Raw genomic sequence first — 56,234 nt, forward strand, 5'->3', positions numbered from 1 at the left:
CTGGGAGACAAAATTCTCGTAGCCGGAGAACATCACCATCACCAGCAGCCCGCCCACCAGGGTCATATCCACCAGCGACAGCAGAACCAGAATCAAATCCGCTTCGGCAATGGAAAAAATGTTCGGCAGAACATGCAGGATTTCCTGAAAGAACTTAATCGTCAGCGCGACAAGCGCCAGCGAAAGGCCAAAATAGACGGGGGCCAGTATCCAGCGAGAGGCGTACATGGCATTTTCAAAAAAGCGTTCCATAAAGTCCTGTTTGCAAAAGAAACCAGCGCCCAGTATATCTCAACGGCGCTGACTGTTTGCAATAACTCAACAGTACGCCACTCAGACGTTGTCCGGGTTAACCTCGGGACGGGCGTACTCCGGCCAGACAAGCGCCACCAGCTCAGGATAGGCTTCCAGACTGAACTCGCGAAAACACTGCCGCAAATTTAATACGTCCAGATCGGAATAAGAGACCTTCTCGCCGTTAAGGCAGCGCTTTTTGATATTGTCATAATATTTATACACGGCTGAATTCAGGTCGCTACAGCGACGCTGCGCCTCAAACAGTCCGGGCGTATCATTAATTTCCGACATTTTCATGCGCTTAATTGTCGCGTGTAAAAAGTCGATATATTCGTGGTTCACCCGCCAGTACCAGACCGGCGTAACGGAGTTCATCAATACAGAGAAATGGTCTTCACCTTCCTCTTTTGTCATCAGTTCAGGTTGCGGGGGTTCACTGGTGTCTTTCGACACTTTCGTTTTATTGAACTCCTGCATCAATAAAAGAACACCAGCGGTCAGTAATAGTAATGTGATGACCGTAAAAAAGATGCTGTTCATGGGTAGGCTCCATTTTTTTTGATTTTAAATTTGCCTCATGATATTGTCAACGAATCTCACGCCTTTACCAACCCCACCCTGTTGAAATTAAAGGAAATTGAAAATGCTGCCCGACTATCTCGTCCCGGCTAAGTACCACATCACGCCTGTGGAACAGCAACCGACGGAAGCAGAAAAAGAGGCCAGTTTCACTCAGGGGAAAAGAAAGCTCTCTGATTTCGAGCCCGATATATTAATTGGTGTTTCCCGAACTGGCAAATCCCGAAATATGTTGCTGGAAGAGCACGATCGCCATATAAAAGACCGCTTATTTCGCGCCATAAAAATTGAAGCCTTTGTCCACCTGCTGAATGACCTGCAGGCCGAGGGTGAAATAGATGCCCAGAAACTAAGTCAAATATTGGCCGAGAAAACCGAAGAAATTAACAAAGCGGGCAATGAAATTTGGCTTAACTTAATTACGCGCGAAAAAAACAACCCAATTTTTTATAGCCTTGGGGAGGATTAACGTGAAGGAAGTTAAAAACAACGACGTTTATTTGACTTTAGATGATAAGAAAAGTGATGAATTTATCTTAAAGCAAAATCTCGATGCGCTGCGAAACACAAAAAATGACGAGATGACGCGTATTACCCAGGACCTGGTATCGATCCCGGCAACGCTGGTGCGGCTGAAATGGCAGAATCGCCGTGAAATTTATCCGCTACAGGTCAAAGAAGAAATTTACGGTGCCGTGATGAACACCATCATGGAACAGCGGCCAGAGCTGAAAGAGAAGCTTCTGGGTCGCCTCGAGGCCAATTACCAGTATCTGCTTGCCAGAGAAATCGCCACCCTGCGCCTGACGCGCAAGCTGTCAGACGGTGAGTACCGTACATCAAACGTCACCTGCGTTGCGCTTGATGAAGACGCGCTGGCGTCTGGTGCCAGCGCCCCCTCCGAACCGCAACGCTAATTAAATCTGAATACGGCAATCGCCTCTTTTAACTGACCCGTCTGCTGGCGCTGCGCTTCAGCCACCTGCACTGTTTGCGCTACGTGACGCACGTTCTCCTGCACGCTGGCATCGATGCTGGCAATGCTGTCGTTCATCTGCGCAATGCTCGCCCGCTGCTGCTCGCTCATCTGCGACAGCTCCTCCAGCAGAGAGCGAAGCCCTTCGATACTCTCAATGATCGACTTCATTGTCATACCCGCCTGCTCAACCTGCTCGACGCCCTGCAGCGTGGTTGCCTGCGATGCGGTCAGAAGCTGGCGGATATCTTTTGCAGCCCCCTCGCTGCGCTGGGCCAACACACGCACTTCCGAGGCAACCACTGCGAAGCCTTTGCCATTTTCGCCCGCTCTGGCAGCCTCGACCGAGGCGTTGAGCGACAGAATATTGGTCTGGAACGCAATCCCGTCGATCAGCTCCAGAATGGCGTAAATGCGCTGCGACTCCTCGCGAATGTGCTCCATCGCCGCAATCGCCTGCCGTACGTTATGGCCCCCCTGCTCCGCCACGTTACTGGTGCTGAACGCCACCTCCCTGACCTGGCTTGCTTTTTCACTGGTCAGGGTGGCGACAGCCCTCAGTTGTTCCATCGCACTGGCCGCCGTCGCCAGCGAACTTGCCTGGTGATCGGTACGTTCCGACAGCGCGCTGTTGCGCTGTCCTAACGCGCGGGATGCCTCCAGCAGTTGCCCAATATTGGCGCTGACCTGCTCAAGCGTGGCGCGCATGGTGCCCAACGTCAGGCTGAACGTGCGGGCAAAGGAAGACTCTGCGGGGACCGCATCGACGGCCAGCGTGAGGTACCCCGGTTCACGGTTGATCACCCCCGCCAGCCTTGCCACCTCGCTCGCCGAGCGGGCGTCCTGCTCCATTCGTATCGCCAGCAGAACCAGAATTGCGGTCTGGACCACCACAAACAGCCCGTGGAAAACCACCATATGAAAGCCGGTGTGCATGAACACCACGACGCCGTAAAGGTCATTTTCCTGCAGATAGTTAAACACCAGATGATGTAACGCGATGACCGCCGCCCCCATCACCAGAGGTCGCCAGTCTCGCCAGGCAAGCAGCGCGGAGAGCAGGACGAAAACCGAGAAATGGTATTCAGTTTCGCCTTCGCCCAGATGAATCAGCAGCGCGGAAAATGCCATTAGCACAAACGCAGAGCTCAGGCGGAGCAACAGCGCGCCGGGAAACAACAGCGTCAGCAGCGTCGATAAACAGACCAGAGAGGTGCCAATAATCGCCCCCTGCACGATATTCTCGTTGATATAGCCCACCCCCAGCGAGATGGCCCACAGCGACCAGATGAGCACCAGTATTAGCCTGTCGGCGCGTCGTCGAATGGCAGAAAGCGAAAACAGATCGTTTTGAGGCGCGTGCGGATACAGCCATGTCATCGTAGCCATAGGGAGTCTCTTGCTGTGCAGGTGAAAAGATCCTTCGAAGAAGGTTTGTTTTTATTATCTTTTTTAAGCGTAGTGGGGATATTCCACGACGCCATTTCAGCCAACGATATATTTTAATGGCTCAGCCGAATACTGATATTTACTTAACTATCAATGGATTATTAATTATTGCTTTATTGATAAGGAAATATGAAGAATGGGGATATACAGCAGAAAATAATAACGATGTTGCGTGGCAGAAAACAAAAAAGCTGGCTTTCGCCAGCTTTCGTTCTATTTTTTGGCCGCTTTTTCTTCGCCGACCAGCCCAATCTTCAGGTAACCCGCCTGATGCAGCGTGTCCATTACCTTCATCATGGTTTCATAATCAACGGTTTTATCCGCACGGAAGAAGACCGTGGTGTCTTTCTTACCGCCCGTAAGCTGATCCAGGGCCGGGATGACAGAGTCGGCCGTCACCGGGTCATTGCCGAGGAACATGGATTTATCCGCCTTCACCGACAGGTAGATAGGCTTCTCCGGGCGCGGCTGGGGCTGGCTGGATGAGGCAGGCAGATTTACCTTCACATCCACCGTCGCCAGCGGCGCAGCCACCATGAAGATAATCAGCAGAACCAGCATAACGTCGATAAACGGCGTCACGTTGATCTCATGCATTTCGCCGTTATCGTCCAGATTTTCGTTTAGACGCATCGCCATACTATCAACCCACGCGCAGTTTGGACGCCGCGTGCACCGGCTTAACCGAGCTGGCATTCAGGTCGAGATCGCGACTTTGCAGCAGCAGAACCTGCGCGGCAACGTCACCCAGCGTGGCTTTGTAGCTGCCAATCATACGCGCGAAGATGTTATAGATAACCACCGCCGGAATCGCCGCGACCAGACCAATCGCCGTCGCCAGCAGCGCTTCTGCGATACCCGGGGCCACAACCGCCAGGTTGGTGGTTTGGGTCTGCGCGATACCGATAAAGCTGTTCATGATGCCCCAGACCGTACCGAAAAGGCCGATAAACGGTGAGATCGCCCCGATGGTCGCCAGATAACCATTGCCGCGCCCCATGTGTCGGCCAACGGCCGCCACGCGACGCTCCAGGCGGAAACCGGTACGTTCTTTGATGCCTTCGTTATCTTCACTGCCCGCGGAGAGTTCCAGCTCGTTCTGCGCTTCATTCACTAACAGGGTGGTAAGGCTTTTCGCGTGGAAGGATGAGGTCATGTCTGAAGCCTGATCCAGAGAGCGGGCTTCAGCCAGCTGCTGCTGTTCCCGCTTGAGACGACGCTTCTGCGAAAGCAGCTCGGCGCTCTTGCTGAAGAAGATAGCCCAGGTGACAACGGACGCCAGAATCAGGCCGATCATCACAATCTTAACCACGATGTCAGCATGCTGATACATGCCCCAAACGGAGAGATCCGCCTGCATCAAATTATTACCCACTCTGTATCTCCAGGACGCAAATCACAAAATCTGAACGTAATAATATCAAAACGTCGTCGAATTGATAGTAGTTCTCATTAGTATTTGCATAGTGCCGCAATTTTCGTTCACTTTCCTTGCGCTTACGCAGTAAAAATTTCTTATGCGTTTTTTTGCTAATATTTTCTGCTTATTCGATAAGCCTGCGGGTGCAGTTTTTTCCAATCGTGGTAGTCTGGACGTCCAGACGTATAAAAACAGGGTTAGCGAACATGACAAAGAAGCATCTTGATACCACGCTGGTACAGGCAGGACGCAGCAAAAAATATACTCAGGGATCGGTCAACAGCGTGATTCAACGCGCCTCCTCGCTGGTGTTTGATACCGTTGAGGAGAAAAAAATCGCCACGCGCAACCGCGCGAAAGGCGGCCTGTTTTATGGCCGTCGCGGCACGCTAACCCATTTTTCTCTGCAGGAGGCGATGTGCGAGCTGGAAGGCGGCGCAGGCTGCGCGCTGTTCCCGTGCGGAGCGGCTGCGGTCGCCAACACCATTCTGGCGTTCGTGGAACAGGGCGATCACATCCTGATGACCAACACCGCCTACGAACCCAGCCAGGACTTCTGTACCAAAATTCTCAGCAAGCTCGGCGTGACCACCGGCTGGTTCGACCCGCTGATTGGTGAAGGTATTGCCGAACTTATTCAGCCCAACACGCGCATTGTGTTCCTGGAATCGCCGGGGTCGCTCACCATGGAAGTTCACGACGTGCCGGCTATCGTGAAGGCCGTGCGCAGCAAAGCGCCAGAGGCGATCGTTATGATCGACAACACCTGGGCGGCAGGCGTGCTGTTCAAAGCGCTGGAATTCGACATTGATATCTCGATTCAGGCGGCGACGAAGTACCTGATTGGCCACTCTGACGGCATGATCGGCACGGCGGTCTCCAACGCGCGCTGCTGGGATCAGCTGCGTGAAAACGCCTACCTGATGGGGCAAATGGTGGATGCCGACACGGCCTACATGACCAGCCGGGGCATCCGCACGCTGGGGGTTCGCCTGCGTCAGCACCATGAAAGCAGCCTGAGAGTTGCCGAGTGGCTGGCACAGCATCCGCAGGTTGAGCGCGTGAATCACCCCGCGCTACCCGGCAGTAAAGGCCATGAGTTCTGGCAGCGTGACTTTACAGGCAGCAGCGGGTTGTTCTCGTTTGTGCTGAAAAAACGGCTGAATAACGACGAACTGGCAAGCTATCTGGATAATTTTACCCTCTTCAGCATGGCCTACTCGTGGGGCGGTTTTGAATCCCTCATCCTGGCTAACCAGCCGGAACAAATTGCGGCCCTGCGCCCCGGTGGCGACGTGGACTTCAGCGGTACCCTGATTCGACTGCATATCGGTTTAGAAAATGTTGACGATCTGATTGCGGATTTAGCAGCAGGGTTCGAGCGTATCGTGTAGAGTGCAGGCTGAAAATGTACTCCCTGGACGCTTTTGTGGACACCGCAAGCGGAAAAGTCTGCATGAGTTGCGCCCGGGATCAAACCCGACGGACGAATAAGGGAGTACAATAGCGCTATATCTGCTGTTCCACAGGAAAGTCCATGGCTGTTATTCAAGATATTATCGCGGCGCTCTGGCACCACGATTTTGCCGCGCTGGCGGATCCTCACGTCGTCGGTATCGTCTATTTCGTGATGTTCGCAACTCTGTTTCTGGAAAATGGATTACTGCCAGCCTCGTTTTTACCCGGTGACAGCCTGCTTTTACTTGCCGGGGCGTTAATCGGTAAAGGCGTCATGGACTTCACGCCAACGATGGTTATCCTTACCTCCGCAGCCAGCCTGGGCTGCTGGCTGAGCTATCTGCAGGGCCGCTGGCTGGGGAACACGCGCGTCGTCAAAAGCTGGCTGGCGCAGCTGCCGCATAAATATCATCAGCGTGCGACCTGCATGTTTGACCGGCACGGCCTGCTGGCGCTGCTGGCGGGGCGTTTCCTGGCGTTCGTTCGCACCCTTCTGCCGACGATGGCGGGCATTTCCGGCCTGTCGAACCGCCGCTTCCAGTTCTTCAACTGGCTGAGCGCCCTGCTGTGGGTTGGCGTGGTGACGACGCTCGGCTACGCGCTGAATATGATCCCCTTCGTGAAACACCACGAAGATCAGGTGATGACCTTCCTGATGGTGCTGCCGATGTTCCTGCTGGTGGCGGGTCTGGTGGGGACTATCGCGGTGGTGATTAAGAAGAAGTACTGCAGCGCATAATTCAACAAAGCCGGGTGGCGCTATCGCTTACCCGGCCTACGTTTTTCGTCAGACTCCCTGCATCGTTCTTATACGTGACGCATCCTCTCCCGGCGTAACGCCGAAATAGCGCTTAAACTCCCGACTGAACTGCGACGCACTTTCGTAGCCCACCCGCATCGCCGCCGCGCTGGCCTTCATGCCGTCGTGGATCATCAGCATCCGCGCCTTATGCAGCCGGTAGGTTTTGAGGTACTGCAGCGGCGAGGTGCTGGTCACCGATTTAAAATTATGGTGAAACGCCGAGACGCTCATGTTCGCTTCCGCCGCCAGCTGGTCGACGCTGAGGTTTTCGGTGTACTGGCTCTCGATACGCTTGAGCACGCGGCTTATCAGGCTGAAGTGGGTCTGTCGGCTCACCAGGGCCAGTAACGCTCCGCCCCCCGGGCCCAGCAGCACGTGGTAGAGAATTTCGCGGATAATCTGCTTGCCCAGAATGCGCGCGTCCAGCGGCCTCTCCATCACGTCCAGCAGACGCTCAATGGCGCAGAGGATCTCTTCCGACAGCGTCGCCGAGTTAATCCCGCTTGACGCCATCGAAGGCTGGAAGAACTCGTCTTCACCTATCTCCATCAGCAGCTCCTGCAGCTGAAGAATATCGACGTTGACGCGAATACCGGCCAGCGGAACCGCCTCTGTCGCGAAGGTTTCACATTCGAAGGGTAAAGGTACCGTCAGAAGCAGATATTCGTTGGTGTCGTAGCGGAACACGCGCTCGTTGATATAGCCAATTTTATGGCCCGAGAAGAGAAAAACGATGCCCGGCTGATACATGACCGGCGTGCGCGTCCCTGGCTGCGTGCCATAAAGCAGGCGAATGTCAGGAAGCAGGCCACTGACGCCATTTTCGTTATCTATCAGTCTTTTAATCTGCGCAGTGAGCTGCTGGCAGATAGCCTCACGGTTCATCTTGCGTTACTCCGGGTGCGGTTTTCGACGTTGACAGTGTGCGTTGTTTTCCGCGCTTTCTCCAGCGCTCTGTAGAAATGGGCAAGACATCGGCAGGAATGTGCATTGAGGGCGTAGCCCCGGGCGGCCACAATGAGCAGCATCAGGTCGCCCTCTGCGCCACCACGGTTTTTCACCCACTAAAGGGAACGAGCAATGAACAACTTTAATCTTCACACCCCAACCCGCATTCTGTTTGGTAAAGACGCTATCGCCGATCTGCGCGCGCAGATCCCTGCTGACGCCCGCGTGCTGATCACCTACGGTGGCGGCAGCGTGAAAAAAACCGGCGTATTGGATCAGGTTTACAGCGCGCTGGACGGTCTGGACGTGCGTGAGTTCGGCGGCATCGAGCCAAACCCGTCTTACGAAACGCTGATGAACGCGGTGAAAATCGCCCGCGAAGAAAACATCACCTTCCTGCTGGCGGTCGGCGGCGGCTCCGTGCTGGACGGTACCAAATTCATCGCGGCGGCAGCGCACTACGCTGACGGCATCGATCCATGGCACATTCTGGAAACCCGCGGCAGCGACATCAAAAGCGCTATCCCGATGGGCTCCGTGCTGACCCTTCCGGCCACCGGTTCTGAATCCAACAAGGGCGCGGTGATCTCCCGTAAAACCACCGGTGACAAACAAGCATTCATGAACGAACACGTTCAGCCTGTGTTCGCCATTCTGGACCCGGTTTACACCTACACCCTGCCTGCGCGTCAGGTAGCGAACGGCGTGGTCGACGCCTTTGTTCATACCGTTGAGCAGTACGTCACGTATCCGGTAAATGCCAAAATTCAGGATCGCTTCGCGGAAGGCATTCTGCTGACGCTCGTCGAAGAAGGTCCGAAAGCGCTGAAAGAGCCGGAAAACTACGACGTTCGCGCCAACGTAATGTGGGCCGCCACGCAGGCGCTAAACGGCCTGATCGGGGCTGGCGTGCCGCAGGACTGGGCAACCCACATGCTGGGCCACGAGCTGACGGCAATGCACGGTCTGGACCACGCTCAGACGCTGGCCGTTGTGCTGCCTGCCCTGTGGAACGAAAAACGCGACACCAAACGCGCCAAGCTGCTGCAGTACGCTGAACGCGTGTGGAACATCACCGAGGGTTCTGACGATGCGCGTATTGATGCCGCCATCGAAGCGACCCGCAGCTTCTTTGAAGGTCTGGGCGTGCCAACGCGTCTGTCTGGCTACGGCCTGGACGGCAGCTCTATCCCTGCCCTGCTGGCGAAACTCGAAGAGCACGGTATGACCCATCTGGGCGAGCACGGCGACATCACGCTGGACGTCAGCCGTCGTATTTACGAGGCGGCACGCTAAGCGTTTTTGTCCCCCCGACTTTCGTTTTTTGACATTTCGTCCAGACTTAATGCACACCCCATCGCCGGAGGAACCCTCCGGCGATGCGCACCTGAAGGAGGAAAAATGGCAAACCAAACCGTAATCAAGCTGCAGGACGGCAACGTGATGCCCCAGTTGGGGCTAGGTGTATGGAAAGCCGGTAACGACGAGGTCGTCTCCGCCATTCATAAAGCCCTGGAAGTCGGCTACCGGTCGATTGACACTGCCGCCGCGTACAAAAACGAGGACGGCGTGGGTACCGCACTGGCCAGCGCCGGTGTCCCTCGCGATGAGTTGTTCATCACCACTAAACTCTGGAACGACGACCAAAAACGTCCCCGCGAAGCCCTGGAAGAGAGCCTGGAAAAACTCCAGCTCGACTTCGTCGATCTCTGGCTGATGCACTGGCCGGTTCCGGCTATCGATCACTACGTTGATGCCTGGAAAGGGATGATTGAACTGCAGAAAGAGGGGCTGGTGAAAAGCATCGGCGTCTGTAATTTCCAGGTTCATCACCTGCAGCGGCTGATTGACGAGACGGGCGTCGCGCCTGTCATTAACCAGATCGAGCTGCACCCGCTGCTGCAGCAGCGTCAGCTTCACGCCTGGAACGCCACGCATAAAATCCAAACCGAGTCCTGGAGCCCGCTGGCGCAGGGTGGCCAGGGCGTGTTCGATCAAAAAATTATCCGCGAACTGGCGGATAAATACGGCAAAAGCCCGGCGCAGATCGTCATTCGCTGGCATCTGGACAACGGCCTGGTGGTGATACCGAAATCAGTCACGCCGTCGCGCATCGCCGAGAACTTCGACGTCTGGGATTTCCGTCTGGACAAAGACGAGCTGGGTGAGATTGCGAAGCTGGATAAGGGTAAGCGGCTTGGGCCGGACCCGGATCAGTTTGGCGGGTAATACCTAAAACGAGCCCGGTCTTCCGCCGGGCTCGTTTTAATCTATAAACCGGACTGACATCTCGCTTCTCCGGGAAGGTCAGGCAATGTGCAAATAACGTTATACACTTTCCCTTCAAGTTTATGTGGCCCACCGAGACCGCCGCCTGCTTCTACATCATATTCCTTTCCGTTGACACTTATCTGGAGCGGGGTGTGATAAATCCAGTCCATCGGACCTATTGGCAGAAAAAAGATCCACTCATGCTGGCTCTGAAAAGCAAAACGACCGTTGTCGTCAGAAAGCGTTTGCTCCCTCTCTAATGTTATTTTAGCGCCAGAGACTGGCTTACCTGCGCTGTCGATTAGACGTCCTTCCACTTCTGGCTGTGTCTGGCGGTGCATTACACAACCGCATAACGTCAGGCCAATCAGCATCGTTCCTGTTAACTTCCTTATTTTCATTTTGGGCCTCCTACCCTTATGCAGAAAAAAGCCGGGTGGCGGGACTTACCCGGCCTACGCGCTGACCTGTAGGCCCGGTAAGCGCAGCGCTACCGGGCATTGTTACAGGTTTAACCGATCTTACGTTTTACGTTCTTCTTCGTTCCCGCCCCACCGTTCGAACGCTGATGCACAATTGGCGTGTGCTTGGTCAGCGCCGGGCGCGTATTGCGGTTCTGGCGACGCGCTTCGCGCATCTCCTCCAGCGTCGGGGCCGGTACCAGGCAGTCGCGGCGCGAGCCGATCAGATGTTTTTTACCCATCTCTTCCAGCGCCTGGCGGATCAGCGGCCAGTTTTTCGGATCGTGGTAACGCAGCAGCGCCTTGTGCAGACGACGCTGTTTATCCCCTTTCGGCACCACCACCTCTTCACTCTTATAGCCAATCTTACTCAGCGGGTTCTTGCCGGTGTAATACATGGTCGTCGAGTTGGCGAGCGGTGATGGATAGAAGTTCTGCACCTGATCCAGACGGAAGCGACGCTGCTTCAGCCACAGGGCCAGGTTCACCATGTCCTCATCGCGCGTGCCCGGGTGGGCGGAGATGAAGTACGGGATCAGATACTGCTCTTTGCCCGCCTGCTTCGAGTAGGTGTCGAACAGCTCTTTAAAGCGATCGTAGCTGCCCATGCCCGGCTTCATCATCTTCGACAGCGGGCCTTCTTCGGTATGCTCCGGCGCAATCTTCAGATAGCCGCCGACGTGGTGCGTCGCCAGCTCTTTGATATAGCGCGGATCTTCCACGGCGATGTCGTAACGTACCCCGGACGCGATGAGGATCTTCTTGATGCCCTTCAGGTCACGCGCGCGGCGGTAGAGGTTGATCGTCGGCTCGTGGTTGGTGTCCATGTGCTCGCAAATGCTCGGATAGACGCAGGAGAGGCGACGACAGGTTTGCTCCGCGCGCGGCGACTTGCAGCGCAGCATGTACATGTTGGCGGTTGGGCCACCAAGGTCAGAAATCACGCCGGTAAAGCCCGGCACCGTGTCGCGAATCGCTTCGATCTCATTGATAATCGACTCTTCCGAACGGCTCTGAATAATACGCCCTTCGTGCTCGGTAATGGAGCAGAAGGAGCATCCGCCGAAGCAGCCGCGCATGATGTTGATCGAGAAGCGGATCATCTCATACGCCGGGATGCGGGCGTTGCCGTACGCCGGGTGCGGCACGCGCTTGTACGGCAGCGCAAAGACGCTGTCCATCTCTTCGGTGGAGAGCGGGATGGCCGGCGGGTTGATCCAGATAAAGCGCTCGCCGTGCTTCTGCATCAGCGCGCGGGCGCAGCCCGGGTTGGTTTCATGGTGCAGAATACGGGACGCGTGCGCGTAGAGCACCTTGTCGGCTTTCACCTTCTCGTAGGACGGCAGCAGCACGTAGGTCTTTTCCCACGGTTTCGGGCGCGGCGGCTGCACGACGATAGCCTTCGCTTCCGCTTTTTTCGGCTCAACCGGCTTGTTATCGGCACACGGAAGATCTTCACCGTACGGGTGTGGGATCGGGTCGATTTTGCCCGGCATATCAATGATGCGGGAATCCACACCGCGCCAGCCCGGCAGCGCCTCTTTCACCATGATGGCGGTATTGCGCACGTCACGGATGCTGCTCACCGGCTCGCCCTGCGACAGACGGTGCGCCACTTCTACCAGCGGACGCTCGCCGTTACCGTAAATCAGCATGTCGGCTTTGGAATCCACCAGCACCGAGCGGCGCACGGTATCAGACCAGTAATCATAGTGCGCGGTACGGCGCAGGCTCGCCTCGATGCCGCCCAGGATCACCGGGACGTCTTTCCAGGCTTCTTTGCAGCGCTGGGTATAGACGAGGGTCGCGCGGTCCGGACGTTTGCCCGCCACGTTATCCGGCGTGTAGGCGTCGTCATGACGCAGCTTACGGTCGGCGGTATAGCGGTTGATCATCGAGTCCATGTTGCCTGCGGTCACGCCGAAGAACAGGTTGGGTTTACCCAGACGCATAAAGTCGTCTTTGCTGTTCCAGTCAGGCTGGGAGATGATCCCCACGCGGAAGCCCTGCGCTTCAAGCATACGGCCACAGATGGCCATGCCGAAGCTCGGGTGGTCAACATAGGCATCGCCCGTGACCAGAATGATGTCGCAGCTGTCCCAGCCCAGTTGGTCCATCTCTTCCCGGGACATCGGCAGGAACGGCGCCGGTCCAAAGCAGGCCGCCCAGTACTGGGGCCAGGAGAAGAGGTCACGATCCGGCTGGATCAGGGAAATTGCGCTCATAATGCTTCCGAAGAAAAAATAGACAAAAGGGCGGGGATTATACGCTGGATCATTGTGGGAAATGAAGGGGTATTATGCGGGCTGTTGCCCTCACCCCAACCCTCTCCCACAGGGAGAGGGAGAAAAACAATTTACGGTGCCGGATTGATCAGCATCTGCCCTACCGACCCCCTGTCCATCATCTCCAGCGTCTGGCTGTGGAACAGGAACGGGAAGTGCGGCCACGAAGGCTGGCCGTAATAAACCAGCAGTTCCACCTGGCCGTCCACCCAGACGGTATCTTTCCAGCCGCGATCTTCCGGGAACGGCATCGCGCCGTTGACGTTGCGGATCAGGAACGACACCCCTTCAATATGGAACGACTGCGGCATATCCGAGCGAACCGTCCAGCGCTCCCAGGTGCCCTGCTGCGCGGTGATGTCGATGCGGTTAACGTCCCACAGCGCGCCGTTGATCCCCGGATCGTCGCCCAGGCTGATATCACGGCTGCGCGCCGGCGAGCCGCTCATGATCTCCTGCGGCAGCAGACGCATTGGCAGGCTATCGGTCACCAGCGGCAGCAGACCGGTTGGACGCAGGGTCAGCACCAGGGTCGAGACAAGTATGCTCGACGGTTCAAAGAACCCGCGAATACGGTCAACAATGCTGGCCGCTTCACCGCAGGTGACAGACACTTCATCCCCATTGGTCATATCAATGAGCACTTCGCGACGTTCACCCGGCGAGAGCGCCAGCTGTTTGACGGAAACCGGCGCCGGTAAAAAGCCCTGATCGCCGGAAATTACGTGCAGCGGACGGCCATCGCTCATTTTCAGCTGATAGCGGCGCGAGTTAGACGCGTTGAGCAGACGCAGGCGCACCCAGCCACGGGACACTTCTACATACGGGCTCTGCGCGCCGTTTACCAGCAGCGTATCGCCAACGAAGCCGCCGCTGCCCGGTTCGCTGTATTCCGGCGTACCGAAATTATCCAGACGTTTGTCCTGGATGATAATGGGGAAGTCATCCACGCCGTAGTGGTTCGGGATCGGCAGGGATTTGCTGACCTCATCTTCCACCAGCCACATTCCGGCCAGGCCGTTATAGACCTGCTGCGCCGTGCGGTTAGGCGTGTTGGCGTGATACCACAGGGTTGCCGCGCTCTGGCGAATCGGCAGAACGGGCGCCCAGTCGGCGCTGGGGGACATCATGCGCGCCGCGCCGCCAATCAGCGGGCCAGGCACCTGCAGGCCGCTGATGGTCATGGCGACATTTTCAGGGGTGCGGTTACTGTAGATGAGCTTTACGTCATCGCCATTCCACACGCGAATGGTCGGCCCAAGGTAACGTCCGTTAATGCCCCAGACGGGTGCACGCGTCCCCTGGGTAAAGGACCAGTGGCTGCGCTGCAGCGTCAGGAAAAGCGGCTGACCTCGACGGGATTCAATGAGTGGCGGAATAGGCAGCGGCTGTTGCTGCCCGGCGGCGCTGGCTGTCAGCGGCATCGCACCCGCACAAAGGGCGATCCCCGAAGCCTGAATAAACTGACGCCGACTGAGTGACATATAAGCTCCATCTGAAACGACTAACAACGCGGGAATTCGTTTTCCCTTCAACGCCGGATTAAATCTTACCGGCGGCTTCTCTCTCTGCGACTTCTTTGTCGAGCAGCGCAATATGCTCAGCCATCAGATCACGGCAGTGCGCGGCCAGCTCGCGCACCTGATCTTTACCGTATTTGCTGGTATCGACGGGTGGCAGCATTTCGACAATCACCAGCCCGTTATTCAGGCGGTTAAGATTAATCTTATTCGAAGTATTGGAAACGCACACAGGAATAATTGGAACACCTGCCGCAATTGCGGCATGAAACGCACCGGTTTTAAACGGCAGCAGGCCGCGGCCGCGGCTGCGCGTCCCTTCCGGGAACATCCAGATTGAAATTTTGCGCTTTTTAAAATGATTCACCACTTCCGCAATGGTGCTGTGCGCTTTTGCACGGTTATTACGGTCGATCAGCAGGTTACCGGTAAGCCAGTACAGCTGACCAAAAAACGGGATCCACAGCAGGCTTTTTTTGCCCACCGTCACGGTCGGTGGAAGCACGATATTAGAGGCCGTCACCATATCGTAGTTGTTCTGATGGTTGGCGATATAGATGGCGTTACCGAAATTCTCCGCCCCTTCCGGCAGACGTTTTTCAACCTTCAGACCGAACAGCGGCGCAAGGCGACCAAACATATGGCCGAAGGTGGCGACATGCTTCGGATTACGCGGGCTGAACAGGCAATAAATAGAGCCGAAAATACAGACCAGGATGCAGTAGATAACGGTAAGAATAAGACGAACAATATATAGCATAGCGACCTCTGAAGCCCCAACAGCTGACAATTATACTTCACCTGTGGCCAGGTAAGGACTTTATTACGAGCGCGTATTGTTAATCGCAACGCACGAATTAACAACGATTTTACGGGAAATTTTATTGAAATTCCCCCTCCGGACAGAGGGGGGTATCACGACATTACTCTTCGCTGTCACCCGCGGTACTGCGTGCAGGAGAGTCAATCTCCACGCGGTCGATGCGCTGCAGACCGCGCATCAGCGAGCCGCGGCGACCGCGCTCACCCACCACCTTCTGCAGCTCTTCCGGACGAAGCTTGATTTTGCGCTTGCCGACGTGAATGGTCAGCGTGCTCTGCGGCGGCAGGAGGAAGAGGTGCGCCAGGCCATCTTCGCCTTTCGCGGCCTCCGCCGACGGGATGTTGATGATCTTGTTGCCCTTGCCTTTCGACAGCTCCGGCAGATCGCTGACCGGGAACATCAGCATACGTCCGGCGGTGGTGATCGCCAGCAGCATGTCGCTTTCGTTCTCAATCACCAGCGGCGCCATCACGTGAGCGTTGTCCGGCAGGCTAATCAGCGCCTTACCGGCACGGTTGCGGGAAACCAGGTCGTTAAAGGTACAGATAAAGCCGTAGCCCGCATCGGACGCCAGCAGCAGCTTCTGCTCATCGGCTTCCATCAGCATATGGTCAACCGTCGCCCCCGGCGGCAGCGTCAGCTTGCCGGTGAGCGGCTCGCCCTGCCCGCGCGCGGAAGGCAGCGTGATCGGGTCGATGGCGTAGCTGCGGCCGGTGGAGTCGATAAACGCCACCGGCTGGTTGCTCTTCCCTTTCACCGCCGCTTTGAAGCTGTCGCCCGCTTTGTAGCTGAGCCCCGGCGCGTCGATATCGTGGCCTTTGGCGCTGCGCACCCAGCCGCTCTGCGACAGGACAATGGTCACCGGCTCGGACGGCTGCATGTCGTGCTCGTTCATCGCCTTCGCTTCTTCGCGCTCGTGCAGCGGAGAACGACGGTCGTCGCCAAACGCGTCGGCATCGGCCTGCAGCTCTTTCTTCAGCAGGGTGTTCATCTTGCGTTCGGACGCGAGGATCGCCTGCAGCTGATCGCGCTCTTTTTCCAGCTCGTTCTGCTCGCCGCGGATCTTCATCTCTTCCAGTTTGGCGAGATGGCGCAGCTTCAGCTCGAGGATCGCTTCGGCCTGGGTTTCGCTGATGCCAAAGCGCGACATCAGGGCGGGCTTCGGCTCGTCCTCGGTACGGATGATTTCAATCACCTCGTCGATATTGAGGAACGCCACCAGCAAACCTTCGAGGATATGCAGGCGCTTAAGCACTTTCTCCAGACGATGGTTCAGACGACGGCGGACCGTATCGCGGCGGAACGTCAGCCATTCGGTGAGGATCTCCAGCAGGTTTTTCACCGCCGGGCGCCCGTCGAGGCCGATCATGTTCAGGTTGATGCGGTAGCTTTTTTCCAGATCGGTGGTGGCAAACAGGTGGTTCATCACCTGCTCCATGTCCACGCGGTTGGAGCGCGGCACAATCACCAGACGGGTCGGGTTCTCGTGGTCAGATTCGTCGCGCAGGTCGTCCACCATCGGCAGCTTTTTATTGCGCATCTGGGAGGCGATCTGCTCCAGCACTTTGGCACCGGAAACCTGATGCGGCAGCGCGGTGATCACCACGGCGCCGTCCTCTTTATTCCACACCGCGCGCATGCGCACGGAGCCGCGACCGTTCTGGTAGATTTTGCGGATTTCCGCGCGCGAGGTGATGATTTCGGCTTCGGTGGGGAAATCCGGACCCTGCACGATATCCAGCAGATCGTCGAGCGAGGCTTTCGGCTGCTCAATCAGGGTGATGGCGGCTTTCGCCACTTCACGCAGGTTGTGCGGCGGAATGTCCGTCGCCATACCGACCGCAATACCGGTGGTGCCGTTCAGCAGGATATTCGGCAGACGCGCAGGCAGCATCTTCGGCTCCTGCAGCGTACCGTCGAAGTTCGGTACCCAGTCAACGGTCCCCTGACCCAGCTCGCCCAGCAGCACTTCGGCATATTTAGACAGACGGGATTCGGTATAACGCATCGCCGCGAAGGATTTCGGATCGTCCGGCGCCCCCCAGTTCCCCTGACCATCCACCAGCGGGTAGCGGTAAGAGAACGGCTGGGCCATCAGCACCATCGCTTCATAACAGGCGCTGTCGCCGTGCGGATGGTATTTACCCAGCACGTCACCGACGGTACGGGCGGATTTCTTGAACTTGGCGGTGGCGTTCAGCCCAAGCTCGGACATCGCATAGACGATGCGGCGCTGAACGGGCTTCAGGCCATCCCCGATAAACGGCAACGCCCTGTCCATGATGACGTACATGGAGTAGTTCAGGTAGGCGTTTTCCGTGAATTCATGTAGCGCGAGGCGCTCTGCCATATCGCTCATTACGTGTGATTCCTCAACTCAGAAACCGAAGGGTTTCAGGCAATATTGCCGCAGATACTACCTTATCTGGCGAGTTGAGTCACAAAGAAAAAGGGCCGCTTATGCGGCCCTTTCCGGGTTATTTGTTCAGCTTAATGACCTGCTTCACGTCGATTTCAAAATCGTTCCACTCTTTATCGACCTTGCCCTGGATTTCCACTTTATCCTGAGGGGTGACGGTCACACCGTTCCAGCGCTTGTGGTCAATTTCCACGTTCACCGTGCCGGTCTCATCGCGGAAGGTGTAGCGGTCATCGGACAGGCGCTGGGTGATGTTCCCGCGCAGCTTCACCCAACTGTCGTCCTTCATCTCTTTCACCTTCACCGCGGTAGTGAGGTTGGCGTCATTATCGACAAAACCGCCTGCCTGCGTTTGGGTCTGGGTCTGTGCGGCAGACGGGCCGTTAAATCCGCCCTGCGCGGCAAAAACGGGGGCAGTGGTCATCATCATGATGGCGGCAATAGCAGCGAATTTTTTCATATTAACTCTCCCTTTAATCTGGTTTCGCAGTCCATTAAACAGGGTAATCCTTAACAACTTCTTAAGGGAAAAATTTATTTATTATTGCTGTACAGCAGGCGCTTACAGAGGGTTTACTGACGGCATCAAGGAGGGAACATGCGCATTTTACTGGTAGAAGACGACAGGTTAATCGGTGACGGTATCAAGGCGGGGTTAAGCAAAATGGGCTTTAGCGTGGACTGGTTTACCGACGGTAAAACCGGTCAGGCCGCGCTCGCTTCTGCGCCCTATGATGCCGTGGTGCTGGATCTGACGCTGCCGGAAATCGACGGTCTGGACATCCTGCGCGCGTGGCGCGAAAGCGGGCGCAGCGAGCCGGTATTGATCCTGACTGCGCGGGATGCGCTTAACCAGCGCGTGGAAGGGCTGCGTCTTGGCGCGGATGATTATCTCTGCAAGCCGTTCGCGCTGATTGAAGTGGGTGCCCGCCTCGAGGCGCTAGTCCGCCGCAGTCACGGCCAGACGCGTAGCGAGCTACGCCACGGTAAGGTCACGCTCGATCCGACCCGACTCGTCGCCACGCTGGACGGTGAGCCGCTGACGCTCAAGCCGAAAGAGTTCGCGCTGCTGGAGCTGTTAATGCGTAACGCGGGTCGGGTGCTGCCGCGAAAGCTTATCGAGGAAAAACTGTATACATGGGACGACGACGTCTCCAGCAACGCCATCGAAGTGCACGTTCATCATCTGCGCCGCAAGCTTGGCAGCGAGTTTATCCGCACCGTGCACGGCATCGGCTATATCCTGGGTGACGCATGAAGCTGACGCAACGCCTGAGCCTGAAGCTGCGCCTGACGCTCCTTTTTTTAGCGCTTTCCCTGACGGCATGGTTTGCCGCCAGCCTGGTGGCCTGGCAGCAGACCACCCACAAGCTGGATAAGCTCTTCGATACGCAGCAGATGCTGTTTGCCAAACGGCTGCTGACGATGGATCTTGACGAGATCCGCGCCCCCGAACGCATGCGTGAGATCCCCAAAAAAGTGAAGCATGGTCGTCTGGATGACGACGCGCTGGCTTTCGCCATTTACGCTGTCGACGGCAAAATGCTGCTGAACGACGGCGAGAACGGGCGCGATATTCCGTACCACTATCGCCGCGACGGGTTTGCTAACGGGCAGCTCCAGGACGACAACGACGAATGGCGTTTCCTGTGGCTGACCTCACCCGACAGGAAGTACCGCGTGGTGGTCGGTCAGGAGTGGGAGTACCGCCAGGATATGGCGCTGGACGTGGTCAGCTCACAGCTGACCCCCTGGCTGGTGGCGCTGCCCGTGATGTTGCTGCTGCTGGTTCTCCTCCTCAGTCGGGAGTTGAAGCCACTGAAAAAACTGGCGCAGACCTTGCGCTCCCGCTCGCCGGATGCCACAGATAACCTGCCGACGGAGGGCGTACCAACAGAAGTACGTCCCCTGCTCGACGCGCTGAATCACCTCTTCGCGCGCACCCAGGAGATGATGACCCGCGAGCGCCGCTTCACGTCCGATGCCGCCCACGAGCTGCGCAGCCCGCTGGCGGCCCTGAAGGTGCAAACTGACGTGGCGCAGCTCTCTCATGACGATCCGCAGGCGCGGGAAAGAGCGCTGGCGCAGCTGCATGCGGGAATCGACCGCGCTTCCCGGCTGGTGGATCAGCTCCTCACGCTGTCGCGTCTGGACTCGCTGGACAACCTGGACGATGTCGAACCGATAACGCTTGCCGATCTACTGCAGTCGGCGGTGCTGGATATCTGGCATCCGGCGCAGCAGGCGGGCATTGATGTTCGCCTGAATATCCATGCACCAGAGGTTACACGTACGGGCCAGCCGCTGCTGCTGAGCCTGCTGGTGCGCAACCTGCTGGATAACGCGATTCGCTACAGCCCGCACGGCAGCGTGGTGGACGTGACGCTGGACGCGCGTAGCTTTAGCGTGCGCGACAACGGTCCCGGGATTTCACCGGACGCGCTGGCGCGCATCGGCGAGCGCTTTTATCGTCCGCCGGGTCAGGATGCCACGGGCAGCGGGTTGGGATTATCCATCGTAAAACGCATCGCCGCGCTGCACGGGATGCGCGTCTCGCTGAGCAATGCCCCTGAAGGTGGTTTTGAAGCGAAGGTCAGCTGGTAACGGATTATTGCGTTTAACGCAAAAGACTTTGCACATTTTGCTCATTTTTCCGCTCCGTCCTCGCGCGTAGAATACCCGGCATACTCTCATCGTCGAGGACAAATAATGAGCAACATTCTGATTATTAACGGTGCAAAAGAATTTGCGCACTCTAAAGGCCAGCTAAATGACACCCTGACCGAGGTCGCGGATGGTTTCCTGCGCGACGCCGGGCATGATGTTAAGGTCGTGCGTGCAGACAGCAACTACGATGTGAAAGCAGAAGTGCAGAACTTCCTGTGGGCTGACGTGGTGATCTGGCAGATGCCAGGCTGGTGGATGGGCGCGCCGTGGACCGTAAAAAAATACATGGACGACGTGTTCACCGAAGGTCACGGCTCACTGTATGCCAGCGACGGTCGCACCCGCTCTGACGCGTCCAAAAAATACGGTTCAGGCGGTCTGATTCAGGGCAAAAAATATATGCTGTCACTGACCTGGAACGCGCCGCTGGAAGCCTTCACCGAGAAAGATCAGTTCTTCGAAGGCGTGGGCGTGGACGGCGCGTACCTGCCGTTCCACAAGGCGAATCAGTTCCTGGGCATGGATCCGCTGCCGACGTTTATCGTCAACGACGTGATTAAAATGCCTGATGTCCCGAGCTATATCGCAGAATATCGCAAGCATCTCGCGAAAATTTTTGCTTAACTGGTAGCCTGGAATTAAAGGAGTAGTAAACATGCTTACCGTTATCGCAGAAATCCGTACTCGTCCAGGTCAACATCACCGCCAGGCGGTGCTGGATCAGTTCGCGAAAATTATCCCGACCGTACTGAAAGAAGAAGGCTGCCACGGCTACGCGCCGATGGTGGATGCCGCCACTGATGCCAGCTTCCAGGCGACCGCGCCGGACTCGATCATCATGGTTGAGCAGTGGGAAACCGTCGCGCATCTTGAAGCGCATCTGCAGACCGCGCACATGAAAGCGTGGAGCGACGCGGTGAAGGGCGACGTGCTGGAAACCCACATCCGCATCCTGGAGCAAGGGGTTTAAGTTTCCCCTCACCCCGGCCCTCTCCCCAGGGGAGAGGGAGAACAGATCCAGGCCCGGTAAGCGCTAGCGCCACCGGGCTTTGTTGTTTTTAGCTGCTTTTCTTCCCCGGTTTTAACCCGCGATGGAGCTCGTTGATACGCTTCATGGACTTGATGGTGCGCTGCGGCTCGGTAGAAGCGACGGACAAAATGATCATCTCCAGACACAGCAGCACCGTGCCGTGGAGCGGGATTTTGCCCTTTTCGCCGCCGCGCGGAACGTGGATCACCACGCTGGCCTCCTTACTGAAACGCGAATCAAGGGCGTTGGTAAGCAGGATGGTGGGAATGCCCAGACGTTTTGCTTCACGCAGGGTGGTTTGCCCCTCCCGGTGCGCGGATTTCTGCGCCATCATTACCAGCACGTCGCCGCGCTGAAGCGCAATCAGCTGCTCGGCAAGCCCTATCCCGGTACGGTTGAGCGGCGTGGCGGGTAATCCCATACGGCTGAACAGCCTGGCGGTGTACTCGGCCAGAATGCCGGAGGCGCCAATGCCAAATATGGCGACCTGCCTCGCCTGCGCCAGCAGAGAGACCGCCTGCGCCATCGCGTAGCGGTTGTGGGGCTCGGATAACACCTCACAGGTGTGCTGATGCCCCTCCAGCACGAAATCAATGCTCGCGTTAACGTCGCTGGCGAGCGTGTTCACCGTGGTGGACATCTTTTCGCTGGAGGTGACCACCGGGCCAAACCACTGCTCCAGCGTCTGCTTGAGATCGCGCAGCCCGGCGAACCCCAGCGCCTGAATGGCGCGGACCACCGTGGCATCCGAGGTTTTCAATACGGCGGCAATCTCCATGGCGGTCTGCTCCATCACCGCCTCGCGGTTGTCATGGATGTAGCGTGCGACCTGCAGCAGACGCGGCGTCAGCTGATGCGCGCGCGAGCGGAATCTCTCACCGTAAACATCGACTCTTCGGATCACCGTGACGCCTCCGGCAGCGGACGCCCGGCAATCTGCGACTGCACCTGCGCGGCCATCAGCCCTAATGACGCGAACGAATTCGAGATCGCCTCTTCACGCGAGATCAGCACGTAGTGCCCGGTTCGGCAGGCATTCAGGAACTGACACCAGCCCGGCATGACCGCATCCATCGCCGCCAGCTCGTCCTGCGGTTTACCGCCCGTATCCCCGCGCCAGGTGGCGAAGACGAAATCGGCATCCAGCTCCGGCAGGCGCTCGGCGCTGACGTCAATCCGCCCCCCTTCCGGGATGGACTCAATCAGTGGCGGGAATTTGAATCCGGCGTCGCGCAGCACGCGACCCAGCGAGTGGTAGCTGTGCATGGCGTTGATTTTCCCCTGATTAGCCTGAATCACCGACACAGTGATTTTGCGCGTGTCGATGGTCGCCTTCAGCGCCTTGATTTGTTCCTGATAGCGGCGTTCCAGAGTGTTTAGCCTTGCCTGCGTGCCCGTGAGCTGCGCCAGCTTGCGGTAGATTTCCGGCGCGCCGCCGTCGAGATGATCGATGCTCACCGTCGGGGCAATTTTTTCCAGCTGTTCCACCGGGGTGTTGCGCGTCGGCTCGGTGATAATCAGGTCAGGCTTTGCGGCGGCGATGGCCTCTATGTCGATATCGGCCGTGCCGATAAATTTGATATCGGAATTATCGAAGTCGACGCCGGTCAACATGCCGCTGGAGCGCAGAAAGTGGCTGCCGTCCGGCCGCGTGCGGCCATGGCTCGCCACCGGCGGCACGCCAAGCTCAATCAGCGGAATGGTGATATCCAGATCGTGTAATGAAACAATCCGCTTCGGATGAACCGGCACAACGACTTTGCGTCCCAAATCGTCGGTAAATACCTGCGTCGGCTCCGCCGCGCTCACCGCGAACCCCACCAGCAACAGCATCGAAAACAGTATGCGCATCATAGTCCCCTAAAATCTGTCCCGACGCTGCCAGAGCAGCAGCAGGAAAAACGGTCCGCCAATCAATGAAATTACAATCCCCGCCGGCAGCTGCAGCGGGAGGAATGCCAGACGTCCGACGTTATCCGCCAGCAGCACCAGCAGCGCGCCCAGCACGGCGCTTCCCGTCAGGAGCGCGGTTTGCCCACCGCGCAGCAGCAGGCGCGCCATGTGCGGAGCAATCAGCCCCACGAAGCCAATACTGCCCACGCAGGAGACGCAGGCCGCCGTCAGCACCACCGGGGCGAGAACCCGCAGCAGCGCCAGCCGGGTTGTACGCACGCCAAGACCTGCGGCGGCCTGATTGCCGAGCAACGCCACGTCCGCGGCCCGGGCGGTAAACAGCAGCAGCGCAAACGCGGGAGCCGTCCAGAGCGCGGCCAGCCCTACCAGCGTCCAGTTGGCCGCGTGCAGGCTTCCCGCCAGCCACAGCATCGCCGTCTGCACGTCGCGCACGTCGGCGGTGGTGATAAAGACGCCCATTGCCGCGGCAAACGCCCACGACACGCCGATGCCGATCAGGATGAACCGCGGACGCGAGATATCGCGCGCCAGGGCGATAACCAGCAGCGCGGTGAGCAGCCCACCGGCCATGCCGACCAGCGGACGCCAGGCCAGGCTCAGCGCCGGGAACTGAAAAATCAGCAGCAGTACCGCCGCGCTACAGCCCTCCTTCACGCCGATAAGCCCCGGGTCAGCCAGACCGTTGCGGGTGATGGACTGCATCGCCGCCCCCGCCATGCCGAGCATCGCGCCGCACAACACCGCCATCAGCAGGCGCGGCAGGCGGATATCCATCACGACGTAGCGCGTCTCCGCCGTCAGACTTTCAGGCGAAAACAGCGCACGCCCGATGACGGAGGTTGGAATGGGCAGAGAACCGTGCGTCAGGCCAAAGCCCAGCAGGCTTAGCGCCGCCAGCGCGATAAGCGACAGATACGCCAGCGCTTTCGGGCGAACCAGCGCCGACAGGTGGCCAACGCGGATCGCGCGGAGTCCGGCCCGGTTCATTTGAACATCCTCGACGCCATAAAGATGAACACGGGCGCGCCGACCAGGGCCGTCATGATGCCGGTTGCCAGCTCCCAGGGGGTAAACAGCGTGCGGGCAGCGATGTCCGCCAGCAGCAGTACCATCGCGCCGCACAGGGCCGACAGCGGCACCATCACGCGTAAATCGACCGACACCAGACGGCGGATGAGCTGCGGCACCACAAGGCCGATAAAGCCAATCGGCCCGGCTATAGAGACGGCCGCGCCGCAGAGCAGCGCGATGGCCAGCAGGGCGAGCAGGCGGGTTTTCAGCAGCGACACGCCAAGCCCCTGTGCCATCCGGTCTCCCAGCGCCAGCATGTTGAGCGAGGGCGACAGCCCGATAGCGAGAACAAAACCGGCGGATGCCGCCCACAGGGCGCTCTGGAGCGTCTGCGCATTGACTCCGGCGATATCACCCGCCAGCCAGGTGCGCATGGCGAGCAGCGTCTGTTCATCCAGAATTAACACCGCGGCGGTAATCGACGAGGCAAACGCCGACATCGCCACGCCGCACAGCGTGACCTTCATCGGCGTAAGCCCGGTGCGACCGGACGAGGAAAACATCAGCACCAGCAAAAATAGCGCGGCGGCACCGGCGGCGGCAACGAGCGGGCGACCAAACGGCAGCGACAGCCCAAGTGCGCTGGTAATCACCACCGCCAGCGCAGCCCCGGCGTTGAGTCCCAGAATATGCGGCTCGCCGAGCGGGTTGCGGATCACGGACTGCAGCAGCACGCCCGCCACGCCGAGCGCGGCGCCCGTCACTATCGCGGCGCAGAGGCGCAGCAGTCGTAGTCTGATGATGACGTTATGGTCGAAATTGCGCGGATCGAAATGGAAGAATGCCTCCACCACCGTTAGGGGAGGAATAAACCGCGCCCCGATGCCAAGATGCACAATCGCGCCCAGCACCAGCAGCAATGTAAAAATCAGGAAGGCCAGAGAGGAGCGCATCATGGTTGAACAGCGCCCTGCCGAAACGGCATAAAGAACGGCTTGCCGGTCAACGGGTTTAGGGACATATGCACGTCCACATCAAACACCGCTTTGATCAGCTCCGGCGTGCAGGCATCGCCCTCATGCAATACGCCCTCAACTTTTCCCTGACGTAAAAAGACCAGCGAATCGCCGTAGTTCACGGCGAAGTTGAGATCGTGCAGCACCACCACCACCGTACGCCCGTGCTGGCGGGTCAGGGTGTGCAGCAGCTCCAGGATCTCCACCTGGTAGCGGAGATCGAGATACGTCGTCGGCTCGTCAAGCAGGATATACGGCGTTTGCTGCGCCAGCGCCATGGCGATCCAGCAGCGCTGACGCTGGCCGCCGGACAAGCTTTCCACCGGCATATGGGCAAACTCTGCCGTGCCGGTCAGGCGCAGGGCCTCTTCCACCGCCCGCTCGTCCTCGTCGCTCCACTGGCGCATAACGTTCTGCCAGGGAAAACGCCCGCGCGAGACCAGTTCAAAAACGGTCAACCCTTCCGGCAGCAGCGGAGACTGCGGGAGAATGCCAAGCTGACGGGCGACCGCTTTGGTGGGCTGCTCATGAATGGCTTTACCGTCCAGCAGCGCGGTTCCCCCCAGCGGCTGCAGCAGCCGCGCGATAGTGCTCAACAGCGTGGATTTCCCACAGCCGTTCGCCCCTACCAGCACCGTCATTTTCTGCGAAGGGATGGCAAGGGAGATATCATCAACGATGATTTTTTTCTGATAGCCCGCAGAGAGGTTCTCCAGAACCAGACCCGGTTTGTGTGTGTTGTGAGCCACGTGAACGCCAACGTAATGAAAAAACAACAAATAAAAATAAAACTCATTCTCTTTTGAGAGTTTGACGCTGCGCCATGTAGTAGTCAAGCGAAGAAACACCCTGAAAAAATCAGGGGAAATCCAGAGTAAAGATGAATGCATTAAGGTTTATAAAAACATTAATTTCAATAAGTTAATTAACATCCTTCTGCGCTTATCCGCACGTTTAAACGCTGTAGTCGATTTTTTCTTTTTTCCATTTACTACTACATTCCCGCATGGTTGAATGATTCTCAATTACATGTCCGATGCCACTTCCGGCTAACGGACAGACCGTAAAGGGCAATGACTCACACAGTTTGCCGCGAACGCATTCGCGGGATATTTCGGGATAACAGATGTAATGGCTACGTTCACACCTTCACTCTCTGGGGTAAAAGGGCGCGCGCTCTTTTCACTGCTGTTTATGGCGCCGCTGGCGCAGGCAGCAGACACCACCGCGGCTAAAGACGGCGAAACGCTTACCGTCACCGCCGATCCAAATACTGCGGCGGAAGCCACCAACGGCTATCAGCCGTTGAATACCTCCACCGCGACGTTAACCAACATGCCGATGCTAGACATCCCGCAGGTGGTCAATACCGTCAGCGATAACGTGCTGGAGGATCAGCACGCCACCACGCTGGACGAAGCGCTCTATAACGTCAGCAACGTGGTGCAGACCAACACCCTGGGCGGCACGCAGGATGCCTTTGTGCGCCGCGGGTTTGGCGCGAACCGCGACGGCTCGATCATGACCAACGGCCTGCGCACCGTCCTGCCGCGCAGCTTCAATGCCGCCACCGAGCGCGTGGAGGTGCTGAAAGGCCCGGCCTCGACCCTGTACGGCATTCTCGATCCGGGCGGCCTGATTAACGTCGTCACCAAACGCCCGGAGAAAACCTTCGGCGGCTCGATTTCTGCCACCTCTTCCAGCTTTGGCGGCGGCACCGGACAGGTCGATGTGACCGGCCCGATCGACGGCACGCGCCTGGCGTATCGCCTCACGGGCGAATATCAGGACGAGGATTACTGGCGTAATTTCGGCACCGAACGCAGCACCTTTATCGCTCCGTCGCTCACCTGGTTTGGCGACGATGCCACCGTGACCGTGCTCTATTCGCATCGTGACTATAAGACGCCGTTCGATCGCGGAACGATCTTCGATCTCAACACCAAAAAGGCCGTCGATGTCGATCGCAAAACCCGCTTTGACGAGCCGTTTAACATCACCGACGGCCAGTCCGACCTCGCTCAGCTCAACGCGGAATATCGCCTCAACAGCCAGTGGACCGCGAAGTTTGACTACAGCTACAGCCAGGACAAATACAGCGATAACCAGGCCCGCGTGATGGCCTACGATTCAAAAACCGGCAACCTGACCCGCCGCGTGGATGCGACCCAGGGCTCGACCCAGCGCATGCACAGCACCCGTGCGGATCTGCAGGGGAACGTGGATATCGCAGGCTTTTACAACGAGATCCTGACCGGCGTGTCGTATGAGAATTACGATCTGCTGCGCACAGATATGATGCGCTGTAAAAACGTGAAGGATTTCAATATCTATCACCCGACGTATGGCAATCTCGACAAATGCACCACCGTGTCGGCGTCCGACAGCGACCAGACGCTCAAGCAGGAAAGCTACTCTGCGTACGCGCAGGATGCCCTGTACCTGACCGATAAGTGGATCGCCGTCGCCGGGATGCGCTATCAGTATTACACCCAGTACGCGGGCAAAGGCCGTCCGTTCAACGTCAACACCGACAGCCGCGACGAACAGTGGACGCCGAAGCTGGGGCTGGTTTACAAGCTCACGCCAGCGGTCTCGCTGTTTGCCAACTACTCGCAGACGTTTATGCCGCAGTCGTCCATTGCGAGCTACATCGGCGACCTGCCGCCGGAAACGTCGAATGCTTACGAAGTGGGCGCAAAGTTCGACCTGTTCGACGGCATTACCGCCAACATCGCGCTGTTTGATATCCACAAGCGCAACGTGCTGTATAACGAAAGCGTGGGGGGTGAAACCATCGCCAAAACGGCGGGCCGCGTGCGCTCCCAGGGCGTGGAGGTGGATCTGGCCGGATCGCTGACCGAGAACACCAATATCATCGCCAGCTATGGCTATACCGACGCTAAGGTGCTGGAAGACCCGGACTATGCGGGCAAACCGCTGCCGAACGTGCCGCGCCATACCGGCTCCCTGTTCCTGACCTACGATATTCACAATGCGTTTGCCGGGAATACCCTGACGCTGGGCGGCGGCGGGCACGGCGTAAGCCGTCGTTCCGCAACCAACGGTGCGGATTACTATCTGCCGGGCTATTTCGTGGCGGATGCGTTTGCGGCGTATAAGATGAAGCTGCAGTATCCGGTGACGCTGCAGGTGAACGTGAAAAACCTGTTTGATAAGACCTACTACACCTCATCTATCGCCACCAACAATCTGGGTAATCAGATTGGCGATCCGCGCGAAGTGCAGCTGACGGTGAAGATGGAGTTTTGACGTAAAAAAGCCCGGTGGCGCTAACGCTTACCGGGCCTACGATCCATTCCCTCTCCCTGTGGGAGAGGGTTAGGGTGAGGGCATCAGGCCTCAATATCCGCCATATCGCCTTTCTCCTGCAGCCAGTTACGACGGTCTTCCGAACGTTTCTTGGCAAGGAGCATATCCATCATTGCGTTGGTCTGCTGTTCGTCTTCGTCGCTGATCGTCAGCTGCACCAGACGGCGCGTGTTCGGATCCAGCGTCGTTTCGCGCAGCTGCATCGGGTTCATCTCGCCCAGCCCTTTAAAGCGCTGCACGTTAGGCTTGCCCTTCTTACGCTTCAGCTGTTCCAGCACGCCCGCTTTCTCTTCTTCCGTCAGCGCGTAGTAAACCTCTTTGCCGAGGTCGATACGGTACAGCGGCGGCAGCGCGACGTGGACGTGACCGTTTTTCACCAGCGTGCGGAAGTGCTTCACAAACAGCGCGCACAGCAGCGTGGCGATGTGCAGACCATCGGAGTCCGCATCCGCGAGGATACAGATCTTGCCGTAGCGCAGCTGGCTCAGATCGTCGCTGTCCGGATCGATGCCGATCGCGACCGAGATATCGTGGACTTCCTGCGAGGCCAGCACTTCATCAGACGAGACTTCCCAGGTGTTCAGGATCTTACCCTTGAGCGGCATGATCGCCTGATATTCACGATCGCGCGCCTGCTTGGCCGACCCGCCCGCCGAGTCCCCTTCCACGAGGAACAGCTCGGTACGGTTGAGATCCTGCGCGGTACAGTCCGCCAGCTTGCCCGGCAGCGCAGGGCCGCTGGTCAGCTTTTTACGCACCACTTTCTTGGCGGCGCGCAGACGACGCTGGGCGCTGGAAATGGCCATTTCAGCCAGCATCTCTGCCGCCTGAACGTTCTGGTTCAGCCACAGGGTAAATGCATCTTTCACCACGCCGGAAACGAACGCCGCGCACTGACGTGACGACAGGCGCTCTTTGGTCTGACCGGCAAACTGCGGATCCTGCATCTTCACGGAGAGCACGTAGGCACAGCGATCCCAGATATCTTCCGCCGACAGCTTCACGCCGCGCGGCAGGATGTTACGGTATTCGCAGAATTCGCGCATCGCGTCCAGCAGCCCCTGACGCAGGCCGTTGACGTGGGTACCGCCCAGCATGGTCGGGATCAGGTTAACGTAGCTTTCGGTCAGCAGCTCGCCGCCTTCCGGTAGCCACAGCAGCGCCCAGTCCACCGCTTCGGTATCGCCGGTGAAATTGCCGACGAACGGTTTTTCCGGCAGCGTCGGCAGGCCGTTTACCGCTTCGCACAGATAGTCATTAAGGCCATCTTCGTAACGCCAGGTCTGCTCGGTGTTGTTGACGTTGTCTTTAAACGTGATTTCCACGCCCGGACACAGCACCGCTTTGGCTTTCAGCAGGTGCGTCAGGCGGGAAACGGAAAAGCGCGGGCTGTCGAAGAAACTTTCGTCAGGCCAGAAGTGAACGCTGGTGCCGGTGTTGCGTTTGCCGCACGTGCCGACAACCTGCAGATCCTGCACCTTCTCGCCGTTTTCAAACGCGATGTTGTACACCTGACCGTCGCGACGGACGTTCACTTCCACGCGTTTTGACAGGGCGTTGACGACGGAAATCCCCACGCCGTGCAGGCCGCCGGAGAACTGGTAGTTTTTGTTGGAGAACTTACCGCCCGCGTGCAGACGACAGAGGATCAGCTCAACGGCCGGGACGCCCTCTTCCGGGTGGATATCCACCGGCATGCCGCGCCCGTCGTCAATGACTTCCAGCGACTGATCGGCGTGCAGGATGACGTCAACGCGTTTGGCATGGCCCGCCAGCGCTTCGTCCACACTGTTATCAATAACTTCCTGGCCCAGATGGTTTGGGCGCGTCGTATCGGTGTACATCCCCGGGCGGCGGCGAACCGGCTCAAGCCCGGTGAGGACCTCAATGGCATCAGCGTTATAGGTTTGCGTCATGATTTAAACTAGCAATTCGCATTGATTGTCAGTGGCTGTGCAGTCCAAGAAAATCGACAATCTGGGTGAAATGATTCTCAAAGCCCGTGAAAGCATGGTTTCCGCCCTCTTCTATAGTCTGGCGGCAGGAGGCGTAATACGCCACTGCCTGGCGGTAATCCAGCACTTCATCTCCCGTCTGCTGGAGCAGCCAGATGAGATCCGGCGCCTCGAGCGGGTCGACCTGCATAACTTTGAGATCGTAAATATGGCGTGACTCTAGCACATATTGCTGGCCCGTGTAGGGGTTCTCGTTTTCGCCAAGAAAGTCCCGCAGCAGCTCAAATGGCCGAACCGCCGGATTAACCACAACGGCGGGCAGCATAAAGCATTGCGAGAGCCAGGTGGCGTAATACCCGCCCAGGGATGAACCGACCACACCAAAGGTTTCGCCGCCGTGCGCAAGCACAATGGATTCCAGCATCTCCGCGGCCTCTGCCGGGTAAGGCGGCAGCTGAGGGATAATCATCTCAACGTCGGGGTGATGCTCGCTCAGCCACTGGCGAAACTGTGTCGCTTTTGCGGAGCGTGGCGAGCTGTTGAATCCGTGCAGATAAAGGAGCGTAGACATCAATAGCCTTCTGAAGCGGTATCCGGGCGGAATTTTGCACCGGTCAAACGGCAGACTTCCGTGGTCAGCGTGCCGTCGGCATGCAGTTCCAGCCAGCGCCAGCCTGGCGCGATGGTATCCAGCGTAAAGTTGGCGCAGTGCGGCTTAAACTGAACGCAGGTCGACGGCGTCGCCAGCATGCGGCGCCCGTTCCAGTCGAGATCCTGTTCCTGGTGAATATGCCCACACAGCAGATTTTTCACCCGCGGGAACTTCGCCAGCACGCGATCCAGCGCCGCGGAGTTGCGCAGGCTGTGCTGATCGAGCCAGCTGCAGCCCGCCGGCAGAGGGTGATGATGAAGCAACAGCAGCGTATGACGTTCAGGTTCAGCAGCCAGTTTGGTCTCAAGCCAGTCGAGCTGAAACTCGCTTAATTCACCGTGCGGGACGCCAAACACCTGACTGTCCAGCAGCAGGATCTGCCACTGTTCACCCGCAAAAACACATTTCGCCGGAGAAATACCCGCATCCTGAAGAGAACTGTACATGGCGGGCTGGAAATCGTGGTTGCCTGGCAGCCAGACGCAAGGCACGCTAAAGCTCGCGATGCCTTCAGCAAAATGCTGGTAGGCCGCGGAAGATTGGTCCTGCGCCAGATCGCCCGTTGCGACAATCAGATCGCATGCACGGTTTTCAGCGTGAATGGCGCTCAGTACCGCCTGATAACTCTCCCAGGTGTTCACCCCCAGCAGCGTTTCATGCTTTTCGGCAAAAAGGTGGGTATCGGTGATTTGTAATATCCTGACTGGCGCCCCACCAGCAACAGTCAGGTTCAACAGGCTTTCCAAATGGTGTCCTTAGGTAGGTTTATGACGCTAACAAACCGGAATCGCCATTGCTCCATGTGCTAAACAATATCTTAGCCAGTCGGCTAAAAACTGGTTAATTTGATGCTTTTCGTCGCGTTGATGCAACTTTTTATTCGGGTAATCATACCGCGCCTTGAAGCGAAAGATCTGCTGGCTTGAACACACTTCAGCGACCATCGCGTCGTGATAGAGACGTACCGTCATCGACGGCAGGCTCCAGTAGCTAATGCTGGGTGCCGTTTGCTCAATCTCCACCAGCGTAGTGTAGCGCGTTGATTCTGTTATCGTTAATCGATACTGCGCGTTGCTCACCTGATAGCTTACCGTTTCGCCGGGTGCGTCGTTTTTCGGCAGCAGGCGGCGCAATTGTGCGAAATTGGTTTCGCACAGGCGCATCATTTCTGGGAAGTCAGGCGTATAGCGCTTCATTTTTTCCACTCGTTTCGTAATGTCTGATAATGCAGCTGTAGCCATTGCAGGGCGATGACAGATGCTGCGTTGTCGATTTTCCCCTCTTCTACCCACTGGTAAGCCTGTTCCCGGCTTACCACATGAACCCGAATATCTTCGTTTTCATCAGCCAGACCGTGAATGCCTTCTGCGGTCGTGGCGTCCACTTCGCCCACCATTATGGATAAGCGTTCGCTGGTGCCTCCCGGGCTTGCCAGATAGCTCAGCACCGGTTTTGTGCGGCCGACCACCAGCCCCGCCTCTTCCAGCGCCTCGCGCCGGGCGACGTCCTCGACCGACTCGCCTTCTTCGATCATCCCGGCCACCATCTCCAGCAGCCACGGGCTCTCACTGACGTCATAAGCGGCGATGCGGATCTGCTCCACCAGCACAACTTCGTCACGCACTGGGTCAAAGGGTAGCAAGACTGCCGCATGCCCGCGCTCAAAAATTTCGCGTCTGATTTCGCCGCTCATTTCCCCGTTAAACAGGCGATGCCTGAAACGGTAAAGATCCATTGAAAAAAAACCGCTATAAAGCGTTTCTCGTGCAATAATTTCTACATCGTTTTTGGCGAAAGTCACGGGCAACTTATCTGGTTTTTGCATGAGTCGAGTCCTGGTAGCAATGGTGATGAAATTGTGAATTTCAAGGCTGTTTGGCTGCCGTTTGTAAGGCTATATGGTAGATTGGTGCAAATTACCGCCAGATGGCACGTAACGCCAACCTTTTGGTATGGAAGATTCTGTTAGAATCGGCAATTATTTTTTAATTAGATCAGCGCTAATACTGCTTCACAACAAGGAATGCAAATGAAGAAATTGCTCCCCATCCTTATCGGCCTGAGCCTGACGGGCTTCAGTGCAATGAGCCAGGCGGAAAACCTGTTACAGGTCTACCAGCAGGCACGTCTGGGCAACCCTGATTTACGTAAATCAGCGGCCGATCGTGATGCTGCGTTTGAAAAGATTAACGAAGCGCGTAGCCCCTTGCTGCCACAGTTAGGGTTAGGTGCAGATTATACCTACAGCAACGGTTTCCGCGACGCTAACGGCGTAAACTCCAATGCTACCAGCGCCTCACTGCAATTAACACAGACGCTGTTTGATATGTCCAAATGGCGTGCCCTGACCCTGCAGGAAAAAAGCGCAGGCATCCAGGATGTGACCTATCAGACCGACCAGCAGACGCTGATCCTGAACACGGCCACGGCGTATTTCAACGTGCTGAGCGCGATTGACGCACTCTCCTACACCGAAGCGCAGAAACAGGCGATTTACCGCCAGTTAGATCAAACTACCCAGCGCTTCAACGTGGGCCTGGTGGCGATCACCGACGTGCAGAACGCCCGTTCACAGTACGACACCGTGCTGGCCAACGAAGTGACCGCGCGTAACAACCTCGATAACGCGCTGGAATCCCTGCGTCAGGTCACCGGGAATTATTATCCTGAGCTGGCGTCTCTGAACGTCGACAGCTTCAAAACGGATAAGCCGCAGGCCGTTAACGCCCTGCTGAAAGAGGCGGAAAACCGCAACCTGACGTTGCTGCAGGCGCGTCTGAGCCAGGACCTGGCCCGCGAGCAAATTCGTCAGGCGCAGGACGGTCATCTGCCAACCCTGAGCCTGAGCGCCTCTACCGGCATCTCTGACACCACCTACAGTGGTTCTAAAACGAATGGTGCCAATTCGCAGGGTTATAATGACAGCAATATGGGCCAGAACAAGGTGGGCCTGAGCTTCTCTCTGCCGCTGTACCAGGGCGGTCAGGTCAACTCTCAGGTGAAACAGGCGCAGTACAACTTTGTTGGCGCGAGCGAGCAGCTGGAAAGCGCGCATCGTAACGTGGTGCAGACCGTACGTTCCTCCTTCAACAACGTGAACGCCTCGATCAGCAGCATCAACGCCTATAAACAGGCCGTTGTGTCTGCACAGAGCTCTCTGGACGCGATGGAAGCGGGTTACTCGGTCGGTACACGTACTATCGTTGACGTGCTCGATGCGACCACTACGCTGTACAACGCGAAACAGCAGCTCTCCAGCGCGCGTTATCAGTACCTGATTAACCAGCTGAACATTAAGCAGGCTCTGGGTACGCTGAACGAGCAAGACCTGCAGATGCTGAACAGCGCACTGGGCAAGCCGGTCTCCACCTCTCCGGAGAGCGTTGCACCAGAGAATCCTGATCAGGTTGCCGCGGTTGATAACTTCAACGCTAACAGCAACACCCCTGCTGCACAGCCCGCTGCCGCACGCACCACAGCGCCTGCCAGCAAGGGCAATAATCCGTTCCGTAATTAAGAGTGTCATCAGGCCTGGTGCGGCCTGATGCCCTCACCCCGCCCCTCTCCCACAGGGAGAGGGAGCATCTGAATCACATCCGAACGTAAGCCAACGTAAAGATCCCCCTGATTCCGCCCCTCTTCGCTTCATTTTCAACCACTCATCCTCTATCCTGAGCGTTATTACCACTGGGTCCTGGAAGACAAAGATGAAACGGACAAAATCTATAAATCACGCTTCGTTCCGCAAGAGCTGGAACGCGCGTCACCTCACCCCTGTTGCGCTGGCGGTCACGGCTGTCTTTATGCTGGCAGGCTGTGAGAAAAATGACGAAACGGTTTCGCTGTATCAAAACGCAGACGACTGCTCTGCCGCAACCGGCAAAGCCGCCGAGTGTAAAACGGCTTATACGAGCGCGCTGAAAGAAGCAGAACGTACCGCGCCGAAATATGCCTCACGCGAAGACTGCGTGGCGGAATTCGGTGAAGGTCAGTGCCAGCAGGCCCCGGCCCAGGCCGGCACCGCACCTGAAAATCAGGCGCAGGCGCAGTCCAGCGGCAGCTTCTGGATGCCGCTGATGGCAGGCTACATGATGGGTCGCCTGATGGGCGGCGGTGCAGGCTACCAGCAGCAGCCGCTGTTTAGCTCGAAAAACCCAGCCAGCCCGGCTTACGGTCAATATACCGATGCCAGCGGCAAAGGCTACGGCGCAGCGACGCCTGGCCGCACCGTGACGGTACCGAAAACGGCAATGGCGCCGAAACCTGCGACGACCAGCACCATCACCCGCGGCGGGTTTGGTGAATCGGTGGCGAAGCAGACCAGCATGCAGCGCAGCGCGACAGGCACCTCCTCTACTCGCTCAATGGGCGGCTGATCATGGAACGAGTCAGTATCACCGAGCGCCCGGACTGGCGCGAAAAAGCCACCGAGTACGGCTTTAACTTCCACACCATGTACGGCGAGCCGTACTGGTGTGAAGACGCTTACTACAAGCTCACGCTGGCCCAGGTTGAGAAGCTGGAAGAGGTGACGGCCGAGCTGCATCAGATGTGCCTGAAGGTCGTGGAAAAGGTCATCGACAGCGACGAGCTGATGGCAAAGTTCCGCATTCCGAAGCACACCTGGAGCTTTGTCCGCCAGTCGTGGAAAACGAATCAGCCTTCGCTTTACTCTCGCCTGGATCTGGCATGGGACGGCAAAGGCGAGCCTAAGCTGCTGGAAAACAACGCCGATACCCCAACGTCCCTGTACGAAGCGGCGTTCTTCCAGTGGATCTGGCTGGAAGACCAGGCCAATGCCGGAAACCTGCCGGAAGGCAGCGACCAGTTCAACAGCCTGCAGGAGAAGCTGATCGAGCGCTTCGCCGAGCTGCGCGAGCAGTTTGGCTTCAACCTGCTGCATCTTGCCTGCTGCCGCGACACGGAAGAAGACCGTGGCACGGTTCAGTATCTGCAGGACTGCGCTGCCGAAGCGGAGGTGGCGACCGAGTTCCTCTATATCGAGGATATCGGCCTGGGTGAAAAAGGTCAGTTTACGGATACGCAGGACCAGGTGATCAGCAACCTGTTCAAGCTCTACCCGTGGGAGTATATGCTGCGCGAGATGTTCTCCACCAAGCTGGAAGATGCTGGCGTGCGCTGGCTGGAACCGGCCTGGAAGAGCATTATCTCTAACAAAGCCCTGCTGCCGATGCTGTGGGAGATGTTCCCGAACCATCCGAACCTGCTGCCCGCGTATTTTGCGGAAGATAATTACCCGCAAATGGAGAAATACGTCGTTAAGCCGATCTTCTCCCGCGAAGGCGCGAACGTGTCGATTATCGAAAACGGTAAGACGCTGGAAGCGGTTGAAGGGCCGTACGGCGAAGAAGGGATGATCGTCCAGGAATTCTATCCGCTGCCGAAGTTTGGCGACAGCTATACGCTGATTGGCAGCTGGCTCATCAACGATCAACCGGCCGGAATTGGCATTCGCGAAGATCGCGCGCTGATCACGCAGGATCTGTCGCGGTTCTATCCGCATATTTTTGTGGAGTAAGACTGCGGCCTGATGCCCTCACCCCAGCCCTCTCCCACAGGGAGAGGGTGCACACACTAAAAACGGCAACCTGAAGTTGCCGTTTTGCTTTTATTACCCCACCTGCACCGACAGCATACTCAGACTCCCCATCTCAATCCCGTCGACCGGGATCGTAACCGGCTCCTGACCATCCCACGCGCCAAGTACATACAGCAGCGGCAGGAAGTGTTCCGGCGTCGGGTTAGAGAGCGAACCGCCCTCATGATCCAGATAGTTCACCAGCGGATGCTCCTCAGCCGAACCCTGCCAGGTCAGGTTCGCTTTAACGTAGTCGTTAAAAGCGGTCGCCCATGGATATGGCGTGTTTTCACCGTGCCAGCGCGCCGTACGAAGGTTGTGCACCACGTTGCCGCTTGCCACCAGCATGATGCCTTCATCACGAAGCGTTGCCAGCTTGCGGCCCATTTCCAGATGCCAGGCGGCCGGTTTGGTGCTGTCGATGCTCAGCTGCACCATCGGGATATCCGCATCAGGATACATTTTAATCAGCACGCCCCACGAGCCGTGGTCAAAACCCCAGGCTTCTTTATCCAGCGTTACAGGGACAGGCGCCAGCAGATCCACCAGCCTTTGTGCCAGCTCAGGCGAGCCGGGGGCTGGATAGTGCGTGTCATACAGCGCCTGCGGGAAGCCGCCAAAATCATGAATGGTCTTTGGCGCTTCCATGGCGGTCACGCCCGTTCCACGGGTGAACCAGTGCGCGGATACCACCACAATCGCTTTTGGACGCGGCAACGTCTCGCCCAGGCTACGCCATGCGCGGGTATAGACGTTGTCTTCCAGAACGTTCATAGGGCTGCCGTGACCTAAAAACAGGGCTGGCATACGGGAAGAAGTCATGGTGATATCCTTACAGAAGGTGTCAATTTAATGGTGCTACATTACGCGCAATCCGGCAAAGATGAACGCAGATAAGCGTGAAGATCATCATCAGGAAATTTGAATGTAAGGAATGTGTAAAGCCGTGGTTCGCCCCTCGCTTTGCCAGAAATGAATCATTTATATTAATGAGAATCATTATCACAAGGAGTTATGCATGTCAGTCCCCTTGATCCTGACCATACTCGCGGGCGCTGCGACCTTTATCGGTGCGATCCTCGGCGTACTTGGTCAAAAGCCCTCTAACCGCGTGCTGGCCTTCTCGCTGGGCTTTGCTGCCGGGATCATGCTGCTCATCTCCCTGATGGAGATGCTGCCTGCCGCGCTGGGCACAGAAGGCATGTCTCCGCTGCTGGGTTACGGCATGTTTGTTTTTGGCCTGCTGGGGTACTTTGCCCTCGACCGGATGCTGCCGCACGCGCATCCGCAGGATTTAATGCAGAAAAACGTAACGCCCATGCCGCGGAATATTAAGCGAACGGCGGTTCTGCTGACGCTGGGCATCAGCCTGCATAACTTCCCGGAAGGGGTCGCCACCTACGTGACGGCCAGCAGCAATCTGGAAATGGGCTTTGGCATCGCGCTGGCGGTCGCCTTACACAATATTCCTGAAGGACTGGCCGTCGCCGGTCCGGTCTACGCCGCCACGGGCTCGAAACGCACCGCAGTGTTCTGGGCAGGTATTTCCGGGATGGCCGAAATCCTTGGCGGCGTGCTGGCCTGGCTGATCCTTGGTAGCCTGGTCTCCCCGGTAGTGATGGCGGCGATTATGGCAGCGGTAGCCGGGATCATGGTTGCACTTTCGGTGGATGAACTGATGCCGCTGGCGAAGGAGATAGATCCTAACAACAACCCCAGCTATGGCGTGCTGTGCGGAATGTCGGTGATGGGATTAAGCCTGGTTCTGCTGCAGACCGCAGGAATCGGGTAAAAAAACGCCGGGATATCCCGGCGTTTTTATTATCAGCTGGCTTTGCGCTCGTGCGCCTGGCGATACTCCACCAGATCTTCAATCGTGACCACCGGCATGTTGTGCAGACGCGCAAAGGTGATGCACTCCGGCGCGCGCGCCATGGTGCCGTCATCGTTGGTCAGTTCACACAGCACGCCCGCAGGTTTGAAGCCCGCCAGCGTCACCAGGTCGATGGTCGCTTCGGTGTGACCGCCGCGGGTCAGGACGCCGCCCGCCTGCGCGCGCAGTGGGAAGACGTGGCCTGGACGATGCAGATCGGATGGCTTCGCACCATCAGCAATCGCGGCACGTACGGTGGTCAGACGGTCAGCCGCAGACACACCGGTGGTCACGCCATGCGCCGCTTCAATAGTCACGGTAAAACCGGTACCAAAGGCGCTGGTGTTGTTTTCGACCATCATCGGCAGCTCGAGCTGCTTACGACGATCTTCGGTAATACACAGGCATACGATGCCGCTGCCGTGACGGATGGTCAGCGCCATCTGTTCAACGGTCATGTTTTCGGCGGCGAAAATCATGTCGCCTTCGTTTTCACGGTTTTCATCGTCAAGCACCATCACACCGCGGCCTTCGCGCAGTGCATCCAGTGCATGTTCAACACGTTGAGTTGAAGTGCCAAAAGAGGAAAGTAGCGTCTGATTCATGGTAAAAAAACCTCATTAACATTATGGTTACCAGAATCAGGGCAGTCTTAGGAGCGCCGTATAAGCGGCAAAAAGATAACGTGAGCGGGCCCATGCCCGACTGGATCGTTACTCTCTCCCATCCGGACTCTAACCGTCGGCCCCGGAATTACACCGGATCTGCTGACCTTTGAGTTTTCACCCAAAGCGCTCGCGGGCTTTCAGCGTCACGCTGATTTACCGCCGGTGGGGAATTTCGCCCCGCCCTGAGAATAAGCGAGATAACTATAACGCTATTGATTATCCTGGGCAATGCATAAGCATCAAACAATTTTGTTTACCCCGGGCATGACGCGCTACAATGGACACTGACACCTTTCCATCAAGGGAAACGACAATGATTGACCCGAAAAAAATTGAGCAGATCGCGCGTCAGGTTCATGAATCTATGCCAAAAGGCATTCGTGAATTTGGTGATGACGTTGAGAAGAAAATCCGCCAGACGCTGCAGGCGCAGTTGGTTCGCCTTGATTTAGTCAGCCGTGAAGAATTTGACGTGCAGACCCAGGTTCTGCTGCGCACCCGCGAGAAGCTGGCGCTGCTGGAACAGCGTCTGACCGAGCTGGAAAACCGCAATGCGCCGGAAGAAGTGAAGCCGGCGCCGGCTATTCCGCCGGTGGATAACCAGGAGTAAGTGCGGCCTGATGCCCTCACCCCAGCCCTCTCCCACAGGGAGAGGGTGAAAAAAAACGGGCCAACTGGCCCGTTTTTTTTACTGACTGTCTTTCTGGATCTTCCTGATGATGTTGGTGGTGGAACACCCGTCCTCAAAGTTGAGCACCATCACCTCGCCGCCGTTGGCCCAGACCTCTTCGCTGCCCGCGATTTGCTCCGGCTTGTAATCCCCGCCTTTTACCAGCAGATCCGGCAGAATACCGGCAATCAGGCGCTGCGGTGTGTCTTCTTCAAACGACACCACCCAGTCCACGGCTTCCAGCGCGCCGAGCACGATCATCCGCTGCTCAAGCGGGTTCACCGGACGCGTTTCACCCTTCAGGCGTTTCGTCGACGCATCGCTGTTGACCGCCACAATCAGGCGATCGCCCAGCTTGCGCGCATTCGCCAGATAGGAGACGTGGCCCGCGTGCAGGATGTCAAACACGCCGTTGGTCATCACCACTTTCTCACCGCGCTTGCGCGCGGCGGCGACGGCCACTTTAAGCTCGTCTTCGGTCATAACGCCAAAACCGGTGTCCGCACGGCCGCGCACCGCGTTTTCCAGCTCGATTGGGGAAACGGTTGAGGTACCGAGCTTACCAACGACCACACCCGCCGCGGCGTTAGCGAAGTAGCACGCCTCTTCCAGGGAGTTTCCTGCGGCCAGCGTCGCCGCCAGCACGCCGATCACCGTATCACCGGCACCGGTCACGTCGTACACTTCCTGCGCCTGGGTTGGCATATGCAGCGGCGCCTTGCCCGGCTGCAGCAGCGTCATCCCCTGCTCGGAGCGGGTCACCAGCAGCGCGGACAGCTCAAAATCAGCAATGATCTTCATGCCGCGCTCAACCAGCTCTTCCTCGGTTTTGCACTTGCCCGCCACCGCCTCAAACTCGGAGAGGTTTGGCGTCAGCAGCGTCGCGCCGCGATAGCGCTCAAAGTCGGTGCCTTTCGGGTCGATCAGCACCGGCACGCTGGCTTTACGCGCCAGCTGGATCATCGTCTGCACGCTCGCCAGCGCGCCTTTCGCGTAGTCGGACAGCACCAGCGCGCCGATATTGCCCAGCGCCTGGTTAATGCGCTCGTGCAGCGGCTCGGGATCAACGCCTTCGAACCCTTCTTCAAAGTCGAGGCGGATCAGCTGCTGGTTGCGAGACAGCACGCGCAGCTTGGTGATGGTCGGGTGGGTCGGAACCGAAACGAAGTCGCACTTCACGTTCACGTCCGCCAGCGACTTACTCAGCGCGCGCGCCGCATCGTCGATGCCGGTCAAGCCCACCAGACGCGAGTGCGCGCCCAGAGAGGCAATGTTCATCGCCACGTTTGCCGCGCCGCCGGGACGCTCTTCAATGGTGTCGACCTTTACCACCGGTACCGGTGCTTCCGGAGAGATGCGGCTGGTCGGTCCATACCAGTAGCGATCCAGCATCACATCCCCAACAACCATTACCCCAGCACGTTCAAACTCTGGCAGTGTTACTTTCATTCCTGACTCCAGAAAGATTCACAATTTGCGCGCGATAATATCACACTTGATTTGTTACGCACGGTTCCACCAGCCACTTCTGCCAGCTGGCCGTTACCTGAGCGCGTTCTGCGACAAAACAGTCCAGCGCCACGTGGCCCGGCTGCTCCTGCAGCGCCAGGTGGTGAAGCTCGTCGCGCAGCGTCGTGTAGGCGCGGGTTAAGGCCTGCGCCTCCTGCTCGTCCATGATGTCGTTTTGCGCCAGCAGTTCCAGAATGCGCACGTTATCGGACCAGCGGGTCAGCTTCGGCTTGTCGTGGGCGTGGAGCAGCACCAGATACTGGGTAATGAACTCAATATCGGTGATCCCGCCCTCGTCGGCTTTGATATCAAAACGATCGCGGTGTTTATTGCCGAGATGCGCGCGCATTTTCTCGCGCATCTCGCGCACTTCGGTCTGCAGCGTACTGCCCTCGCGTGAGGTGGTCATGACGTCCTTACGGATGGCATCGAACTGCGTTTTGAGCTGCGGATCGCCATACACCACGCGGGCGCGCACCAGCGCCTGATGCTCCCATGTCCAGGCTTCATTCTTCTGGTAATCGGCGAAGGATTCCGTTGAGGTCACCAGCATGCCCGCCGCGCCGGACGGACGCAGGCGCGCATCGACTTCATACAAAATGCCCGACGAGGTGCGGGTGCTGAACAGGTGCATGATGCGCTGCGCCAGGCGCAGGTAGAACTGACGCCCGTCAATCTCACGCTCGCCGTCGGTCATCACGTCAACCGGGCAGTCGTGCAGGAAGATTAAATCCAGATCGGAGCTGTATCCCAGCTCCCAGCCGCCAAGCTTGCCGTAACCGACCACGGCAAACCCTCGCCCCTCACGGTCAGCAAGGTGCTTCGGCTGGCCGTAGCGGGCCACCATCTGCACCCACGCCTGCTGCACTACCGCGTCGATGATCGCCTCCGCGAGCCAGGTTAAGTGATCGCTCACTTTCATCACCGGCAGCGTTCCGGCGATATCCGCAGCCGCCACGCGCAGCATCTGCGCCTGCTTAAACTGCCGCAGCGCCTCCAGCTGCTGCTCTTCGTCTTCTTCCGGCACGCGCAGCAGATACTGACGCAGCTCGTCCCGGTAGGCATCCGTCGCCGTGGGTTGATACAGGGTGTTCGGGTCGAGCAGTTCATCCAGCAGCAGCGGATAGCGCGCCAGCTTGTTGGCCACCATCGGCGAGGCGGCGCAGAGCGTAATCAGATGCTTCAGCGCCCCCGGAAACTCGCTCAAAAGTTCAAGGTACGTGGTGCGCGTGATGATCCCGCTCAGCAGCGGCATCATGCGCGACAGCGGCACCGGCGCATCCGCCCGCGAGCAGACCTCGCTCAGCAGGTGCGGCATCAGGTGATCCAGCACCTGACGGCCGCGCGGGCCGATGGCGCGTTTGTTCAGTTCGAGACGGAAATCCGCGATTAGCGCCACCACGCGATGCCGGGCATCGTCACTCAGGTGCGCCAGCACGGGAGTCGTGTCATCTTCCTGGAGCGCATCCTGCCACAGCTCGCGCCAGTGCTCGGAAAGCGCATCGTCCTGCGATTCGCTTTCGTCATCACCGATCAGTTCGTTAAAGATGCGGCGCACGCCTGCCATATGGGCATCGAGCCGTTCGGTCAGCGTTGACCAGTCGTCCACCCGCATCCCCCAGGCCAGACGCGCTCGATTAAGGTCATCCCCCGGCAGGGTCTGAGTCTGTTCGTCGTTGATGCTTTGCAGCAGGTTTTCCAGACGACGCAGGAACAGATAGGCCTCGCGCAGGGTTTGCGCGTCGCCGTCCGGCAGCAGGTGCAGCTGCTCGATGGCGCTCAGCGTCGGCAGCAGAGAGCGGGACTGCAGGGACGGCTCACGGCCGCCGCGAATCAGCTGGAAGACCTGGACGATAAATTCGATTTCGCGAATGCCGCCCGCGCCGAGCTTGATGTTGTCCTTCAGCCCACGACGGCGAACCTCACGGGCGATCATCCCTTTCATATTGCGCAGGGACTGGATGACGCTGAAGTCGATATAGCGACGGAACACGAACGGGCGCAGCATGGCGCGCAGCTCGTTGGCGTAAGCGTCGTCGCTGTCACCCATGATCCGCGCTTTGACCATCGCGTAGCGCTCCCAGTCGCGCCCCTGCTCCTGGTAATAATCTTCCAGCGCGGCAAAGCTCAGCACCAGCGGGCCGCTGTCGCCAAACGGACGCAGGCGCATGTCCACACGGTAAACAAAACCGTCCTGCGTGGGCTGATCCAGCACCTTAATCAGACGCTGACCGAGACGGGTAAAGAACTGGGCGTTGTCCAGCTCGCGACGGCCGCCGCGCGTGGAGCCGTTCTCGGGCCAGGCAAAAATCAGGTCGATATCGGAGGAGAAGTTCAGCTCGCAGCCGCCCAGCTTGCCCATCCCCAGAATCAACAGCGGCTGAGGAACCCCTTCCTCGCTGCACGGCGTGCCCCACTCTTTACAGCAGGCGGCGTAGAGCCAGTCGCGCGCGGCGACAATCAGCGTTTGCGCCAGCTCGCTTAGCTGCTGCAGCGTACTCTCTTCGCTCACCAGCTCCAGCGCCTGAGCCCAGGCAATACGCACCATCACCCGACGGCGGAACTGACGCAGGACGCGCATCAGCGTCGTCTCATCCGCTACGTCTTCGAGTGCGGCCTGCAGCCAGCCGGCGTAATGCCGCCACTCGTCCGCCTGCGGCGGCGCGTTCTCAAGCTCCACCAGCCAGTCCGGGTAGACGGTGATGCTTTCCTGCACAAAATCACTGAAGGCGAGTACGCTTTTCGCCTGCTCGCTTAACGATGACGCCGGTAATGACTCAGGCAGACGTTCGCAAACGGTCTGCCACTGCTGCTGTAACGGTGAAGAAAGCGGCATTCTAGGGGTTCCTTGCCAGAGTTAACGTTTTCCGCTGTGCAGCCAGAACGGCTCCTGCGAAATGGCCTCGTTACGGAAATGCTCAATCTCAATATGCTGGCGGGTTTCGATGGCATGCTTCAGCCCCTGCCAGTTTTCCAGCCACGCCTGCGCCTGTGGCCCGTCGTAGGCACCGGAAAGGAGCAGCATGCTGTCGATGTTGCGCGACAGACGGGGAAGCTGATCGCCATACTTATCGCCGAGCGGATAGGCAAAGGTGCTCTTCAGTTCAGCGGCATGACGGGAAAGATGAATATCCGCAAAACGCTTAAAGTTTTCCGCGATTTTGGCCTCTGCTTTCGCATCCAGGAAGGCGCGCCAGCCGCGCGTCACCAGAAACTCGGTCAGCGCCAGTTTTGCCGTGGCGGTTTGCGGGCTGTAGATCGCCGTTTGCGCCGAGACATCGGAGAGCATCAGCGTTTCGGTCTGCGTCAGCAGGTCACGTAAGTGAGCGCTCGCTTTGCGAGGAACAATACCACCGAATAGCGTCAGGATATGGCGCACCAGAGCAATCGCCGCCAGCACGTGGGATTTGGCGTTTTTCACATTCCGCACCCACAGCTCTTCATGGTATTGCCACTGAGAAAGCGCCAGCTCCAGCGCAGCTTCCAGACCCTGTTCAACGCTGGCTTTCGGCGCAACGTGCAAAATGGTCGTCTCTTTCAGCACGCGCGGCGCATTTCCGGCGGCCAGATGGTAACCTCGCGCGGCTTTACTCAGGCTTCCCTGACGTAATCCGGACTGGTTTACCAGCCTGCGCGCCAGCTTCAGCACGTCATTGGCGTCCCCTTCCAGCAGCTCAAGCTCCAGTTCGCAAATCGGTTCCTGGAACTCACCCGCCTTCACGTCCCCCAGATCGAGGGCAATTTCGATGCGGCTTTTACCTTCCGTCACCAGCCATTTTTCGCGCCAGAAATCGGTGCTGAACAGCGGCTGCACCTGTTCCGCCAGCGTGGAAGGCAGCTCGCCTTCCGGCCAGACTTCCGCCGGAAAACGTTCCAGCTCAAGTTCTGGCTTGCTGATGTCGATATTGTATTCCGGGCGCTGATGTAAGCCGCCGACCACGCGGCCGGCAATTTTCATCGTCATCTCGTAGCGCCCGCCCGCGCCGCGGATACGCAGCCCCATATCGTGGCGGCGCAGCCAGTTGTCTGGCGTTTCGTAATAGATATTAAGCAGTTGTACCGGTGCATGGTGTTCGCCGGAAAGCGTATGCAGATGCTGGCGGAGTGCGTCAACGCTGTCTTTTTCGACGATAAACTTTAATTCGATTTCTTGTGCCATAGCCTTGTACTTTTGCGTGCGTCACAGACGCGTCAATGAGGGCGAACTTCCTCGCCATTTGTTTGTCAGTACATAGTATTTTGCGCCAAATTGCCATGCAATGAGCAATTTGTCGGGCGTAAATGTGTAGAGTCGTGACACAGATGATTCTGATTGCTGACGAATGCTTTGCGTAGAGACACTGTTGCCACTACTATCGTTCCACTATTTATGAAAATAACGACTAATGATGCTTAAATTACGCCTGATTGGACTTACTTTACTCGCTTTTAGCGCCGCAACCGCCGTGCACGCTGAAGAAAAGCGTTACGTTTCTGACGAACTGAACACCTGGGTACGCAGTGGCCCCGGAGATAATTATCGCCTCGTGGGCACGGTAAATGCCGGCGAGGAAGTCACCCTGTTACAAACCAATGCGGACACCAACTACGGTCAGGTTCGCGACAGTACCGGTCGTACTTCCTGGATCCCGCTGAAAGAGTTGAGCACCGTGCCAAGCCTGCGCACGCGCGTGCCGGATCTGGAAAACCAGGTGAAGACCCTGACCGACAAGCTGAACAACATCGACGGCACCTGGAACCAGCGCACCGCTGAAATGCAGCAGAAAGTGGCGCAAAGCGACGGTGTGATTAACGGCCTGAAAGAAGAGAACCAGAAACTGAAAAACGAGCTGATTGTCGCGCAGAAGAAAGTGAATGCCGCCAACCTGCAGCTCGACGACAAACAGCGCACCATTATCATGCAGTGGTTTATGTATGGCGGTGGCGTGCTGGGCGTGGGTCTGGTACTGGGTCTGGTCCTGCCGCATCTGATCCCAAGCCGTAAGCGTAAAGACCGCTGGATGAACTAATTCGTCTTCTCTGCCAGACTTACGTATCATTCTGGAAAAGAGAAAACGGGAGAGTTGGGCGTGAAGAGTTATCTGGTCGGTGGTGCGGTACGTGATGCGTTGTTAGGTCTGCCGGTCAAAGATAAAGACTGGGTGGTGGTTGGCGCCACCCCTGAAGAGATGCTCGACGCGGGCTACCAGCAGGTAGGCCGCGATTTTCCCGTGTTCCTGCACCCGAAAAGCCGTGAAGAGTATGCCCTGGCGCGTACCGAGCGGAAATCGGGCTCGGGCTATACGGGCTTCACCTGCTATGCCGCGCCGGACGTGACGCTGGAGCAAGATCTCCTGCGCCGCGATCTCACCATCAACGCGCTGGCGCAGGACGAGCACGGGCAGATCGTAGACGCCTATGGCGGTCAGGACGATCTGCGCAACCGTCTTTTACGTCACGTCTCCCCGGCGTTTTCTGAAGATCCGCTCCGCGTGCTGCGCGTGGCGCGCTTTGCCGCGCGTTACGCCCATCTCAGTTTCCGTATTGCCGATGAGACAATGGCGCTGATGACCGCCATGACCGAGGCGGGCGAGCTTGAACACCTGACGCCAGAGCGCGTCTGGAAAGAGACGGAAAATGCGCTCACCACGCGTAACCCGCAGGTCTTTTTCCAGGTCCTGCGCGACTGCGGCGCGCTGAAGGTGCTGTTCCCGGAAATAGACGCGCTGTTTGGCGTACCTGCCCCGGCAAAATGGCACCCGGAAATTGATACCGGCATACACACGCTGATGACCCTGAGCATGGCGGCCATGCTCAGCCCTGACGTGGACGTTCGCTTTTCCACCCTGTGCCACGATCTCGGCAAAGGCTTAACGCCAAAAGAATTCTGGCCTCGCCACCACGGACACGGTCCGGCAGGGGTGAAGCTGGTCGAGGGGCTGTGCCAGCGTCTGCGCGTGCCGAACGAGATCCGCGATCTGGCGAAACTGGTGGCCGAATTCCACGATCTGATCCATACCTTCCCCATCCTGAAACCGGCCACCATCGTTAAGCTTTTCGATAATATCGACGCCTGGCGCAAACCCCAGCGCGTAGAGCAAATCGCGCTGACCAGCGAAGCTGACGTGCGCGGGCGTACCGGGTTTGAAGCGTGCGACTACCCGCAGGGACGTTTACTGCGTAAAGCCTGGGAGGTGGCGAAAGCGGTGCCCACGAAGGACGTTGTCGAGGCGGGATTCAAAGGACCGGAAATTCGCGAAGAACTCACGAAACGGCGAATTCAGGCGGTGTCTGACTGGAAAGAAAAGCATTGCCCTCAGCCAAAAGACTGAGGGCCATCGGTCAGAAGAAGACCACGTACACCGCAGCCGCGACGATAAAGCGATAGATCGCGAACGGAATAAACGAGATACGCTTAATCAACTGCAGGAAGGTTTTGATGGCAATCAGCGCCACGATAAACGCGGTGATGAAGCCAACGGCGAACATCGGAATGTCGCCAGCCGTCAGGAAGTGATAGCTCTTATAGACGTCGAGTACAGTGGCGCCCATCATCATCGGCACCGCCAGCAGGAACGAGAACTCTGACGCGGCGTAACGGCTTACGCCCATCAGCATCCCGCCGGAGATGGTAGCGCCTGAACGCGAGAAGCCCGGCCACAGCGCCAGACACTGGAAGCAACCAATGATAAACGCCTGACGATACGTCATATCGTCCAGACCTTCCGCGCGCGGCGTTTTTGGCTTCAGCACTTCCGCGGCGATCAGCAGGAAGCCCCCCACCACCAGCGCGTACATCACGTTAATTGGGTTAAACAGCGATTTGATGGCGTCGTGGAAAACCAGGCCCAGCACCACCGCAGGTATCATCCCGAGCAGAATATGGATCAGCGACAGGCGACCTTTACTCATCCCTTCGTGCTGCGGCGGACGGCCAAAATGGATGCCGATCAGGCCAAACAGACGGCGCCAGAACATCACCACCACCGCCAGAATAGACCCCAGTTGGATCACCACTTCGAACGTTTTGGCGGTATCGCCTTCAAAGCCCAGCAGATGGCCAACGATAATCATATGGCCCGTACTGGACACCGGCAAAAACTCCGTCAATCCTTCGACCACACCCAGTATTGCCGCCACCAGCAGCGAGTGCATATCGCTCATCTATAAACCCCTAAAAAGATATAAAAAAACGGTGTCCCATACGGACAACCGATAAGATACAGTCCTGAGACCGGTATAACCTAAATTGGTTTAGCAATTATGACGTTAATTCTTGCCTTTCAGATTTGTGCCACGCTCAATGATGACGCCAACGTTGGCGGCGCGCGCCACCGCGCCCGGTTTACTCAGCTTGATGCGCACCCACGGTGAGTTAAATTTTTTCAGCAGCAATTCTGCGACTTCTTCAGCCACCCGTTCGACCAGCGCAAAACGTTGCCCTTCCACATGGCTGATGACCGTTTCACTGATGTCGGCATAGCTCAGACAGTCGTTCACGTCATCGCTTTTTGCCGATTTGCGGTTATCCCAGCCCATTTCGATATCGAACACCAGTTTCTGCTCGATGGTCTGTTCCCAGTCGTAAACACCAATAGTGGTGATTACCGAAAGTTGCTCTATAAATACAATATCCATCACGACCTGCCTGCTTTTTGGCTAAACCGGATACCACTTCCGGCGAATTATGCGTATTATCCACAGATGCTGAGAATACAGATACATTTTCAAAACGGAACAGCGTTATGAGTGCAATCGCGCCTGGAATGATCCTCCTCGCCTATCTTTGCGGCTCAATCTCCAGCGCCATTCTGGTCTGCCGCATTGCCGGGTTACCTGACCCGCGTGAAAATGGTTCCGGGAATCCGGGGGCGACCAACGTACTACGAATTGGCGGCAAGGGAGCAGCCGTAGCGGTTTTGATTTTTGATGTTCTGAAAGGGATGCTACCCGTCTGGGGCGCGTATGCGCTGGGCGTCACGCCGTTCTGGCTGGGGCTCATTGCTATTGCTGCCTGCGTCGGCCACATCTGGCCCGTATTCTTCGGCTTTAAAGGCGGCAAAGGTGTGGCGACCGCCTTTGGTGCCATTGCCCCCATTGGCTGGGACTTAACCGGCGTCATGGCCGGGACCTGGCTTCTGACCATTCTTCTGAGCGGCTATTCGTCGCTGGGCGCTATCGTCAGCGCGCTGATCGCCCCGTTCTACGTCTGGTGGTTCAAACCCCAGTTCACCTTCCCGGTGTCGATGCTCTCCTGCCTTATCCTGCTGCGTCATCACGACAATATCCAGCGCCTGTGGCGTCGTCAGGAGACCAAAATCTGGACGAAGCTCAAGAGGAAGAAAAAAGACGCTCCGAGGGGTTAGTTATGCCTTATAGCCAAATGTGATTTTGGTCACCTTCTGCCTGTGGTAACTGTTAGGAACACAACACAACCACATAAGAAAAAAATGACTGAAATCACAGAATCTACTCCCCTTTCAACGGCAGGTATTCCCCCTGATGGCGACATCCAGTGGGTGCGCAGTGCATCGGATGTATCACGCCTCGTTAATGACGGTTCTCAGGGCCGGGCAAACGCCCGTATCGTAGTCGGTATCGCGCTGGGCGGCATTTTCCTCGATGCCTACGATCTGGGCGCGCTGGCATTTGGCATTAAAGACATCACCCGCGAATTTAACCTGACGCCCACCGGTACCGGTATGGTGGCCTCGGCGATTACCTTTGGCGCCATTGTCGGGGCGCTGCTTGGCGGCTATCTCACGGATAAAATCGGGCGCTACCGCGTTTTTATGGCTGATATGGTGTTCTTCGTGGTGGCCGCCATCGCCTGTGCACTGGCCCCGAACGAATATGTGCTCGCGGGCGCCCGCTTTGTGATGGGGCTCGGGGTCGGGATCGATCTTCCCGTGGCGATGGCGTTTTTAAGCGAGTTCGCCAGGCTGAAAGGGCCCGGCAATAAGGCCTCCAGCGTCGCGATGTGGTGCCCCACCTGGTATGCCGCCATCAGTATCTCCTACCTGCTGGTGCTTTTCTTCTACGCCGTGCTGCCGGAAAGCCACAGCGACTGGCTGTGGCGTTTGATTCTCGGCTTTGGCGCCGTGCCCGCGCTGGTGATTATCGCCATCCGCAGCCGCTATATGAGCGAATCTCCGGTCTGGGCGGCGAATCAGGGCAACCTGAAAGAGGCGGCGTCCATTTTACGCCAGTCGTATAACATCAATGCCCACGTGCCGCAGGATGCGCTGAGCCAGCCGGCCCCTGTCGTGAATAAAGCGAAATGGTCAAACTATCTGAACCTGTTCCGCGGCATCTACTTACGCCGCACGACGCTCGCCACGCTGCTTTCCGTCGTCTCTTCGTTTGCCTATAACGCCGTGGCGTTTGGCCTGCCGGTGATCATCTCCAGCTTCTTTGTCCAGTCAATGCTGACCACCATCCTGATATCTCTGGCGCTTAACCTGCTGTTTGCCTTCGTTGGCGGACTGCTGGCGGTACGCTACGTACCGCGCTTCGGCGCCTGGCGGATGTCGCTTGCGGGTTATGCCTGCCAGCTGCTCGCGCTGCTGGGACTGGCGCTGATTGGCCGCCCTGAAGGCGCCTCTGAAGGGGTGCTCGCCGTCGCGATGCTGGCGCTATTCCTGTTCGGTCAGGGCTTTGGCCCGGGCGCGCATACCATGACGTTCGCCTCGCTGAGCTACCCGACCTCGCTGCGCGGCGTGGGTGTGGGTCTCAACCAGACGCTGATGCGCAGCAGCTCGACGCTGTCGCTGTTCCTGTTCCCGCTGCTGGTCGCCTCGCTGGATACCGCCGTGTTCTGGGTAATTGCCCTGGCGCCGTTTATCGGCCTGGCCTCGCTGCTGGCAATCCGCTGGGAGCCTTCCGGGTATGATGTGGATGCGGAGGATTACCGCTAGTCCCGCAAACCGGCTCACAAGAGCCGGTTTTTTATCCATAAGCGACTCGTATGACAGCCTTCATTTCCGCCAGGGCATACTGAAACGTATCCCGATGGTGTGGAAATGGATGCAGCATGTTAGCAGCTCAGGTCACTGATAATTCGTACAAAGGCTGGCAGGCATCGCTTGCCCTGCTGTTTTGTCACACCCCTGAGAAAACCCTCCTGCACTCCGCCCACCACGTCGGGCCGCTTACCGTTCAGCGTCCGTTTTACCCCGAAGGGGAAACCTGCCACCTTTATCTGCTGCACCCGCCGGGCGGGGTTGTGGGCGGCGATACGCTGGATATCACCGTGCGTCTGGACGCCAAAAGCCATGCGCTTATCACCATGCCCGGTGCCAGCAAGTTCTATCGCAGCAGCGGCCCACAGGCTCGCCTGAATCAGCATTTTTATCTCGAGGAAAATTCCACCCTGGAGTGGCTGCCGCAGGACACGATTATTTTTCCCGGCGCGAATGCCGCGCTGCGCTCCGTTTTTCATCTGAAGGCCTCCAGCACGCTGCTGGCGTGGGAGCTGTACTGCCTGGGCCGCCCGGTGATAAACGAAACCTTCAGTCACGGCACGCTGGAGAGCCGTCTTGAGGTGTGGGTAGATGACGAGCCGCGCCTGATTGAGCGTCAGCACCTTGGCGACGGCGATCTCACGCCCGTCGCCGGGCATCCGTGGCTCGGCACGCTGCTGTTCTACCCTGCCCGGGAAGAACATCTCGACGCGGTGCGTGAACGCCTCGCACCGCTGGAAAATTATGCAGGTGCAACGCTCACCGATGGCCTGCTGTCGGTGCGTTTTCTCTCCCACGATAACCTGATTTGTCAGCGGGTGATGCGCGACGTCTGGCAGTCGCTTCGCCCGCTTCTCACCACCAAAACCGCCTGTTCGCCGCGTATCTGGCAGACATAAGAGAAACGTTATGGAACTGACCCCCAGAGAAAAAGACAAGCTGTTGCTGTTCACCGCCGCGCTGGTTGCCGAACGCCGCCTTGCGCGCGGGGTAAAGCTCAATTACCCGGAATCAGTCGCGCTGATCAGCGCCTTCATCATGGAAGGCGCGCGCGATGGTGAAACCGTCGCCTCGCTGATGGAGGCAGGCCGCCACGTCCTGAGGCGCGACCAGGTGATGGAGGGCGTGCCGGAGATGATCCCGGATATTCAGGTCGAAGCCACCTTCCCGGACGGATCGAAGCTCGTCACCGTCCATAACCCGATCGTCTAAGGAGCACATGATGATCCCTGGCGAATATCAGATCCAGCCCGGCGCGATTGCGATCAACGTCGGGCGCGAAACCCAAGCCGTGATTGTTGAAAACCACGGCGACAGGCCGATCCAGGTCGGATCGCACTACCACTTTTACGAGGTCAACCCGGCGCTGAAGTTTGATCGTGAGGTGACCCGAGGCTACCGGCTGAACATCCCGGCGGGTACCGCCGTGCGCTTCGAGCCCGGCCAGAAGCGGGAAGTCACGCTGGTTCAGGTCGCGGGGGCGCAGCGCATTGTCGGCTTTCGCGGCGAGGTGATGGGCGAGGTGAAACATGGCTGAGATTTCGCGCCGGGCCTATGCCGATATGTTTGGCCCCACCACCGGGGATAAAGTGCGGCTGGCCGACAGCGAGCTGTGGATCGAAGTGGAAGACGATCTCACGGTCTACGGCGAAGAGGTCAAATTCGGCGGCGGAAAGGTGATCCGCGACGGAATGGGCCAGGGGCAGATGACCGCTGACGGCTGCGTGGATCTGGTTCTCACCAACGCGCTGATCGTCGATCACTGGGGGATCGTAAAAGCCGATATCGGCGTCAAGGACGGGCGGATCTTCGCCGTTGGCAAAGCCGGAAACCCGGACATTCAGCCCGGCGTGACGATCCCGATTGGCGCGGCAACGGAAGTGATTGCCTCCGAGGGGAAGATCGTCACCGCCGGCGGGATCGACACCCACATCCACTGGATCTGCCCGCAGCAGGCGGAAGAGGCGCTGGTCTCCGGCGTCACCACCATGATCGGCGGCGGCACCGGACCGGCGGCGGGCACCAACGCCACCACCTGTACGCCGGGGCCGTGGTATATCGCCCGCATGCTGCAGGCTGCCGATACGCTGCCGGTGAATATCGGCCTGCTCGGCAAAGGTAACGGCTCCAGTCCGGATGCCCTGCGCGAGCAGATTGCCGCGGGTGCCATCGGGCTTAAAATCCACGAAGACTGGGGCGCGACGCCTGCGGCGATCAACTGCTCGCTGGAGGTGGCCGAAGAGATGGACATTCAGGTGGCGCTGCACAGCGACACGCTGAACGAGTCCGGGTTTGTCGAAGATACGCTGGCCGCCATTGGCGGGCGCACAATCCACACCTTCCACACCGAAGGGGCGGGCGGTGGCCACGCGCCGGATATCATCACTGCCTGTGCGCACCCGAATATTCTGCCCTCCTCCACCAACCCGACCCTGCCCTACACGGTGAATACCATCGACGAGCATCTCGACATGCTGATGGTTTGCCATCACCTCGATCCGGATATCGCCGAGGACGTGGCGTTTGCCGAATCCCGCATTCGCCGGGAGACCATCGCCGCCGAAGACGTGCTGCACGACATCGGCGCGTTCTCGCTCACCTCGTCAGACTCTCAGGCCATGGGCCGCGTCGGGGAAGTGATTATCCGCACCTGGCAGGTCGCGCACCGCATGAAGGTCCAGCGCGGCGCGCTGCCGGAAGAGACCGGCGAGAACGATAACTTCCGCGTGAAGCGCTATGTCGCCAAATACACCATCAACCCGGCGTTGACCCACGGTATCGCCCATGAGGTCGGTTCGATTGAGGCGGGCAAGCTGGCGGATCTGGTCGTCTGGTCTCCGGCGTTCTTCGGCGTCAAACCCGCCACCATCGTCAAGGGCGGGATGATCGCCTGCGCGCCGATGGGGGATATCAACGCCTCAATCCCCACGCCGCAGCCGGTGCATTACCGCCCGATGTTTGGCGCGCTGGGCGCCGCGCGCCACGCCACCCGACTGACGTTTGTCTCGCAGGCGGCCAGTGCGAACGGTATCCCGCAGCAGCTCAACCTGCAAAGCGCCACCGCGGTGGTAAAAGGCTGCCGGACGGTGAAAAAGGCGGACATGATCCACAACGGGCTGCAGCCGAATATCACCGTCGACTCGCAAACCTACGAGGTGCGCGTCGACGGCGAACTGATTACCAGCGAACCGGCTGACGTTCTGCCGATGGCGCAACGCTATTTCCTGTTTTGAGGAGTGATGATGATCTATTTAACCCAACGCCTGGACCATGCGCATCAGACTACCGCCAGCGTCACGCTGCCGATTGACGTGCGGGTGAAAAGCCGCGCCCGCGTGGCGCTGAACGACGGCCGCGAAGCCGGGCTGATGCTGCCGCGCGGCCTGCTGCTGCGCGGGGGCGACCTGCTGACTACCGACGACGGCAGCGAGGTGATTGAAGTGATCGCCGCCCCGGAGTCGGTTTCCGTGGTGCGCTGTGCCGATCCGTTCCTGCTCGCCCGCGCCTGCTTCCACCTGGGCAACCGCCACGTGCCGCTGCAGATCATGCCCGGCGAGCTGCGCTATCACCACGACCACGTTCTCGACGACATGCTGCGCCAGTTCGGGCTGGACGTGGGCTACGCCAGCCTGCCGTTTGAACCGGAAGCGGGCGCTTATACCAGCGGTGCCCACAGCCACGGCCATTCTCACGCTCATTCACATTAAGGATCCATCATGCGCAAGTATTTACCGCTGTTACTGCTGGCTTTTTCCGTTCCCGCGCTCGCGCATCCCGGCCACGGTGCCGACAGCTTTCAGGCCGGTTTTTTCCACCCGCTGACCGGGCTCGATCATCTCCTGATGCTGACCGGTGCAGGCGTGCTCTCGGCGCTGAGCGGCCGCAAACTCCTGCTGCCGTTTGCCACCCTCGGGATGATGCTTGTCGGCGCCATTGCGGGCAGCCTGCTCGGCGGCTTTAGCGGCATGGAGATGCTGATTATCGCCTCGCTGGCGGTCAGCGGCGTGATGATGTTTAAAACGGAAAATCGTCTGCTGCTGGCGGTGCCTGCCCTGGCGATGTTCCACGGCTGGGCGCACGGCGTGGAGATGTCCGGCCACAGCTTCTGGCTCTTCACCAGCGGCTTTATGCTGGCCAGCGCCGCGGTGCTGTGCGCCAGCTTTGCCGCAGGGCTGCTGCTGCGCCGTCACGACGGTCTGCGTAAAACCTTCGGCGGCGGGCTGATTGTCTCCGCCCTGCTGGCGCTGATGAGCTGATGGAGCACGCCCGCCAGAGGCTGCGCCTGATGCAGCTCTCCAGCAGCAGCCTGCCGGTCGGGTCGTTTACCTGGTCCCAGGGGCTGGAGTGGGCCGTTGAGTCGGGCTGGGTCACGGACGCCGGGGCCTTTAAACGCTGGCAAATACAGCAGATGGAGCAGAGCTTTTTCTGCGTCGATCTGCCGCTGTTTATCCGTCTTTATCAGGCCTGTGAGCAATCCTCTCTTACAAATGCAAAACGCTGGACGGCATACCTTCTCGCCTGCCGTGAAACGCGCGAGCTGCGCGAAGAGGAGCGCAACCGTGGGGCGGCCTTTACGCGACTGATTAAGAGCTGGGAACCTGACTGTCCGCCCGAATGGCTGCCGCTGTTTATGCAAAGCCAGCTCTGCGGCATGGCCTGGCTCGGCGTACGCTGGGGCATTAACGTGC

Annotated in this window: 56 protein-coding genes and 1 riboswitch (2 of these 57 running past the window's edge); of the genes, 27 read left to right on the plus strand and 29 right to left on the minus strand. The window is 58.1% G+C overall.

From position 1 onward, the window contains the following. Both ACMGG5_RS02295 and ACMGG5_RS02300 read right to left on the minus strand, forming a co-directional pair. Positions 1–252, minus strand: the 5' portion of a protein-coding gene (locus tag ACMGG5_RS02295) for a TIGR00645 family protein (protein ID WP_023333400.1). Its footprint begins 237 nt before the window's first position; 252 of the gene's 489 nt are visible here — the first part of the coding sequence; it begins with the start codon at positions 250–252; its stop codon lies off the left edge, out of view. An 81-nt stretch (positions 253–333) separates the two neighbouring features. After that, positions 334–837 carry an ESA_00282 family adhesion-associated protein gene (locus ACMGG5_RS02300; RefSeq protein ID WP_023309170.1) on the minus strand — a complete coding sequence of 168 codons (504 nt, stop codon included), beginning with the start codon at positions 835–837 and terminating at the stop codon, positions 334–336. 103 nt (positions 838–940) lie between these two features. Between ACMGG5_RS02300 and ACMGG5_RS02305 the strand changes: the two genes are divergently transcribed. Both ACMGG5_RS02305 and ACMGG5_RS02310 read left to right on the plus strand, forming a co-directional pair. Further along, entirely contained in the window at positions 941–1,345 is a 405-nt protein-coding gene (locus ACMGG5_RS02305) for a hypothetical protein (RefSeq protein ID WP_048990472.1), read from the plus strand. 1 nt (position 1,346) lies between these two features. After that, entirely contained in the window at positions 1,347–1,793 is a 447-nt protein-coding gene (locus ACMGG5_RS02310) for a cytoplasmic protein (protein ID WP_420277443.1), read from the plus strand. On the opposite strand, the gene ACMGG5_RS02315 is transcribed toward ACMGG5_RS02310, so the two are convergent. The 3 genes from ACMGG5_RS02315 to exbB form a co-directional block, all read right to left on the minus strand. Continuing rightward, entirely contained in the window at positions 1,790–3,241 is a 1,452-nt protein-coding gene (locus tag ACMGG5_RS02315; protein ID WP_420277444.1) for a methyl-accepting chemotaxis protein, read from the minus strand. The two genes, ACMGG5_RS02310 and ACMGG5_RS02315, sit on opposite strands and share 4 nt — an antisense overlap. Before the next feature lie 273 nt (positions 3,242–3,514). Next, positions 3,515–3,940 carry a TonB system transport protein ExbD gene (gene exbD, locus ACMGG5_RS02320; protein ID WP_024906515.1) on the minus strand — a complete coding sequence of 142 codons (426 nt, stop codon included), beginning with the start codon at positions 3,938–3,940 and terminating at the stop codon, positions 3,515–3,517. 4 nt (positions 3,941–3,944) lie between these two features. Then, a complete protein-coding gene (gene exbB / locus ACMGG5_RS02325; protein WP_024906514.1) occupies positions 3,945–4,676 on the minus strand; it encodes a tol-pal system-associated acyl-CoA thioesterase in 732 nt (243 codons plus the stop codon). A gap of 251 nt (positions 4,677–4,927) precedes the next feature. On the opposite strand from exbB, the gene metC reads away from it, so the two are divergent. After that, a complete protein-coding gene (gene metC, locus ACMGG5_RS02330; RefSeq protein WP_420277445.1) occupies positions 4,928–6,115 on the plus strand; it encodes a cystathionine beta-lyase in 1,188 nt (395 codons plus the stop codon). 143 nt (positions 6,116–6,258) lie between these two features. Continuing rightward, a complete protein-coding gene (yghB, locus tag ACMGG5_RS02335) occupies positions 6,259–6,918 on the plus strand; it encodes a DedA family general envelope maintenance protein YghB (protein ID WP_024906512.1) in 660 nt (219 codons plus the stop codon). Between the two features lie 48 nt (positions 6,919–6,966). On the opposite strand, the gene ACMGG5_RS02340 is transcribed toward yghB, so the two are convergent. Beyond that, positions 6,967–7,866 carry an AraC family transcriptional regulator gene (locus ACMGG5_RS02340; protein WP_032650243.1) on the minus strand — a complete coding sequence of 300 codons (900 nt, stop codon included), beginning with the start codon at positions 7,864–7,866 and terminating at the stop codon, positions 6,967–6,969. A gap of 195 nt (positions 7,867–8,061) precedes the next feature. Between ACMGG5_RS02340 and yqhD the strand changes: the two genes are divergently transcribed. Continuing rightward, a complete protein-coding gene (yqhD, locus tag ACMGG5_RS02345; protein ID WP_024906510.1) occupies positions 8,062–9,225 on the plus strand; it encodes an alcohol dehydrogenase in 1,164 nt (387 codons plus the stop codon). Between the two features lie 105 nt (positions 9,226–9,330). Beyond that, entirely contained in the window at positions 9,331–10,158 is an 828-nt protein-coding gene (gene dkgA / locus ACMGG5_RS02350; protein WP_048990483.1) for a 2,5-didehydrogluconate reductase DkgA, read from the plus strand. 41 nt (positions 10,159–10,199) lie between these two features. Here the strand turns inward: dkgA and ACMGG5_RS02355 are convergent, their stop codons facing one another. From ACMGG5_RS02355 to ACMGG5_RS02380, 6 genes are all read right to left on the minus strand, one after another. Continuing rightward, entirely contained in the window at positions 10,200–10,601 is a 402-nt protein-coding gene (locus ACMGG5_RS02355) for a carboxypeptidase-like regulatory domain-containing protein (RefSeq protein WP_267215607.1), read from the minus strand. Between the two features lie 110 nt (positions 10,602–10,711). After that, positions 10,712–12,886 carry a YgiQ family radical SAM protein gene (locus ACMGG5_RS02360; RefSeq protein ID WP_032650245.1) on the minus strand — a complete coding sequence of 725 codons (2,175 nt, stop codon included), beginning with the start codon at positions 12,884–12,886 and terminating at the stop codon, positions 10,712–10,714. Between the two features lie 131 nt (positions 12,887–13,017). Beyond that, positions 13,018–14,430 (minus strand): cell division protein FtsP, encoded by a 1,413-nt coding sequence (ftsP, locus tag ACMGG5_RS02365; protein WP_148769372.1) that lies wholly within the window; start codon positions 14,428–14,430, stop codon positions 13,018–13,020. Positions 14,431–14,488: 58 nt separating this feature from the next. Further along, positions 14,489–15,226 carry a 1-acylglycerol-3-phosphate O-acyltransferase gene (gene plsC, locus ACMGG5_RS02370; protein WP_024906505.1) on the minus strand — a complete coding sequence of 246 codons (738 nt, stop codon included), beginning with the start codon at positions 15,224–15,226 and terminating at the stop codon, positions 14,489–14,491. Positions 15,227–15,389: 163 nt separating this feature from the next. Further along, a complete protein-coding gene (gene parC / locus ACMGG5_RS02375) occupies positions 15,390–17,648 on the minus strand; it encodes a DNA topoisomerase IV subunit A (protein WP_032650247.1) in 2,259 nt (752 codons plus the stop codon). Positions 17,649–17,766: 118 nt separating this feature from the next. Beyond that, positions 17,767–18,168, minus strand: coding sequence for a YgiW/YdeI family stress tolerance OB fold protein (locus tag ACMGG5_RS02380; RefSeq protein WP_023344926.1), 402 nt, complete (start codon positions 18,166–18,168; stop codon positions 17,767–17,769). A gap of 138 nt (positions 18,169–18,306) precedes the next feature. On the opposite strand from ACMGG5_RS02380, the gene qseB reads away from it, so the two are divergent. From qseB to ACMGG5_RS02400, 4 genes are all read left to right on the plus strand, one after another. Then, entirely contained in the window at positions 18,307–18,966 is a 660-nt protein-coding gene (gene qseB / locus ACMGG5_RS02385) for a quorum sensing response regulator transcription factor QseB (protein ID WP_061714467.1), read from the plus strand. After that, positions 18,963–20,312, plus strand: coding sequence for a quorum sensing histidine kinase QseC (gene qseC, locus ACMGG5_RS02390; protein ID WP_420277449.1), 1,350 nt, complete (start codon positions 18,963–18,965; stop codon positions 20,310–20,312). The genes qseB and qseC overlap by 4 nt, the downstream gene beginning before the upstream one ends. A 105-nt stretch (positions 20,313–20,417) precedes the next feature. After that, a complete protein-coding gene (locus ACMGG5_RS02395; RefSeq protein WP_024906501.1) occupies positions 20,418–20,999 on the plus strand; it encodes an NAD(P)H-dependent oxidoreductase in 582 nt (193 codons plus the stop codon). A gap of 31 nt (positions 21,000–21,030) precedes the next feature. Further along, positions 21,031–21,345 carry a putative quinol monooxygenase gene (locus ACMGG5_RS02400; RefSeq protein ID WP_008502984.1) on the plus strand — a complete coding sequence of 105 codons (315 nt, stop codon included), beginning with the start codon at positions 21,031–21,033 and terminating at the stop codon, positions 21,343–21,345. 88 nt (positions 21,346–21,433) lie between these two features. Here the strand turns inward: ACMGG5_RS02400 and ACMGG5_RS02405 are convergent, their stop codons facing one another. Genes ACMGG5_RS02405 through ACMGG5_RS02425 form a run of 5 tightly spaced genes read right to left on the minus strand, consistent with a single transcriptional unit; the run spans position 21,434 to position 26,095 of the window. Continuing rightward, on the minus strand, positions 21,434–22,309 hold the full coding sequence (locus tag ACMGG5_RS02405) for a MurR/RpiR family transcriptional regulator (protein ID WP_048990494.1): 876 nt from the start codon (positions 22,307–22,309) through the stop codon (positions 21,434–21,436). Next, entirely contained in the window at positions 22,306–23,256 is a 951-nt protein-coding gene (locus ACMGG5_RS02410; protein WP_024906499.1) for an iron-siderophore ABC transporter substrate-binding protein, read from the minus strand. The genes ACMGG5_RS02405 and ACMGG5_RS02410 overlap by 4 nt, the downstream gene beginning before the upstream one ends. Before the next feature lie 9 nt (positions 23,257–23,265). Then, positions 23,266–24,306 (minus strand): FecCD family ABC transporter permease, encoded by a 1,041-nt coding sequence (locus ACMGG5_RS02415; RefSeq protein WP_420277450.1) that lies wholly within the window; start codon positions 24,304–24,306, stop codon positions 23,266–23,268. Continuing rightward, on the minus strand, positions 24,303–25,286 hold the full coding sequence (locus ACMGG5_RS02420) for a FecCD family ABC transporter permease (protein ID WP_420277452.1): 984 nt from the start codon (positions 25,284–25,286) through the stop codon (positions 24,303–24,305). The genes ACMGG5_RS02415 and ACMGG5_RS02420 overlap by 4 nt, the downstream gene beginning before the upstream one ends. Continuing rightward, positions 25,283–26,095, minus strand: coding sequence for an ABC transporter ATP-binding protein (locus tag ACMGG5_RS02425; protein WP_420277454.1), 813 nt, complete (start codon positions 26,093–26,095; stop codon positions 25,283–25,285). The genes ACMGG5_RS02420 and ACMGG5_RS02425 overlap by 4 nt, the downstream gene beginning before the upstream one ends. Before the next feature lie 382 nt (positions 26,096–26,477). On the opposite strand from ACMGG5_RS02425, the gene ACMGG5_RS02430 reads away from it, so the two are divergent. Then, on the plus strand, positions 26,478–28,619 hold the full coding sequence (locus ACMGG5_RS02430; protein WP_420277455.1) for a TonB-dependent siderophore receptor: 2,142 nt from the start codon (positions 26,478–26,480) through the stop codon (positions 28,617–28,619). Positions 28,620–28,702: 83 nt separating this feature from the next. Here ACMGG5_RS02430 and parE read toward each other — a convergent pair whose 3' ends face one another. The 5 genes from parE to nudF are packed head-to-tail and all read right to left on the minus strand — an operon-like array spanning position 28,703 to position 33,111. Continuing rightward, positions 28,703–30,595 (minus strand): DNA topoisomerase IV subunit B, encoded by a 1,893-nt coding sequence (gene parE / locus ACMGG5_RS02435; protein WP_032650257.1) that lies wholly within the window; start codon positions 30,593–30,595, stop codon positions 28,703–28,705. A gap of 28 nt (positions 30,596–30,623) precedes the next feature. Beyond that, entirely contained in the window at positions 30,624–31,205 is a 582-nt protein-coding gene (gene yqiA, locus ACMGG5_RS02440) for an esterase YqiA (RefSeq protein ID WP_008502976.1), read from the minus strand. Further along, entirely contained in the window at positions 31,205–32,032 is an 828-nt protein-coding gene (gene cpdA / locus ACMGG5_RS02445; protein WP_024906493.1) for a 3',5'-cyclic-AMP phosphodiesterase, read from the minus strand. Before cpdA ends, yqiA begins: the two co-directional genes overlap by 1 nt. 27 nt (positions 32,033–32,059) lie before the next feature. Further along, positions 32,060–32,482, minus strand: a complete 423-nt coding sequence (locus ACMGG5_RS02450) for a DUF1249 family protein (RefSeq protein WP_014833293.1) — start codon at positions 32,480–32,482, stop codon at positions 32,060–32,062. Further along, on the minus strand, positions 32,479–33,111 hold the full coding sequence (nudF, locus tag ACMGG5_RS02455; RefSeq protein WP_024906492.1) for an ADP-ribose diphosphatase: 633 nt from the start codon (positions 33,109–33,111) through the stop codon (positions 32,479–32,481). The genes ACMGG5_RS02450 and nudF overlap by 4 nt, the downstream gene beginning before the upstream one ends. A 204-nt stretch (positions 33,112–33,315) precedes the next feature. Between nudF and tolC the strand changes: the two genes are divergently transcribed. The 3 genes from tolC to ACMGG5_RS02470 all read left to right on the plus strand — a co-directional run bounded on the left by tolC (position 33,316) and on the right by ACMGG5_RS02470 (position 36,825). Then, complete coding sequence (gene tolC / locus ACMGG5_RS02460; RefSeq protein ID WP_024906491.1) at positions 33,316–34,803, plus strand: outer membrane channel protein TolC; 1,488 nt, start codon at positions 33,316–33,318, stop codon at positions 34,801–34,803. A 190-nt stretch (positions 34,804–34,993) separates the two neighbouring features. Further along, on the plus strand, positions 34,994–35,662 hold the full coding sequence (locus ACMGG5_RS02465; protein WP_023309204.1) for a DUF1190 family protein: 669 nt from the start codon (positions 34,994–34,996) through the stop codon (positions 35,660–35,662). Positions 35,663–35,664: 2 nt separating this feature from the next. Then, complete coding sequence (locus ACMGG5_RS02470; RefSeq protein WP_208763262.1) at positions 35,665–36,825, plus strand: glutathionylspermidine synthase family protein; 1,161 nt, start codon at positions 35,665–35,667, stop codon at positions 36,823–36,825. A 93-nt stretch (positions 36,826–36,918) separates the two neighbouring features. Here the strand turns inward: ACMGG5_RS02470 and ygiD are convergent, their stop codons facing one another. Further along, positions 36,919–37,707: a 4,5-DOPA dioxygenase extradiol gene (gene ygiD / locus ACMGG5_RS02475; protein WP_090418712.1), complete on the minus strand. Its 789-nt coding sequence runs from the start codon at positions 37,705–37,707 to the stop codon at positions 36,919–36,921. Between the two features lie 196 nt (positions 37,708–37,903). Between ygiD and zupT the strand changes: the two genes are divergently transcribed. Beyond that, positions 37,904–38,677: a zinc transporter ZupT gene (zupT, locus tag ACMGG5_RS02480; protein WP_024906487.1), complete on the plus strand. Its 774-nt coding sequence runs from the start codon at positions 37,904–37,906 to the stop codon at positions 38,675–38,677. Positions 38,678–38,709: 32 nt separating this feature from the next. On the opposite strand, the gene ribB is transcribed toward zupT, so the two are convergent. After that, positions 38,710–39,363: a 3,4-dihydroxy-2-butanone-4-phosphate synthase gene (gene ribB / locus ACMGG5_RS02485; protein ID WP_010435670.1), complete on the minus strand. Its 654-nt coding sequence runs from the start codon at positions 39,361–39,363 to the stop codon at positions 38,710–38,712. A gap of 106 nt (positions 39,364–39,469) precedes the next feature. Next, positions 39,470–39,620: riboswitch (FMN riboswitch) on the minus strand. Between the two features lie 119 nt (positions 39,621–39,739). Between ribB and ubiK the strand changes: the two genes are divergently transcribed. After that, positions 39,740–40,036 carry a ubiquinone biosynthesis accessory factor UbiK gene (gene ubiK, locus ACMGG5_RS02490; RefSeq protein ID WP_008502963.1) on the plus strand — a complete coding sequence of 99 codons (297 nt, stop codon included), beginning with the start codon at positions 39,740–39,742 and terminating at the stop codon, positions 40,034–40,036. 78 nt (positions 40,037–40,114) lie between these two features. On the opposite strand, the gene hldE is transcribed toward ubiK, so the two are convergent. The 3 genes from hldE to ACMGG5_RS02505 are packed head-to-tail and all read right to left on the minus strand — an operon-like array spanning position 40,115 to position 45,764. After that, a complete protein-coding gene (gene hldE / locus ACMGG5_RS02495) occupies positions 40,115–41,545 on the minus strand; it encodes a bifunctional D-glycero-beta-D-manno-heptose-7-phosphate kinase/D-glycero-beta-D-manno-heptose 1-phosphate adenylyltransferase HldE (protein ID WP_061714460.1) in 1,431 nt (476 codons plus the stop codon). A 40-nt stretch (positions 41,546–41,585) separates the two neighbouring features. Further along, the gene (gene glnE / locus ACMGG5_RS02500; RefSeq protein WP_420277457.1) at positions 41,586–44,441 is read right to left on the minus strand and encodes a bifunctional [glutamate--ammonia ligase]-adenylyl-L-tyrosine phosphorylase/[glutamate--ammonia-ligase] adenylyltransferase; all 2,856 of its coding nucleotides are present in this window, start codon (positions 44,439–44,441) and stop codon (positions 41,586–41,588) included. A 21-nt stretch (positions 44,442–44,462) separates the two neighbouring features. After that, a complete protein-coding gene (locus ACMGG5_RS02505) occupies positions 44,463–45,764 on the minus strand; it encodes an inorganic triphosphatase (RefSeq protein ID WP_420277458.1) in 1,302 nt (433 codons plus the stop codon). 229 nt (positions 45,765–45,993) lie between these two features. Here ACMGG5_RS02505 and ACMGG5_RS02510 point away from each other — a divergent pair, with 229 nt between their 5' ends. Then, a complete protein-coding gene (locus ACMGG5_RS02510; protein WP_024906484.1) occupies positions 45,994–46,614 on the plus strand; it encodes a TIGR04211 family SH3 domain-containing protein in 621 nt (206 codons plus the stop codon). A gap of 60 nt (positions 46,615–46,674) precedes the next feature. Beyond that, positions 46,675–47,916 (plus strand): multifunctional CCA addition/repair protein, encoded by a 1,242-nt coding sequence (locus ACMGG5_RS02515; RefSeq protein ID WP_157189737.1) that lies wholly within the window; start codon positions 46,675–46,677, stop codon positions 47,914–47,916. A 10-nt stretch (positions 47,917–47,926) separates the two neighbouring features. Here ACMGG5_RS02515 and bacA read toward each other — a convergent pair whose 3' ends face one another. Both bacA and folB read right to left on the minus strand, forming a co-directional pair. Beyond that, positions 47,927–48,748, minus strand: a complete 822-nt coding sequence (gene bacA, locus ACMGG5_RS02520; RefSeq protein WP_024906482.1) for an undecaprenyl-diphosphate phosphatase — start codon at positions 48,746–48,748, stop codon at positions 47,927–47,929. Positions 48,749–48,853: 105 nt separating this feature from the next. Further along, complete coding sequence (gene folB, locus ACMGG5_RS02525; RefSeq protein WP_420277459.1) at positions 48,854–49,222, minus strand: bifunctional dihydroneopterin aldolase/7,8-dihydroneopterin epimerase; 369 nt, start codon at positions 49,220–49,222, stop codon at positions 48,854–48,856. Between the two features lie 107 nt (positions 49,223–49,329). Here folB and plsY point away from each other — a divergent pair, with 107 nt between their 5' ends. The 9 genes from plsY to ACMGG5_RS02570 all read left to right on the plus strand — a co-directional run. After that, positions 49,330–49,950, plus strand: a complete 621-nt coding sequence (plsY, locus tag ACMGG5_RS02530; RefSeq protein WP_420277460.1) for a glycerol-3-phosphate 1-O-acyltransferase PlsY — start codon at positions 49,330–49,332, stop codon at positions 49,948–49,950. Positions 49,951–50,034: 84 nt separating this feature from the next. Further along, a complete protein-coding gene (locus ACMGG5_RS02535; protein ID WP_420277462.1) occupies positions 50,035–51,501 on the plus strand; it encodes an MFS transporter in 1,467 nt (488 codons plus the stop codon). Between the two features lie 116 nt (positions 51,502–51,617). Beyond that, entirely contained in the window at positions 51,618–52,445 is an 828-nt protein-coding gene (locus tag ACMGG5_RS02540) for an urease accessory protein UreD (protein WP_420277463.1), read from the plus strand. Between the two features lie 10 nt (positions 52,446–52,455). Then, positions 52,456–52,758 carry an urease subunit gamma gene (locus ACMGG5_RS02545; protein ID WP_006811999.1) on the plus strand — a complete coding sequence of 101 codons (303 nt, stop codon included), beginning with the start codon at positions 52,456–52,458 and terminating at the stop codon, positions 52,756–52,758. Between the two features lie 10 nt (positions 52,759–52,768). Continuing rightward, on the plus strand, positions 52,769–53,083 hold the full coding sequence (locus ACMGG5_RS02550) for an urease subunit beta (protein ID WP_267215636.1): 315 nt from the start codon (positions 52,769–52,771) through the stop codon (positions 53,081–53,083). Further along, a complete protein-coding gene (gene ureC, locus ACMGG5_RS02555; RefSeq protein WP_407820992.1) occupies positions 53,076–54,779 on the plus strand; it encodes an urease subunit alpha in 1,704 nt (567 codons plus the stop codon). The genes ACMGG5_RS02550 and ureC overlap by 8 nt, the downstream gene beginning before the upstream one ends. A gap of 9 nt (positions 54,780–54,788) precedes the next feature. Beyond that, a complete protein-coding gene (gene ureE, locus ACMGG5_RS02560) occupies positions 54,789–55,253 on the plus strand; it encodes an urease accessory protein UreE (protein WP_420278596.1) in 465 nt (154 codons plus the stop codon). Positions 55,254–55,262: 9 nt separating this feature from the next. Beyond that, positions 55,263–55,802 carry a HupE/UreJ family protein gene (locus ACMGG5_RS02565; RefSeq protein WP_032650274.1) on the plus strand — a complete coding sequence of 180 codons (540 nt, stop codon included), beginning with the start codon at positions 55,263–55,265 and terminating at the stop codon, positions 55,800–55,802. Further along, a protein-coding gene (locus tag ACMGG5_RS02570) for an urease accessory protein UreF (RefSeq protein ID WP_420277465.1) crosses the window boundary here: on the plus strand, positions 55,802–56,234 show its 5' portion. 242 nt of this gene lie beyond the right edge of the window; only the first 433 of its 675 coding nucleotides appear in the window; the start codon lies at positions 55,802–55,804; the stop codon falls past the right edge of the window. The genes ACMGG5_RS02565 and ACMGG5_RS02570 overlap by 1 nt, the downstream gene beginning before the upstream one ends.

The sequence above is a fragment of the Enterobacter sp. BNK-34 genome (assembly GCF_048684445.1).
GTDB classification, from domain to species: domain Bacteria; phylum Pseudomonadota; class Gammaproteobacteria; order Enterobacterales; family Enterobacteriaceae; genus Enterobacter; species Enterobacter pseudoroggenkampii.

What these genes read in the sequence shown, in the direction of transcription:
- ACMGG5_RS02300 (WP_023309170.1), bottom strand. Translation starts at nt 837, where the DNA reads ATGAACAGCATCTTTTTTACGGTCATCACATTACTATTACTGACCGCT.
- ACMGG5_RS02305 (WP_048990472.1), top strand. Translation starts at nt 941, where the DNA reads ATGCTGCCCGACTATCTCGTCCCGGCTAAGTACCACATCACGCCTGTG.
- ACMGG5_RS02315 (WP_420277444.1), bottom strand. Translation starts at nt 3,241, where the DNA reads ATGGCTACGATGACATGGCTGTATCCGCACGCGCCTCAAAACGATCTG.
- exbD (WP_024906515.1), bottom strand. Translation starts at nt 3,940, where the DNA reads ATGGCGATGCGTCTAAACGAAAATCTGGACGATAACGGCGAAATGCAT.
- metC (WP_420277445.1), top strand. Translation starts at nt 4,928, where the DNA reads ATGACAAAGAAGCATCTTGATACCACGCTGGTACAGGCAGGACGCAGC.
- yghB (WP_024906512.1), top strand. Translation starts at nt 6,259, where the DNA reads ATGGCTGTTATTCAAGATATTATCGCGGCGCTCTGGCACCACGATTTT.
- ACMGG5_RS02340 (WP_032650243.1), bottom strand. Translation starts at nt 7,866, where the DNA reads ATGAACCGTGAGGCTATCTGCCAGCAGCTCACTGCGCAGATTAAAAGA.
- yqhD (WP_024906510.1), top strand. Translation starts at nt 8,062, where the DNA reads ATGAACAACTTTAATCTTCACACCCCAACCCGCATTCTGTTTGGTAAA.
- dkgA (WP_048990483.1), top strand. Translation starts at nt 9,331, where the DNA reads ATGGCAAACCAAACCGTAATCAAGCTGCAGGACGGCAACGTGATGCCC.
- ACMGG5_RS02355 (WP_267215607.1), bottom strand. Translation starts at nt 10,601, where the DNA reads ATGAAAATAAGGAAGTTAACAGGAACGATGCTGATTGGCCTGACGTTA.
- ACMGG5_RS02360 (WP_032650245.1), bottom strand. Translation starts at nt 12,886, where the DNA reads ATGAGCGCAATTTCCCTGATCCAGCCGGATCGTGACCTCTTCTCCTGG.
- ftsP (WP_148769372.1), bottom strand. Translation starts at nt 14,430, where the DNA reads ATGTCACTCAGTCGGCGTCAGTTTATTCAGGCTTCGGGGATCGCCCTT.
- plsC (WP_024906505.1), bottom strand. Translation starts at nt 15,226, where the DNA reads ATGCTATATATTGTTCGTCTTATTCTTACCGTTATCTACTGCATCCTG.
- parC (WP_032650247.1), bottom strand. Translation starts at nt 17,648, where the DNA reads ATGAGCGATATGGCAGAGCGCCTCGCGCTACATGAATTCACGGAAAAC.
- ACMGG5_RS02380 (WP_023344926.1), bottom strand. Translation starts at nt 18,168, where the DNA reads ATGAAAAAATTCGCTGCTATTGCCGCCATCATGATGATGACCACTGCC.
- qseB (WP_061714467.1), top strand. Translation starts at nt 18,307, where the DNA reads ATGCGCATTTTACTGGTAGAAGACGACAGGTTAATCGGTGACGGTATC.
- qseC (WP_420277449.1), top strand. Translation starts at nt 18,963, where the DNA reads ATGAAGCTGACGCAACGCCTGAGCCTGAAGCTGCGCCTGACGCTCCTT.
- ACMGG5_RS02395 (WP_024906501.1), top strand. Translation starts at nt 20,418, where the DNA reads ATGAGCAACATTCTGATTATTAACGGTGCAAAAGAATTTGCGCACTCT.
- ACMGG5_RS02400 (WP_008502984.1), top strand. Translation starts at nt 21,031, where the DNA reads ATGCTTACCGTTATCGCAGAAATCCGTACTCGTCCAGGTCAACATCAC.
- ACMGG5_RS02410 (WP_024906499.1), bottom strand. Translation starts at nt 23,256, where the DNA reads ATGCGCATACTGTTTTCGATGCTGTTGCTGGTGGGGTTCGCGGTGAGC.
- ACMGG5_RS02415 (WP_420277450.1), bottom strand. Translation starts at nt 24,306, where the DNA reads ATGAACCGGGCCGGACTCCGCGCGATCCGCGTTGGCCACCTGTCGGCG.
- ACMGG5_RS02420 (WP_420277452.1), bottom strand. Translation starts at nt 25,286, where the DNA reads ATGATGCGCTCCTCTCTGGCCTTCCTGATTTTTACATTGCTGCTGGTG.
- ACMGG5_RS02430 (WP_420277455.1), top strand. Translation starts at nt 26,478, where the DNA reads ATGGCTACGTTCACACCTTCACTCTCTGGGGTAAAAGGGCGCGCGCTC.
- parE (WP_032650257.1), bottom strand. Translation starts at nt 30,595, where the DNA reads ATGACGCAAACCTATAACGCTGATGCCATTGAGGTCCTCACCGGGCTT.
- yqiA (WP_008502976.1), bottom strand. Translation starts at nt 31,205, where the DNA reads ATGTCTACGCTCCTTTATCTGCACGGATTCAACAGCTCGCCACGCTCC.
- ACMGG5_RS02450 (WP_014833293.1), bottom strand. Translation starts at nt 32,482, where the DNA reads ATGAAGCGCTATACGCCTGACTTCCCAGAAATGATGCGCCTGTGCGAA.
- nudF (WP_024906492.1), bottom strand. Translation starts at nt 33,111, where the DNA reads ATGCAAAAACCAGATAAGTTGCCCGTGACTTTCGCCAAAAACGATGTA.
- tolC (WP_024906491.1), top strand. Translation starts at nt 33,316, where the DNA reads ATGAAGAAATTGCTCCCCATCCTTATCGGCCTGAGCCTGACGGGCTTC.
- ACMGG5_RS02465 (WP_023309204.1), top strand. Translation starts at nt 34,994, where the DNA reads ATGAAACGGACAAAATCTATAAATCACGCTTCGTTCCGCAAGAGCTGG.
- ACMGG5_RS02470 (WP_208763262.1), top strand. Translation starts at nt 35,665, where the DNA reads ATGGAACGAGTCAGTATCACCGAGCGCCCGGACTGGCGCGAAAAAGCC.
- ygiD (WP_090418712.1), bottom strand. Translation starts at nt 37,707, where the DNA reads ATGACTTCTTCCCGTATGCCAGCCCTGTTTTTAGGTCACGGCAGCCCT.
- zupT (WP_024906487.1), top strand. Translation starts at nt 37,904, where the DNA reads ATGTCAGTCCCCTTGATCCTGACCATACTCGCGGGCGCTGCGACCTTT.
- ribB (WP_010435670.1), bottom strand. Translation starts at nt 39,363, where the DNA reads ATGAATCAGACGCTACTTTCCTCTTTTGGCACTTCAACTCAACGTGTT.
- ubiK (WP_008502963.1), top strand. Translation starts at nt 39,740, where the DNA reads ATGATTGACCCGAAAAAAATTGAGCAGATCGCGCGTCAGGTTCATGAA.
- hldE (WP_061714460.1), bottom strand. Translation starts at nt 41,545, where the DNA reads ATGAAAGTAACACTGCCAGAGTTTGAACGTGCTGGGGTAATGGTTGTT.
- glnE (WP_420277457.1), bottom strand. Translation starts at nt 44,441, where the DNA reads ATGCCGCTTTCTTCACCGTTACAGCAGCAGTGGCAGACCGTTTGCGAA.
- ACMGG5_RS02505 (WP_420277458.1), bottom strand. Translation starts at nt 45,764, where the DNA reads ATGGCACAAGAAATCGAATTAAAGTTTATCGTCGAAAAAGACAGCGTT.
- ACMGG5_RS02510 (WP_024906484.1), top strand. Translation starts at nt 45,994, where the DNA reads ATGCTTAAATTACGCCTGATTGGACTTACTTTACTCGCTTTTAGCGCC.
- bacA (WP_024906482.1), bottom strand. Translation starts at nt 48,748, where the DNA reads ATGAGCGATATGCACTCGCTGCTGGTGGCGGCAATACTGGGTGTGGTC.
- folB (WP_420277459.1), bottom strand. Translation starts at nt 49,222, where the DNA reads ATGGATATTGTATTTATAGAGCAACTTTCGGTAATCACCACTATTGGT.
- plsY (WP_420277460.1), top strand. Translation starts at nt 49,330, where the DNA reads ATGAGTGCAATCGCGCCTGGAATGATCCTCCTCGCCTATCTTTGCGGC.
- ACMGG5_RS02535 (WP_420277462.1), top strand. Translation starts at nt 50,035, where the DNA reads ATGACTGAAATCACAGAATCTACTCCCCTTTCAACGGCAGGTATTCCC.
- ACMGG5_RS02540 (WP_420277463.1), top strand. Translation starts at nt 51,618, where the DNA reads ATGTTAGCAGCTCAGGTCACTGATAATTCGTACAAAGGCTGGCAGGCA.
- ACMGG5_RS02545 (WP_006811999.1), top strand. Translation starts at nt 52,456, where the DNA reads ATGGAACTGACCCCCAGAGAAAAAGACAAGCTGTTGCTGTTCACCGCC.
- ACMGG5_RS02550 (WP_267215636.1), top strand. Translation starts at nt 52,769, where the DNA reads ATGATCCCTGGCGAATATCAGATCCAGCCCGGCGCGATTGCGATCAAC.
- ureC (WP_407820992.1), top strand. Translation starts at nt 53,076, where the DNA reads ATGGCTGAGATTTCGCGCCGGGCCTATGCCGATATGTTTGGCCCCACC.
- ureE (WP_420278596.1), top strand. Translation starts at nt 54,789, where the DNA reads ATGATCTATTTAACCCAACGCCTGGACCATGCGCATCAGACTACCGCC.
- ACMGG5_RS02565 (WP_032650274.1), top strand. Translation starts at nt 55,263, where the DNA reads ATGCGCAAGTATTTACCGCTGTTACTGCTGGCTTTTTCCGTTCCCGCG.